Origin of the sequence: Mesorhizobium comanense, assembly GCF_005503535.1 — a bacterium.
Taxonomy (GTDB): Bacteria; Pseudomonadota; Alphaproteobacteria; order Rhizobiales; family Rhizobiaceae; genus Mesorhizobium; species Mesorhizobium comanense.
The window spans coordinates 53,677-109,821 of the sequence record NZ_SCNN01000018.1; the positions used below are offsets into that span (position 1 = coordinate 53,677).

The window sequence follows — 56,145 nt, forward strand, 5'->3', positions numbered from 1 at the left end:
ATCCTTGATCTTGCGCTGCCGCGGATGAGCGGGCTGGAGGTGCTGCGTTGGCTCAGGGCACGCGGCAACGCGGTGCCGGTGATCGTGCTGACCGCCAACGCCAGCCTGGATGGCCGGGTCAAGGGTCTCAACGAAGGCGCGGACGACTATCTCGCCAAACCGTTCCAGGTCGAGGAACTCGAAGCGCGTATCCGCGTACAACTGCGCCGCGCGAACGACCGCACAGCACCGGTGATCACCTGCGGCGATCTCGTTTTCGACACCAATACAAGGCTGTTCTCGCTCTCCGGCCAGACGCTTGCGCTGACGCCGCGCGAACATGCCGTGCTCGAGCAACTGGTGGTCAAGGCCGGACGCACGGTGAGCAAGGCGGCGCTGTCGGCGGCGATCTACGATTTCGAGACCGATGCCGATCCCAGTGCCATCGAGATTTATGTCCATCGCGTGCGCAAGAAACTGGAAGGGTCACGCGTCCAGATCGCCACCTTGCGCGGCCTCGGCTATTTGCTGCGTTTTGACGACCTGGCGCCATGAGGATCAATAGTCTTCGCCTGCAGCTCCTGGCCTGGGTCGTGCTGCCGCTGGCCGGGCTGGCGACCATCAATCTGTGGACCAGCCAGCGCAACGCGCTCGCGACCGCCGACCTGGTGACGGACAGGATGTTGGTCGGCTCGGCGCGCGCCATCGCCGAACGGGTCGCCATGGCCGACGGCGCGCTCGACGCCACGATCCCGCCGGCGGCGATCGAGATGTTCGACACCGGCGACCGCGACAGCGTCTACTACCGCGTCGAAACCGCTGGCGGGCGGCTGTTGACCGGCTATCCCGACCTGCCCAAGGCGCCGCAGCATGAAAACATCGGGGCGAGTTATCGCGGCCATCCGTTGCGGCTACTCACCCTTGGCCATCCGGTAATCGGTGCCGGGGAGGATTCACCGATCAGCGTCACCGTAGGCGTGACCTTGGCGGGCCATGATGCGATGGTGAAGCGATTGTGGCTCAGCGCCTTTGCCCAGCAGCTGGCGCTGGTGGCGATCGCCGGCGTGTTCGTGCTGCTTGGGCTTCACCGCGGCCTGGCGCCCTTGATCCGGTTGCGTGATGCAGTGCGTTCGGCGGACCGAAACGAACTCGGCGCCATCGAGGTTTCCGGCGCCCAGAGCGAAATCCGTCCACTGATCGATGCGCTGAACGCCTACAGGGAGCGCGTGCGGGCACAGATGGCGGCACAGCGGCGTTTCATCGCCAATGCGGCGCACCAATTGCGCACGCCTCTCGCATTGCTGTCGACCCAGGCAAGCTATGCACTTCGGGAGAATGCCGCCGACCAGCGCAGGGAAGCACTTGTGGCCTTGCAGGCCAGTTCCGGGCGGCTGGCACGGCTGGCCGAACAGCTTCTGACCCTGTCCCGGGCGGAGCCAGGCAGCCGGCGGCCGCGCGCCGACCGCATCGACCTGACGGAAGCCGCCCTTCACGTCCTCGAAACGCAGATGCCGGCGGCGATCAACCGCAAGATCGATCTCGGCCTCGACGAGGACGGTCCGGTGCCAGTGATCGGCGACGGCACGATGCTGCGAGAGATGATCGTCAACCTTGTCGACAATGCGGTGCGGTACTCAAGGGCTGGCGGCAGCGTCACGGTCACGCTGTCGGCCATTGATGGAGAAGCGATCCTGACCGTCATCGATGACGGGCCCGGCATCCCCTCAGACGAGCGCGAGCATGTGCTGGAGCGGTTCTACCGGATCGCCGGTTCCGCCGAGGAGGGCTCCGGGCTCGGGCTCGCCATCGTGCGCGAAGTGGCCGAAACCGCCGGCGGCCGCGTCACGCTGGGCGATGGCGCGGCCGGTGGCCTGGCGGTCGAGGTGCGGTTGCCTTTGGCGCTGCCTTAGGTCAGGTGCCCTGCTCGCTGAACGGTGCGGGGCGCCATTTCACCACATAGTTCTCGAAGCGGGTGATGATGAACTCCACCACCAGCGCCATGACCGCGAGAATGATCATGGCGGCGAACACGCCGTTGGCGTTGAAGGCGCCCTGCGCGGTGGAGATCAACAGCCCCATGCCTTGCTTGGCGCCAAGGAATTCGCCGACCACGGCACCCACCAGCGCGAAGCCAAAACTGACATGCAGGCTGGCCAGAATCCAGCTCATCGCCGAGGGGATGATGACCGTGGTGGTGATCTGCCACGGCGAAGCGCCAAGAATCTGGGCGTTGGCGATCATCGCCCTGTCGGCCTCGCGCACGCCCTGGAAGGCATTGGCGAAGACGACGAAGAACACCATCACCACGGCGAGCGCCACTTTTGAAGCCATGCCGAGGCCAAGGGCGATGATGAAGACGGAGCCCAGCACGACGCGCGGGACCGAATTGGCGATCTTGATGTAGATCGAGAAGACATCGGCCAAGAGCCGGTTGCGGCCGAGGATGATGCCGGCGGCAATGCCGCCGAGCGCGCCGATGACGAAGCCGAGGAAAGTCTCTTCCAGCGTCACGTAGATCTGCAACCAGAGCGGCCCCTGCGAGGTTCCCTCGGTGACCCACGACCATATCTGCTCCCATATTCCCGAGGGGCTGGAGAAGAAGAACGGATCGATAAAATTGTAATCCGCGCCAAGCTCCCACAAGGCCAGGAAGACGACGAGGATGGCGAGCCGCAGGCCGATCACCAAGGCATAGCGCCGCCGCAGGCGAGCCCTCGCCCGGGCCTCGGCGACAGCGATCGAGGTTTCGCGCTGGGCGCCCTTGTCGGCCGCCGGAGAAATGGCTGTCATGTCGATTCTCCTCTCAATGGCCGGTCTGCATGGCGCGGCTCTGGCCGAGCTGCACCTCTTCGCGCAAATCGTTCCAGATGACCTTGGCGATCTCGATGAAGTTCGGATCGTATCGTATGTCCGCCATCACGCGCGGGCGCGGCAGGTCGATGCGGTAGACGCTCTTGACCGTCCCAGGGCCTGCGGTCAGCACATAGACCTTGTCGGCCAGCGCCACCGCTTCTTCCAGGTCATGCGTGACGAAGACGACGGAGGATTTCTGCTCCGACCACAGCTCAAGCAGTTCGTCCTGCATGGCGGTGCGGGTCTGCATGTCCAGCGCGCTGAACGGCTCGTCCATCAGCAGGATCTTGGGTTGGTTGATGAAGGTCTGGGCGAGCGCCACGCGCTTGCGCATGCCGCCCGAAAGCTGGTGGGGATAGTGCTTCTCGAAACGGGCAAGGCCGACGCGGGCGATCCAGTCGCGTGCCCGATCGAGAGCTTCGGCCCTCGGCGTACCGCGATAGAGCGGCCCGGCGGCGACATTGTCGATGACGCTGCGCCAGGGAAAGAGTGCATCCGCCTGGAAGACGAAGCCGATGTCCCGGCTGATCCCGGTCACCGGATTGCCCATGACGCGCACATTGCCTGTCGTCGGCCGCAGCAGCCCGGTGGCCAGGTTGAGCGTCGTCGACTTGCCGCAGCCGGTCGGCCCGACGACGCAAGCAAACTCGCCGCGCGCCACCGACATGGTGAAATCGCGGATCGCCGTCATCATGTGGCCGTCCGGCGTGACGAAGCGCAGAGTGACGTCGTCTATGGCGATGGCAGCATCGGTCGGCGGCGCGGCCGGAGACAGCTTCTGCGCCGCCATGGTTTGCAGTTGCATGGCACACTCCTGTAGCGATGATGCGGAATGCCCGCGGGCTGAGCTCATGGGCTCGCCGCGCATCGGCGTCCGCGAAGGCGCCGCTGCCGAATTGATTCAGACAGCCGACGCAAGTCGTTGAATTTAAAAGGCGGACCGGACAGCCCGCCCTCATCTCTCGACGCCTATTTGGCGGCGTCGACGAATTCCGTCGTGAAAGTCTTCGACAGGTCGATCTGCTTTCCCTGCAGGCTCTTGGAGAAGGTCGAGAGAACCTTGAGCACCGTCTCAGGACCATCGGCCGGCATGCGGCCGTCAGGGGTGAACTGCGCCTTGCCGCCGGCGAGACCCTGGATGTAGAGGTCCTTGTTGCCGGCGTAATAGTCCTTCGGCATCTTGTCGGCGATCTCCTCGGCCGAATGGCTGGCGATGAACTTCATCGTCTTGACGAAGGCATTGGCAAGCTTCTGCGCGTCTTCCTTATGGCCTTCGAGCCAGGACGACTGGACATAGAAGGAGGCCGCCGGGTAGTCGCCGCCCAGCGCTTCCTTGGTCTTCTCGGGCGTGCGCATGTCGACGAGGATGCTGGCTTCGCCGGTCTTGAGCAATTGTGCGATGGTCGGCTCGGTGGTCATACCGGCCTGGATCTGGTCCTGCTTGACGGCGGCGATGAAGGTGTTGCCGGCGCCGACCGGCAGCAGCGTGTAGTCGCCCGGCTTCAGGCCGTTGCGCACAGCAAGATACTGGGTGAGGAAGTCGGTCGATGAGCCGAGCCCGGTGACGCCGAGCGTCGCGCCCTTGAAGTCGGCCGGCGACTTGATCTCCGGGTGTTTGGCCGAAACCAGTTCGACCTCGCCCGGGGCCTGGCTGAACTGGACGATCGACTGGATGTATTTGCCTTTCGACTGCAGGTCGACGGTGTGGTCGTAGAAGCCGACGACGCCCTGCACCGCGCCCGCCAGCAGCTCATTCTCCGCCTCGACACCGGCGCGCGAATTGACCAGTTCGACATCGAGCCCTTCATCCTTGAAGTAGCCGAGCTGCTGGGTGAGTACGGCCGGCAGGTAGATCTGCTTTTCCATGCCACCGACGATGATGGTGATCTTCTCCGCAGCGGACGCCGCGGTTGCACCTGTCGCGGCAATGGCAAGCGTCAGCGCTGCTGAACGCAAAATGGATTTCGAGATGAAACCGGTCACTTGATATCCTCCACCTGGGCGGCGCGCCATCCCGGCTGCACCGCATTCCTCCTTGCCGGCCGCTCCCGAACCGGTCACGCGGCGAACGCCGCGCAGCCGTCATGACATGGCGAAGCTTTCAGCTGGCTTTCAGCCGTTCTGGCGGCTGTTGAAAATGAAAACGTTGTGACCTTCCGCTCAGGAGGCGGCAAACCCGAGCACGTCACGCATATCGTATTCGCCTGGGGACCTTCCGGCGACCCACAGCGCCGCGGCGATGGCGCCGCGCGCGAACATGATGCGGTCGCCAGCCGAATGCGACAGGGTAACAACTTCCCCTTCAGCACAGAAGCTGACGCTGTGTTCGCCGATGATGCTGCCGCCGCGCGTCACGGCAAAACCGATCTCGCCGGCCGGCCGCGATCCCGTGACGCCTTCGCGGACACGCCTTGCGACCATGTCCAATTCGACGCCGCGTCCGCTGGCAACGGCCTTGCCCAGCATCAGCGCGGTACCGGACGGCGCATCGACCTTGTGCCGGTGATGCGCCTCGAAAATCTCGGCGTCCCAATCTTCGGCATCGAGTGCCCTCGCCGCCTGCGCGACCAACCCGACCAGCATGTTGAGCCCAAGCGAAAAACTGCCGGAGCGGACAATGGCGATGTATTTCGCGGCATCCGCTATGCCAGCCAGTTCGGCATCATCGAAACCTGTCGAACCGATGACCAAAGCGGGGCCGCCCCGGTTTGCACAAAACCTGGCCAGGTCGGCCGATGCGGCAGGCGTGGTGAAATCGATCACGACATCGGCCGTGGCAAGCGCCTCGTCGCGGCTCACCAGCCCTTCGCCGACACTGCCGGGGCGATGAAAGCGGGAGACGAGCGCCAAGCGCGGATCGACCTCGACGGCCTCGACCATCTGGCGGCCCATGCGGCCCAGCGCGCCGGCGATGGCGATCCTGATCGGCGATTGCGCCATGGCGTCAGCTATTTCCACATGCCGCGCATGCGCGCGCCAATGTCGACGCGTACCTCCGGCCGTGGCGCCCTGCCCTGCGCCGCTTGCGCGCCTGGCCATGAAACCTGCTGGAACGCGGCGAGGATCGAGGCCGGGATGAAGCGGGTGCGCGAGGCATAGAGATGGCGGTCGCCGCGCGCAGCCTGCCCATGCGGGAAGAAGCGCTGCGGCATGACGAGGTTGAGGCTGTCCTTGGCTCGCGTCATCGCCACATAGAGCAGCCGGCGCTCCTCCTCGATATCCTCCTTGGTGCCGACGCCGAGATCGGCCGGGATGCAGCCATCGACCGTGTTGAGCACGAAGACGTTCTTCCATTCCTGACCCTTGGCGGAATGGATGGTCGACAGGATCAGATAGTCCTCATCGCGGTGCGGCGGTCCGGCCTGGTCGCTGGTGGCATCAGGCGGGTCGAGCGTCAGCTCGGTCAGGAATCGTTCGCGCGAGGCGTAACCAGACGCGATCTGCTCGAGTTGCAACAGGTCGGCCCGGCGCGTCGTCGCGTCCTCGTGGATGCGTTCCAGGTGCGGCTCGTACCACAACCTGATCTGTTCGAGATCGGCCGGCCATTTGGCGCCGGCACGCAGACCGGAATAAAGCGAGACGAAAGCCGGCCAGTCATCCGCCGCGCGTTGCGGCGGTCGCCAGCCGGCCAGTCCCATGGCCTCGTCGAGAGCGGAGGTCATGGTTTCGACAATCTGCGCGGCAGCGGAAGGGCCGATGCCCGGCATCAGTTGTAAAACGCGAAAGCCGGCGACGCGGTCACGCGGATTCTCGGCAAAGCGCAGCACCGCCAGCACGTCCTTGACATGCGCGGCATCGAGGAATTTCAGACCGCCGAACTTGACGAAGGGGATGTTGCGCCGCGTCAGCTCGATCTCCAGCGGCCCGCTGTGATGAGACGTGCGAAACAGCACCGCTTGCGACTTCAGCGCCGTGCCCACCTCACGTTCCGCCAGAATGGTGTCGCAGACGAAATTGGCCTGCTCGACTTCGTCCCGCACGCTCACCAGTCTCGGTTTGTCGGTCGATTTTCGCTCCGACCAGAGGTTCTTGGTGAAACGCTCCGAAGCCTCGCCGATCACCGCATTGGCGGCGGCGAGAATGGTTTCGGTGGAACGGTAATTGCGTTCGAGCATGACCACATCGGCGGTTCGTGCGAACTGATTTGGGAAGTCGAGGATGTTGCGCACCTCGGCGGCGCGGAACGAGTAGATCGACTGGGCGTCGTCACCCACCACAGTCAGCCCGGCGCCATCAGGCTTCAAAGCCGTCAGGATCGAGGCCTGCAGGCGGTTGGTGTCCTGATATTCATCCACCAGCACATGGTCGAAGCGCTCACCCAGATGGGCGGCTATTTCGGGCTCGGCCGCCATCTGCGCCCAGTAGAGCAGCAGGTCGTCGTAATCGAGCACATTCTGAGCCTGCTTGGCTTCGACATACCCAGCAAAAAGCTGCTTCAGCTGCTCGGCCCAGCCGGCGCACCAGGGAAAAGCGGATCCCAGCACTTCGCCAAGCGGTGCTTGCGCATTGACGGCCCGCGAATAGATGGCAAGGCAGGTGCCCTTGGTTGGAAAGCGCGCTTCCGTCCTGGAGAAGCCGAGTTCGTGGCGCACGAGATTCATCAGGTCGGCGGAATCTTCGCGATCATGAATGGTGAAGGCCGGGTCGAGGCCTATCTCCAGCGCATAGTCACGCAACAGCCGCGCACCGATGCCATGGAAGGTGCCGGCCCAGGTCAGCGCATCCGCGACCACGGTCGCGTCGCGGCCGAGCACTTCGCCGGCGATGCGCTCGACGCGCTTGGCCATTTCGGACGCGGCGCGACGTGAAAAGGTCATCAGCAGGATACGGCGCGGATCAGCCCCCTTGACGACAATATGGGCGACGCGATGCGCCAGCGTGTTGGTCTTGCCCGATCCGGCACCGGCGATGATCAGCAGCGGTCCCGCGACCCCGCCATCGCCATGCTCTACCGCCTGACGCTGGGCATCGTTCAGCCGGGCGAGATAGGCAGGCTGGACGGCCTCCTCCAGAAAGGTCGAATCATGGGCGACGAGGTTCATCGCCCATCAAGCATCGTTTCCGCTTTGTTCGCAACTGGGAAGCGGGCGCGGCAACGATCGCCCGGCGGCGTGATTGTCGGCAGTACGGGAAAGTGGTTTGCGCGCCACATGGAAGGATTGCATGTGAGATATTCAGGGCATCGCGGCGATGCACTCCTCGAGCCGCTCCAGGCGGAATTTCGCGTTGCGCAATTCGTGACCTGCTTCGTGCCGATGCTGGCGGCCACCAGCGGATGTGCCGGTCGTCAGTCGTTTTTCGAGCTCGGCGATGCGCGCCCGCACCTGCCTCGCCTCATCCTGGCGCAATGCCTTTATCCAGTTCCGCCCGCGCATCTGCCTTCACCCCCGAAGGCCTGCAGCATAGCCGTAAAGGCACTAACTTCCGGCAAGTGCGACCATTCTAAATTTAACGAACGCTAATTTAGCGTAATTTTCAGAGGAAGGAGGCCGGCGCCGCTTGGGAGGTAATCTGATAGCGCCGGCCAGGCGGATATCAGGTCCGCCGCGGTACAGAGGCTAGCTGAGTCTTGCCTCAGCGTCATGCCGGATCAGGGATTCCGGCCGGATGAGCGAGATTTCCCCTGCAAAAGCGCGCAGAACGTATTGATGGGGGCCTCAAACCCCAAGCCTTTGCCTGGTGATGGCGACATGGAAATCAGCACCGAATAAAAGTCCCTCATCATTGAAGTCATAGGTCGGGTTGTGCAGCGGGGCGGAGCCCTCGCCATTGCCCAAGAAGACGAAACAGCCCGGTACATGGTCGAGAAAGCGGGCGAAATCCTCCGACGCCGTCATCGGTTCACCGGCGATCGCGATATTGCCGGGTTCGAAGACATGGCTCGCGGCAGCGAAGGCCGCCTCCACCAGTTCGTCATCGTTGCGCAACGGCACGAATTCCCTGGTGTAGCTGACCTCGGCGGCAACGTTGTAAGCGGCGGCTGTGCCTTCGGCGATGAGGCGCATCTGGCGCTCGATCTCGGCACTGACCTCGGGGCGGAAACTGCGCGCATCGCCAAGAATGCGGGCCAGGCCGGGCAGCGCGTTGCGGGTACCGTCGGTGATCAGTTCGGTCACCGAAACCACCGATATGTCCGCCGGGCTCAACCGGCGCGAGACGATGGTCTGCAAGTTGACGACCAGCGCGCAGGCAGCGACCAGCGTTTCCTGCCCGCAATGCGGGCGCGCCGCGTGGCCGCCCTTACCCCGGAGCACGATCTCGAAATTGTCCTCGGCCGACATGACCGGGCCGGCTCGGGTCTCGAACTGCCCGACGGCCAGGCCTGGCATATTGTGCAGACCGAATATCTCGTCGAAAGGAAAGCGCTGCATCAGGCCATCATCGAGCATGGCGAGCGCGCCTCTTCCCCACTCCTCGGCCGGCTGAAAGATGAAACGGACGGTTCCGTCGAAACCATCCTCGGCGGCCAGACGCTTTGCCGCGCCGAGCAGCATGGCGGTATGGCCGTCATGACCGCAGGCATGCATGACGGCCAGATCGCCGGAGCGGTACGGCAGGGCCGACTGTTCCTGTATGCGCAGCGCGTCCATGTCGGCCCGCAACGCGATCGCGCGATTGCCGTTGCCGCGCTTCAGCGTGCCGACGACGCCGGTGCCGCCGATCCCCTCGGCGACGTCGTCCAGGCCGAATTCGCGCAGCTTGGCCGCGACGAAGGCGGCGGTGCGTTTCTCCTCGAAGCCGAATTCGGGATGCGCATGCAGGTCGCGCCGCCAGGCGGTCATTTCCTGCTTCAGTGTCTGGCGATCGAGTTCAGTCATTCCCGCGCGCCTCCATTCCGGCAAGTTCAACGATCACATCAAGCAGGATGTTGGCGCCGGCGACAAGTTCGGCGTCCTCGGTGTGTTCGCGCGGATTGTGGCTGATGCCTCCGGCGCTCGGCACGAAGATCATCGCTGCCGGCGTGATGCGCGCCATCATCTGCGCGTCATGACCGGCGCCCGACGTCATGCGCCTAGAAGCGAGCCCGCGTTTCCTCGCCGCCGTCTCGATCAATTCGACGACTTGCCCGTCGAAGATGACGGGCTCGAAACGGGCCAGCCGTTCCACGGTCACCGCGATACCCTCGGCGGCCAGCTCGTCCAGGAAAGCCGACAGCGCCGCCTCCTGCGCCCGCAGGCGCTGCTCGTTGGGATCGCGCAGGTCGACGGTGAAGATGGCGCGCGATGGAATGACGTTGATGGCGTTCGGCTCGAGGCGCAACGTGCCGACAGTGGCCACCGTTGGCGAATTGGAGGCCGCCGCCTGGTCATGCAGGGAAGTGACGACGCGTGCCGCGGCATATCCGGCGTCGCTACGCATCGACATCGGCGTCGTGCCGGCGTGGTTGGCGACGCCATCGAGGGTGATGCGTTGCCAGGAGATGCCCTGCAGGTTTTCCACCGCGCCGATCGGGACGCCTTCGCGCTCCAGGACCGGTCCCTGTTCGATATGCAGTTCGACATAGATATGCGGCTTGAGGAAACCGGGTTCGCGCTCGCCCGCATAGCCGATGCGGGCAAGCTCCGCGCCGAGCGTGCTGCCATCGGTTCCGACGGCGGCGAGCGCCGTCTCCAGATTCAGGCCGCGGGCATGCACCAGCGAGCCCATCATGTCCGGTGAAAAGCGCACGCCTTCCTCGTTGGTGAAGGCCGCGACAGCGAGCGGGCGCGACGGCGAAAGGCCCGACGCCTTAAGCGTCTCAATCACTTCCAGCCCGGCAAGCACGCCGTAGCAACCATCATAGATGCCGGCGTCGATAACCGTGTCGATGTGCGAGCCGATGAGAACGGGGGAATTGTCCGCATTGTCGGCGCTTTGCCAGATGCCGAAGATATTGCCGATGCTGTCGATGGCAACATCGAGGCCGGCCTGGCGCAGCCAGCCGACGAGAAGGTCACGGCCCTGCTTGTCGGCATCGGAGCCGGCGAGCCGGGTCAGCCTGCCTTCGCCATCGCGGCCGACAGCCCCGAGTTCGCGGATGCGACCAAGCAGGCGCTGTGCGTCAACGGCAATCAAAGCATCGCCTCGGCGATCGGCTTTCCGGCCACCACGTCGGCCGGCTCCATGCCGACCAGTTCGGCATAGCGACGCGGATCGGTGGCGCCCTCGGTGTTGATCACCAGCACGCGGGAACTGGCGTCGAGGCCCAGATCGGCCTTGTTTCCGGCAACCGCCCGGATCAATCCCGCGAGGCCAACGCCACCGCTTTCGCCGGCGACTATCGCCGGATCGCCGCTGGCCGGCCGCGCCAGCCGACGCATCACCGCGATTGCATCCTCCTCGTCCACGGTCATGAAGGCGTCGGCCGCACGGGCCAGCACGCGCCAGGCCACCAGCGAGGCTTCATAGCATTCGAGCATGGCCATCACCGTCGGCCGGTCGTGGGCCACCTTGACGACATGGCCGGCCCGGGCAGCCGCGACGACGCAGGCGGCGCGAGCCGGCTCGACCACGGTGAAGACCGGCCTTGTGTCGCCGAGCACGATGGCGAGATGGCCGGCCAGGGCTGCGGCAATACCGCCGACGCCAGCCTGGACAAAGACGTGGGTGGGCGGCTCGCGCAGTTGGCGCAACGCTTCGCGCGCAATCGCCGTATAGCCTTGCATGACCAGGCCCGGGACGCGTTCGTAACCGGGCCACGACGTGTCCGAAACCACGGTCCAGCCTTTCTCCGCCGCGACCTTGGCGGCTTGCCGGACGGAGTCGTCGTAATTGCCGTCGACACGAACCATCCTTGCGCCGAGGCGGGCTATTGCCGCGACCCGCTCATCGCTGACGCCGGCATGGACAAAGATCACGGCCCTGGCGCCGGCGAGCTCAGCACCTTGCGCGACGGAGCGGCCGTGATTGCCGTCGGTGGCGCAGGCGACCGTCATTGTCGCGGCCACGGCACGCACCTCGGGGCGATCGAGATCACCGGCATCGACAGCGCGGCCAAGCCGCTTGGCAGCTTCCTCCAGCACCAGCCGGAACACGGCATAGGCGCCACCCAATGCCTTGAAACTGCCGAGCCCGAGACGAAAGCCCTCATCCTTGACATGCAGCGCGGCAAGGCCAAGTTCGCGCGCCAGCGCAGGCAGCGCGTGCAACGGGGTCATCTCGTGATCGTCGCGACGAGCGAGGAAACGCTCGACCGTGTCGGCCCCGGCAACACCCAGGGTTTCGGCGTCGGTCACGGCAAGCGGCTGGCGGTGCAGGTCATTGCGATTGAGCAGGAACACTGACTGTCTCCTTGTGTTGCTTGCGAGAACATATTGCATGGCAGGCGCAAAGAGCGCTGTATTTGCCGCTTCCAAATGCAAGTTTGTTTCGCCGGAGATCGCGATTGCCACCCTCACCGCCCGCTATCGACAGTTTCGATCTCGCCATCCTTGCCATGCTGCAACGGGACAACACGACGCCGCAGCGGCTGATCGGCGAAGCGGTGAACCTCTCGGCGCCGGCGGTGCAACGGCGCATCAAGCGCATGGAACAGTCCGGTGTCATCGCGGGCAATGTCGCGGTGGTCGAACCGGCGGCCGTCGGCCAGCCGATCACGATCTTCGTCGAGGTGGAATTGGAGAGCGAGCGCACGGAACTGATCGACGCGGCCAAGCGGCAATTCTCGGCCACATCCGAAGTCCAGCAATGCTATTACGTTACCGGCGAGGCCGACTTCATTCTCGTCGTCACCGTAGCCGACATGGCCGCCTACGAGGCGCTGACGCGAAAACTGTTCTTCGGCAACAACAATGTGCGGAAGTTCCGCACCTTCGTCGCCATGGATCGCGTTAAGGTCGGACTGACTGTGCCGTTGCCTGGATGACTGATAGCTTCCCGGCAGGGTTTCTGACATTGTGCGCCGGCGAAGGACGTCGGAGGCGCGCGTGCAGGACAGCACCCCGGTTGCGATCATCGGCGCCGGGCCGGCGGGCCTGGCGGTTGCCGCCTGCCTTCGGCAAGCCGGGCTGGATTTCGTCATTCTCGAAAAAGAGCATCAGGTCGCGCCAGCCTGGCGGCGCCACTATGAGCGCGTGCATCTGCACACGACCAAGCGCTATTCCTCGCTGCCCTTCGTGCCTTTCCCGAAGCACTATCCGCGTTATGTGCCGCGCAATCTCTTCATCGACTATCTCGACGACTACGCGCACCGCTTCGACCTCAGGCCCCGCTTCGGAGAAACAATCAGCGCGATCACCCGGGACGGGCGCGGCTGGCGCGTGGAAGCGACGTCCGGCCCCTTGAGCGCCTGGCATGTGGTGATCGCGTCCGGCTACAATTCCGAGCCGCTGCGGCCCGAATTTGCCGGCATCGAGAACTTCAAGGGTAAAACGCTGCACAGCGCCGACTACAGCAACGCCACACCTTTTGCCGGCCAGTCGGTGCTGGTCATCGGCATGGGCAACACCGGCGCGGAAATCGCGCTCGATCTGGCGGAAGGCGGAGCACGACCGACGATCTCCGTGCGCGGCGGTGTTCACATCGTGCCGCGCGAACTGTTCGGCGTGCCGATCCAGATGGTCGGCATGGCGACGCGGTTTGGGCCGCAACGTGTCAATGATGCTCTGTTCCCGGTTATCCTCGACCTCGTGCTGGGGCGGCTGGACAAGTATGGGCTGACGCGGCCGAAGCAAGGGCTGCTGCAGCAGATCGCTCTTGCTTCGCGCATCCCGGTCATCGACGTCGGCACCCTCGGCAAGATCCGCGAGGGGACGATCAAGGTCGCGCCTGATATCGCCGAAATATCCGAACGCGGCGCCCGCTTCGTCGACGGCAGGCAGGGCGAGTTCGATGCGATCCTCTTCGCCACCGGCTATCGCCCGGCCTATGCCCGCTTTCTCGAACCCGGCATCGAGCCCGGCCCCAGCGGCGTCAATGCGCGTGCCTCGGATCTCGGCCTCTACCTCGTGGGCTTTCACAACGCGGTCACCGGCTTGCTGCGCGAAATCGGGATCGAAGCCCAGGCGATCGCCGACGATATCCGGCACAGGCGGAACCGGAAAAAGGCTGCGGAAGCCCTGCCGGTTTAGGCATCCCGCCCGCCTTGCTTCTTCAATTCACTTGGCAATGCGGTTGGCCCCCGTCGCTACGCCGCCAACTCCGCCCTGCGCAGCCAGACCTTGTTGTCGTGGAATGCGGCGCCGCCATAGGGCGCCGGTGCATCGGCGCCGGTCAGCACATTGATGCCCTCGCCACGCTCATGCGCGCTGTTCGGCCAGATGCCCTCTGCAATCACCACGCCGCGTTTCATGCCATCGAACAGCTTCGCGTGCAGAACCACCTCTCCACGCGGGTTGCCGACCTCGACCAAGTCGCCGTCCGCCACCCCATGCGCGGCGGCGTCGTCGGGATGAAGAAGCAGTTCCGGACGACCTTCCTTGGCCTTCGACACCGGCGTCTCGGCAAAAGTCGAGTTGAGGAAATTGCGCGCCGGCGAAGTCGTCAGCCGGAACGGATGCGCCTCGTCGGCGACTTCGATCAGGTCGACATGGTCCGGAAATTCAGGCAGGCGCTCCACCGGACCGAACAGGCCCATGCTTTTCGGCGGACGGTTGGGGGCGGCCTGCCCGGTCCAATCCGCGCGGAAGCGGAATTTGCCGTCGGGATGACCGAACCCCCTGATGTAGTGGGCGGTCTCGAAATCCGGTTGCAGGTCGATCCACTTTTCTTCCTTCAGGCTGTCGAAGGTGCCCAGTCCGCGCTTGCCCAGAATGATGTCGATATGCTGCTGTTCTGTAAGACCGAAGCCGGGACGATCCGCGACCCCGAGGCGCTGCGCCAACTGCTCGATGACGAAATGATTGGTACGGGGTCCTTCCGGCGGCTCGATCAGCTTCGGCCCCAGCGTGATGTGCTGATTGCCGCCGCCCTTGTAAAGATCGTCATGCTCCAGGAACATCGTCGCCGGCAGTACGACATCGGCCAGTTTTGCCGTATCGGTCATGAACTGCTCGTGCACGCAGGTGAACAGGTCGCCGCGCAGGAATCCCTGCCTGACCAGCCGCTGTTCGGGCGCGACGTTCACCGGATTGGTGTTCTGGATCAGCATCGCCGTTACCGGCGGCCCGCCATAGAGCGCATCGCTGGCACCGGTCAGCACAGGGCCGATGCGCGAATGGTCGAGATAGCGGATCGAGGGATCGCGCATTCGCGAGCCTTCCAGCACATCCTGGTTGAGCTTGAAGATGCCCGAATTGGAGTGGAAAGCGCCACCGCCCTCGTATTGCCAGGCGCCGGTCACGGCGGCGATGCAGGAGGCCGCATGCATGTTGACGGCGCCGTTGCGCTGGCGAGCAAAACCGTAGCCGAGGCGGAAATATGTTTTCCTGGTCGTGCCGACCAACCGGGCGAAGGCCTCGATCTCGGCGACCGTCAAACCGGTAATACCGGCCGCCCACTCAGGCGTGCGCGTGAGCAGATGCTCTTCCAGGCCCTTCGGATCGTCGGTGTATTTTTCGAGATAAGCGCGGTCGGCCAAGCCTTCCCTGAACAGCACGTGCATGACCGCGCAGGCCAGCGCGCCATCCGTGCCGGGCTTCAGGACAAGGCCCATATCGGCCTGTTTCATCGTCGCGTTCTCATAGACGTCGATGACGACGATCCGGGCGCCACGCTCCTTGCGCGCCTTGATGGCGTGGGTCATGACATTGACCTGCGTGACCACGGCATTCGTGCCCCAGATCACCACGCAGTCGGATTTGCCCATCTCGCGCGGATCGGGACCGCGCAGCGCGCCCGCCCCCATCATCCAGCCGGTCCAGGCAAGGTTGGTGCAGATCGACCCGAAGAAGCCCGAATATTTCTTGGCATGCCGCAGCCGCTCGATGCCGTCACGCTGCACCAGCCCCATCGTGCCGGCGTAGAAATACGGCCAGACCGTCTCCGAGCCGTATTTTTCCTCGGCGGCGATGAATTTCTCGGCGACGAGGTCGAGTGCGGCTTCCCAGCTGGATTCCTTCCAGACGCCCTCGCCCTTGCCGCCGGCGCGGATAAGCGGCTTCATAAGCCGATCGGGATGGTGGACGCGGTCGGCATAGCGGGCGACCTTGGCGCAAACGACGCCCGACGTGTAGGTGTTCGCCTTGGCGCCGTGGACGCGCCCGATGCGGTTGCCGTCGAGCAGTTCCACGTCGAGCGCGCAGGTGGACGGGCAATCATGCGGACAGGCGGAGTGGCCTATGCGAAGCTTGGCATGCTGGTTCATGGGGTGAGGTTAGCGGTTTCCGCAGAAGTCGTGTAGGGCCAGCTTTGCTTGATATGCTGCTTTTGGGATGCGGTTTCTGTCCCATCGCAGTCACTTTGACGATACAGAATGGACATCGGGTGCTGGCGCTGCGGGCTAGTCGAAGCTTATGTTCTCGTAGAGCGCGTTGTATGCGCCGCATTTTGGGCAGCGCATATGCCGCTCAACGTGGTCTTTACCCGCTCTGGTGTCGAACACCGCCAGATCGGCTTCGCCGCACTCAGGACATTTGACACTTGCCTTAGGGTCGACGGCCAGAACGCTGCCTGCCTTGATCCACAACTCCCTGGACATCTATGCCCCTTCCCTCACGCTATTTCTGGCGCATCGCCTCGCCCAATCTGCCAATCGCGTTGAACCGTTCAGCAATCTCGAAGAAGAGCGAGTTGAAGTGGCGATCGAACAGTTCATTGTCACGGTTGTAGTAACCGTATGTGGTCAATTCAACATCGCGTGGAACAAGTTGTCCGCCAGCCGGTAGTTGGCGCCGTGATCAGTGCCTATCTCGGTACGTTTTAGAGCTTGCAGCGCACGTTCAGCCGCGACAGGGTCCAATTGCCGGTGGTGAAGGCCAAAGAAGAAGCCATCTTCACGCACAAATTCATTCACAAGATCGTCTATGGCTGTCATGGCGCGCCCCGGACTTGTCCGAATATGAGATTAGCTCGAGGTCGAGACGGCGTGTAGGCTAGATTTGCGCACAAGCTACTCTTGGAAGATGTCTTTTCCATCTAATATGGCGCGGCGGCGGCTCACCCTCCCCTTGATGGGGAGGGTCGGCGCGCAGCGCCGGGGTGGGGTGGCCCTGGCGCTGCCCCCCACCCCGCTCCGCTTCGCGGATCGACCCTCCCCACGAGGGGGAGGGTAAATCATTCCGCCGTGCCTTCCTCGTACTCGGCCGACATGGTCAGCCATTTTTCCTCGTGGCCCGAAAGCGTCTGGGCAAGCTGCGAGCGTTCCTTGGCGAGGCGGGTGGCGGTCGAGGGGTCCTTCTCGTAGATCGCCGGGTTGGCAAGCTCATCCTCGATGCCGTCGATGCGCTTGCGGATGCGGTCCATCAGCGCCTCGGTGGCGCGGATCTCCTTGGCCAGCGGCTCAAAAGCGGCTCGGCGCTGTGCCGCCTCTCGGCGGCGGTCGGCCTTGGAGGCCTTGTCCGCCTCCTTCTGCTCGCGCCGGCTCGAAGACACGCCGGTGACCAGTGTCTTGTAATCCTCCAGGTCGCCATCATAAGGATTGACCGCGCCGTCCTTGACCAGCCAGAGCCGATCGGCTGTCGCCTCCAGCAGATGCCGGTCGTGCGAGATCAGGATTACCGCGCCCGGAAAGTCGTTCAGCGCATGGATCAGCGATTCGCGGCTGTCGATGTCCAGATGGTTGGTCGGTTCGTCGAGGATGAAAAGGTTCGGGCCATCGAAGGCCGACAGGCCCATCAACAGGCGCGCCTTCTCGCCACCCGACAGATCCTTGGCCGGCGTATTCATCTTCTCGGTCGAGAGGCCGAACTGGGCGACGCGACCGCGCACCTTGGATTCCGGCGCCTCCGGCATCAGCCGGCGGACGTGCTCATAGGCGTTCTCCTCGGGGCGCAGATCGTCGAGCTGGTGCTGCGCGAAAATCGCCACTTTGAGGCCGGGCGCCACCGTCATGGTGCCGGTCTCCTGCTTCAGGCGTCCCGACAGCAGCTTGGCGAAGGTGGATTTGCCGTTGCCATTGGCGCCGAGCAGAGCGATGCGGTCGTCGGCGTCGATGCGCAGCGTCATCTTCTTCAGGATCGGCTGCCCCTCGGTGTAGCCGACATTGACATTGTTCAGCGCCACGATCGGGGACGCCACGGTCTTCACCGGTTCGGGGAAGGAAAACGGTCGCACCGAATCGTTCACGATGGCCGCGATCGGCTTCATCTTCTCCAGCGCTTTGATGCGCGATTGCGCCTGCCTCGCCTTAGAGGCCTTGGCTCGGAAACGCTCGACGAAGGATTCCATATGCTTGCGTGCGGCTTCCTGCTTGACGCGGCCCTTTTCCTGCAACTCCTTCTGCTCGGTATACTGGCGCTCGAACTGGTCATAGCCGCCGCGCCAGAAGGTCAGCTTCTTCTGGTCGAGATGAACGATCGAATTGACGGCACGGTTGAGCAGGTCGCGATCGTGCGAAATCAGAAGCACTGTATGCGGATACTTGGAAACATAGTTTTCCAGCCACAACGTGCCTTCGAGATCGAGATAATTGGTCGGCTCGTCGAGCAGCAGCAGGTCGGGTTCGGAAAACAGCACTGCGGCAAGCGCCACGCGCATGCGCCAGCCACCGGAGAAGGACGAGGCCGGACGCCGCTGTGCGGCGTCATCGAAGCCAAGCCCGGCCAGGATGGTGGCGGCGCGGGATTCAGCCGAATGCGCATCGATGTCGGCCAGCCGCATGTGGATGTCAGCGATGCGGTGCGGATCGGTCGCGGTCTTTTCCTCCTCGAGCAGCGCGGAGCGCTCAAGGTCGGCCTTGAGCACGATCTCGATCAGCGGCTCCTCGGTACCGGGCGCTTCCTGCGCCACTTGGCCGATGCGCGTGCTCCTGGGCAGGCTGATCGAGCCTGTTTCGGAGGGGAAATCGCCCGTTATGGCCTTGAACAGCGTCGTCTTGCCCGTGCCGTTGCGGCCGACAAGGCCCGCCTTGGTGCCGGCCGGCAAGGTGAGCGAAGCATGGTCGAGGAGGAGGCGCCCCGCCATGCGCAGCGAGAGATCGTTGATAATAAGCATGGCCGCGCTTTTGCACGGGAGGCGCGGGCTTCGCAAGACCTTGCGGACCAGTCGGCCCAGCAAGGTCTGAAAACCACGCGCGAAGAGACGCCGCCAAAGCGGCCGCTCATGGCTCGCCCGAAGGCAAGCCCCGTGGTCAGGCCACGGCCTTGCCGCGCTTTGTCGGCTTGGCCACCGCCGCCGGCGCTGCCGCCGGCTTGCGGCCAAGTCCCGTCGACTTCGCCAGCGCCGAGCGTGTCGCGGAGTAATTTGGCGCAACCATCGGATAATCCGGCGGCAGCCCCCATTTGGCGCGATAGTCGTCCGGGCTCAGGCCGTAGTCGGTACGGAGGTGGCGCTTCAGCGACTTGAACTTCTTTCCGTCTTCCAGGCAGATGATGTAGTCGGGGAACACCGACTTCTTTGGATTCACCGCCGGAACCAGGCTTGGGCTTTCCACGACAGCCGCACCGGCCAGCTTCCGGACCGACGCGCTGACGCTGGCAATCAGATCGGGCAGGCCGGAGGCCGGGAGCGGATTGTTGCCGACATAGGCCGAGACAATATCTGCCGTCAGCTCGATAACGGTCTTATCATCGATATTTGACAATTCTATCACCCTATTTGCGACAAAGTCATCCACCCCAAGGAAGACTTCGATCGATGTATCTCTTCAGCCGCGTCCCCCAACGGACAGCCAAGTCTGAACAAGGAATCAAGACTCGGCGAAAATAGCTTTCATGGGAAATCGAGCCCGTGCAAATTAGAAAATCTAATACTTGGGAATGGCAGACTTCGCGGCGTGGCCGTCGGCCAATATCTCCAGAATACGCTTCCAGCGGGCGCAACGCCCGAAGTCCTTCTGTTCGATTGCCTTTTCAGCCTTCATCGCGGCGTAGAGCGATGCATCCTCGCCGAATTTCCTGATCAGCCAGTGAGCTTCCTGCCTGGCGAGACGCTCATCGTCGTCAAACATGGCTATCCGCCTCCGAACGTTCCAGGCCAACCGCCACGCAACTGCCAACGACCAGCACGGCTCCGGCGATGGCCGTCATCGTCAGCCGCTCGCCGGAGAGCGTCAGCAGCAGCGTCGATGCGATCGGCGTGAGATAGGCGACAACGGCGACCCTGCCGCCACCTTCGAGCCTCAGGGCGCGAGACCAGAGATAATAGCCCAGGCCCATCGGGCCGGCGCCGAGATAGAGTCCAAGCGCGAGGTAACTGCCGGCAGGCCAGGCGACGCCGTCGCGCACGCACCATGCAAGCGCCAGGGCCAAGCCGATCAACGATGACGGCAACAACAGACGATCCGGCGAGACGGCGAGCCGTCCCACAACCACCGAATAGAACGCCATGCAGAGCGCGGATCCGAATGCCGCGATATAACCGGCAAGATCGCCCTGGAACCAGGTGCGATCGCGCCCTCCCGCAATCACCAGCGCAACGCCGACAAATCCTATGGCGGTGGCAAGGCCGAGGAGGACGGGCCGCCGCGGATTGTCGAAGACGATCACGGCCGCGGCGACCATCACCGGCCATGTATAGGCCACGAGATTGCCTTCGATCACCGGCATGGAAGCGAAGGCAACATATTGCAGCACCATGGTGCCGACCAAACCGACAAAGCCCACGGCCAGCGGGAAGAGCGTGAGCCTATCCGCGCCCTGGGAGCTTCCAGGCCGGCCCGTGAGCCTGATCAGGGCGAACACCAGGGCAGCTCCAGCGAATTGCAGAAGCTGCACCTGTGACACCGGATGGTTCGCCAGCAGGGCTTTGCCAACCAGGGCATTGGTCGACCACAAGGCCACCGCGCTGCCGGCAAGGGCCAGCGCGGCCATCGGGCGCGCCCCACGCCGGAACGACCGGCGTGGGGGCCTATCCGATGGCCTGACCATGATCCTGCCCGCAAGCCGGTGACCGCCGTTCAGGGTCATGGGCCGCTACCATGATTCCCTGACGCCGCCGGGAACGGTCGCCTCGGCGGGCGCCGGTGTGGGGTGTTCGGCCTCGAAGCGGCGATAGGCGGGCAACTGGTTGGTCCAGACGTCCTCGGCCAGTTCGTTGACCCAGGCGCGATCGTGGTCGTTATCGGCAGCGAGATAGAACATCCTGTTGTCGTCGACATAGGGCTTGGCCACCGAGCGCTGATTGAGCACAAGTGTTACGCGTTCGCCGAACTGGATCGGCGCTGTACGATGCAGAACCCCAAGGAACTGTCCGAGCGTGGCGTAATTCATCTTGTGATCGATACGCATGATACGGTTGCGCGGAATTTCGCGGCCGGATTCGAGGATGGCGCGGCCGGTTTCGGAATCGTCGCAGTAGATTTCGAGATGGCCGCCGACCAGTGGATTGCTGATCGACAGCGGAATGAGTTCGGTGACCGGAACCCCATCGCAGTGCCATTCGACGGCTCCGTCCCGAGGGTTCATGAAGGTGACGGTCGAGCCGACGATCGACAGCGGATAGGGCTCAAGCTTGGTGCCCATCATGTCGGACAGTCGCTCCAGGCGCAGCTTGTCATGCAAAAGCTCCCTGATTTCAGGAATATAGCGGTCGGCACCGGTGATGAAGGTGAGATCGAGGTGCTTGTGCACTGCATGGCTGGCCTTGAGCTTCAAAGCGGCCTCCTCGATGGCGGCGAGAAGCGCGGGGTCGTAGCCGTGCAGATATTGCGCGACGCCGAAGCTCGACACTTTCCAGGCGGTTTCATGGCCGATGATGGCCTCACGACTCATCGCGTAGCGCAGTTCGGGAATGGTATGGGCATTCATTCTACTTCTCCAAGATGGGGGCAACACTTGGTAAACAGTCGATTAAATTGGTCCCCCCTGTAAATTTAGGAATGCTGGTGCTAGCGTAAGCGCAGCTTAAGGTCGAAACCGTGCGTCTGCTCAGTCAGGTCAACCTCAATTCGCTGAAAATCGTGGAGAGTGCTGCGAGGCACGGGAATTTCACGCGCGCCGGCGAAGAACAGTTCATCACCGCTTCCGCGGTCAGCCAGCGCGTCAAAAGCCTGGAGGACCAGCTGCGCTTCAAGATCTTTCAGCGCGGCGGCAATGCGGTGTCACTGACGCCGGAGGGCGAAGCCTATGTCTCGCGTGTCCGCGAGGCGCTGGAGCGCATCGTCGCCGCCAGCATGGAGGCGACCGGGCAATCGCAGGAGCATGTGCTGAAAATATCGGTGCTGCCAACCTTTGCGGCGCGCTGGCTGTTTCCGCGCCTGCCCCATTTCCAGCGGCAATATCCCGATATCGTGATGAGGGTTTCGACATCTTACGCGACACATGAGTTCACGACGTCCGATTTCGATCTCGAAATCCGCTACGGCGATGGCCATTTTCAAGGACTGCCGTCCGATCTACTGTTTCGGGAGGACCTGACACCGGTATGCAGCCGCAAGCTCTTCCATGATGTTCTCGGCGACAAGCCGCTGTCGAAGGTGACGCCCGACGACCTGAAGAACTTCACCCTTCTGCATTCCGACACCTGTACGCAGAATTGGCAATCCTGGCTTGGTTTCGCCGGCGCCAGCTTCGTGCTCAGCGAGACCAAAAGCATCTATTTCGATTCCTGCATGATGTCTTACGAGGCGGCCAATGCCGGAATGGGTTTTGCCGTCGCCAACCGCGCCTATATGGCCAGCGACATCCGCGCCGAAAGGCTGGTGGCCCCCTTTGCCGTCCACCACCCGAACACGGCCGGCTGGTATTTTGTCTCCCCCCACAAGAGCCTTGCCGCGCGCAAGGTGCTGTTGTTCAAGCAATGGGTGATGGCCGAGGCCGCCTTGACGCAGCGCCAGTTGGACAGCGAGATCACCAGCATGGCTGCGGCGAGCTAACCGGGATCCATCCCCTTCCCAATCGGTGGCCTCCTGCCGGAAGATTGAGGGCCAGAGATCAATGGACGTGCAATCCAGGCAGCCGCCGCTGGTCGGCGCACTCGTCGAGCTTGAGCCCCTTCAGCCAGAGCACTCGCAAGGGCTTCTGGGCGCGGCCGCGGACGGCGAGCTGTGGACCCTGAAGGCCACGGTGGTTCCCGGGCCGTCTACGATCGATGGCTATATTGCCAGCGCCCTGGCCGGACGGCAGGCCGGGACTGTCATGCCCTATGCGATTATCCTGCGCAGCACTGGACGGATCTGCGGCAGCACGCGGTTCTGGAAAATCGATCGCACGAACAGAAAGCTGGAGATCGGGCATACATGGCTCGCCAGTTCGGTCCAGCGATCAGGGGTCAACACCGAGGCGAAGTACCTCCTTCTGGCCCATGCGTTCGAGGTCATGCAGTGTGTGCGGGTGCAATTCACCACCGACGAACTGAATGCGGCTTCGAGAGCCGCCATTCTTCGGATAGGCGCCAAGCAGGAAGGGATCGTTCGCAACGAGCGGATCATGCCGGACGGACGCAAGCGTAACTCCGTCCGCTTCAGCATCATCGATTCCGAATGGCCTGATGTTAAGGTCATGCTGAAGCAGAAAATGCAGCGATAGCCGGCGTGGCCCGCCCGTGATGTCTTATGAAGCGATCAATGCGTCAAATCAGGATGCGGCCCGCAGCTGCGAACCGCATCCTTCATTGTCGATTTGCACCCAAACGTTGATCAGCGGCGGGCAATGAGCAGGCACAACTGGCGCAGATCGCGGTCATAGGTGCCCTCACTGTTGAGCACATCGACACAGCGTTTCTTCATACGCGCCACCTGGCTCCCGGACATCTGAGCCACGACACCCGGCAGGCCGGGATGGCTGGGATTGGACGGATTGCTCGGATTGGACGGATTTGACGGATTGCTGGGATTGGTTCCGCCGCCGACGCCCACCCCGACACCCACGCCAATGCCGCCTGTTCCGCCGACATTGGCGCCAAGCCCGGCGGTGACACCGCCCGCCCCACCGACATTGGCACCGGCGCCGGCATTGATGCCGTTGCTGCCGCCGACGGAAGCGCCGAGCCCGGCGCTGACGCCGCCTGAGCCGCCGACATTGGCGCCTGCTCCCGCGTTGACGCCGCCGCTGCCACCCACCGAGGCCCCGGCGCCGGCGCTGACACCACCGCTGCCTCCGATGGAGGCGCCGACGCCGGCATTAACGCCGCCGCTGCCGCCCACCGAGGCGCCGACACCAACGCCAATCCCGCCAGCCGCATATCCCGGCAGGGAAAGAATGACGACAATCGCACCACTCGCCAGCGCACTGGCGATACCCTTGCAGATTCCAGCCATGACACTCTCCATGTGGTCACTTTACTTCTGCACTGCAGCAAAAAATCCGACATACGGAAAATACTCTGCATGCAGATACATGAACGTTGATGGATGTGTTTTAGTTTCTTTATTTTTTATCTTGGCTATTGCTGAAATTTATACTTTTTGCTTCCAGCAAAAAAATTTGTCTAATTTTTCTGGAAGTAACTAACTTTATGAAATCCGCGGTAGCCCCAAACGGCGAGATCAGGCAAAGGCGCGCCCTTCCTCGGTGCGCTGGAAATGCGCCAGATCGAGCTGTACCGACGGGCGGCCGAGAACTGTCAGGATCGTATGAGCCTGACCGCGGTGATGCGTCTGATGATTGAAGACATGAGCCAGCGCCGGCGCCAGCCGCTGCGAGACGGTGCGCATGTCCGATACGGTCATATAGGTGAAGCGACCCGTCAGCATCTTGTCGCTGAGGCTGCCAAGCCACTCGATGATCCGCCGGTCCTCCGCCTCGCGCGCCGCGCGCAGGCCTGGCAGGGCGCGGTGCAGGATGGCATCCAGTGTCGTCGGCGCGTCGCCCTCGCCGGTAAAGCGCTTCATCCAGATGCGATCGGTCGCCAGCAGGTGATTGAGCGTGCCCATCATCGAGCCGAAGAAGGCGCCGACGTCGCGGTTGAACGCCTCCTCGTCGAGTTCGCCGGCGGCATCGTAGATGCGACTGTTGGCCCATTGATTATAGGCCGCAAACATCATGAAATGCTGTCTCATGGCTTCCCCTCGGCTTGCATCGACATCGGCCTACCTAACGCGCAGGAATGCAGACGCCAATGACCATTCTGCTCTATGATCTCGTCGGACAAGACGCCGCGCGGCCGTTCAGCCCGCATTGCTGGAAAGGAAAGATGGCGCTCGCCCACAAGGGGCTCGACATCTCGACCGTGCCGACACGCTTCCTCGAAGTGCCTTCCGTCGAAGGCGGCATTTCCCAAACAGTTCCAGTGATCCGTGACGGCGACAAGGTGGTCGTCGATTCCTTCGCTATCGCCCTCTATCTCGATGAGACCTATCCGGACCGACCGACGCTTTTCGGCGGCGAAGGCGGTAAGGCAATGGCGCGCTTCATCGAACGCTGGTCGCAACTGACCATCCACCCTTATGTCACCACGGCCGCGCTCGTCGACCTTCATGCCATGCAGGACGAGGAGAATGCCGCCTATTTCCGGCAGAGCCGGGAAAAACGCCTCGGCAAGACGCTGGAAGGCGTGGTGGCGACGCGCGACGCCGGGCTAACAGCGTTCCGCACCGCGCTGGAGCCTCTGCGCTCGACCTTGAGCTACCAGCCCTTCATCGGCGGCGCGGCGCCGCTGTTTTGCGACTATATCGTGTTCGGCGCGCTGCAATGGGCACGCGTGGCCTCGCCCTATCCGCTTCTCGAAGACAGCGACGCGGTGGCGCAATGGTTCGCCCGCTGTCTCGATCTGCACGGCGGGCTCGGACGACAGGTTGCGGCGGCGTGAGGCCCGCGCCCGGCCCTGTCGCAGGCCCCGCGCCCTGAACCCAATTTCTGAAAAAACGGCGGCCTGGTGAATGGATCTATTTGGCCGCCGCTTTCTTCGGCTTGGCGGTTTTCTTGGCCGCCTTGGCTTCCTTGGGCTCGGCTTTTGCCTTGCCTGTGGCGGTTGCCTTCTTGGCCGACTTCTTGGCCGACGACTTGCCCGCGCCGTCCTCCCGGTCGATGTCGGCCGCCGCCTGATGCCAATGGCGCTCGTGCTGGCCCGCCGGTTGTCCTTCTTCCTGCCAGATCTGATGTGCGCGGTTGCGAATGCGCTCCTGGCGATCGTCTGTCATGGTCGTTTTGTCTCCATTCGGGCCGACTTCAGCGCGGCCCCGACTTGGCGACTATAGCAAGCAAACCGTTGCTTTACAGCCGTCCCGATGCAGCCATCGGGCCTGCCGGCCTCACACATAAACGTGCATCGCACAGGCCTTTCGCCACTGCTCCGGATGCTCCTCACGCGGAAAGCCGGGCAATTGGCTTTCCGCCAGGTTCGCGGACCGTCCCTCACCCCTTGGCAATGAGCCGGGCGGCTTGTATAGAGCCCGCCACTCTCAATTCCATTCTCAGACAAGGACGACCCATGGCGCTCGAACGCACCTTCTCCATGATCAAGCCGGACGCGACGCGGCGCAACCTCACCGGAGCCATCACCAAGATGCTCGAAGACGCCGGCCTGCGCGTCGTCGCATCGCGCCGCGTATGGATGAGCCGCCGCGAGGCGGAAGGCTTCTATGCCGTCCACAAGGACCGCCCGTTCTTCGGTGAGCTGGTCGAGTTCATGTCTTCGGCGCCGACCATCGTCCAGGTGCTGGAAGGCGAGAACGCCATTGCCAAGAACCGCGAAGTGATGGGCGCCACCAACCCGGCCAACGCGGCAGAAGGCACCATCCGCAAGGTGCATGCACTGTCAATCGGCGAGAATTCGGTGCACGGCTCCGATGCGCCCGAAACCGCCGCGCAGGAGATCAAGTACTGGTTCTCCGACACCGAGATCGTCGGCTGAACCCGCATCCACCGTTCTGATCTGGAAAAGGCCGGCTTCTCGCCGGTCTTTTTCATGCCGGTTGCCAACCGCTGGATCTCCAGGCGGCACATATCAGATACTGTGTAGACATAGCTGCACGTAAGGCTTGCCTGACAAGGCGGCCTGGTCACGCAACGCGCATAGTGAACCGATCAGCTCGCGGCGCTGAAACGCAGAATTTCGCGACCGTCCTTGTCCGAAATGGTGAGCCTGCCGGCATCGATCTTGTATGACGCCGCCCTGGCCAGCGCATCGAACAAGGCCTTTTCCTCGGCCATCACCTGCGGCGCACAGGCCTTGTAGGTAGAGCCGATCCCGCTGATGGAAATAGACCCGCCATCGACCCTGGCGGTGGCGAAATAGACATTGCAGGGGCCGTTGCCGCCGGCCTTGCCCGTCTTGCCGATCCTGAAGGTGGCTTGCGGCTCGCGTATCTCGCCAATGCCATCGATATATTCGACAAGCCAACTCTGGCCAAGCATTGAAGCCGCTTCGGCAGCATCGTTGGGCGCGACCATCTTCAGCACGACCGTCTGCGGCGCATCGCTCAGCGGATCGAGCTGATGACGCACATCGGAGATGAACATCAGCCTGTCGTCGACAGTGATGCGGGCCTGTAGCGCGTAGGTCATCCGCGACCGGATCACGGAGGGGTCGAACTTGATCTCGAAGCTGATCGGCACCTGGCCCGCCGGCTTGATCTTCTGTTCGCCGATGATCGTGGCCGGCGCGTCGGCCAGGGAGACGTCGGCAAGCTGGATGGAGAGCACGGCGCTGGGCGGCAGGGCGATGCGTTCGCGGTAGACCACCTCGCCCTTCACCGTCTTCTCGGCGGCCACGGACTGTTCCGGCACCGCCAGAATGCCGACGACCAGCGGCACGAAACCGAAAACGAAGAACTCCGCGATCCTGTCCAGCATGACCACCTCCCTTGCGCCGGGCTGCCAACGCCCGGGCTGATCAGCTCAGGCAATTGGCCAAAGGATTGCGGTCAATGCATGGCTGCGACGGGAATTTATTCGGGCCCTTTCGACTTCCACCGCCGAGCCGCCAGCGCATCGGCCTCTCTCGCCTCGACCCAGCCGCCCTCGGCGCCGTCGACACGATGTTCCTTCTTCCAGAAGGGAGCGCGCGATTTCAGATAATCCATGAGGAAATTCGCCGCCTCGAACGCGGCCTGGCGATGTGCCGAGGCAGCCACGACCAGCACGATGTTCTCTCCCGGCGCGATCTTGCCATGGCGATGGATGACGGCAAGGCCCTGCAGGGACCAGCGCTCCAGCGCTTGCGCCGCGATACGGCCGATTTCGGCCTCCGCCATGGCCGGATAGTGCTCCAACTCGAGCGCCGAAAGCGCCCCCTGTTCGTCGCGGCAAAGACCGGAAAAGGTGACCACCGCTCCGATATCGGTGCGGCCTCGCGTCAGCTCGGCGATCTCCGCGGCGACGTCGAAATCCTGTCGCTGGACGCGCACTGTCGGTACCAGGCCGGCCGACACGGATCAGCCCCCGGTCATAGGCGGGAACAGCGCGATTTCGCGTGCGCCCGCTATCTTCTCGCGGTGGTCGACATGTTCCTGGTTGATGGCAACGCGGATCACGTCTGGGTATTGCAGGGCGTGCTCATAGCCTTCGCCGCGCGATTGCAGCCAGCGCAAGAGGTCGGCGACAGTCTCGATGCCATCGGGCAATTCGACCTCTTCCTCCGATGTGCCGATCCGTTCGCGCACCCAGGCGAAATAGATGAGACGGGTGGTCATCTCACTCGTCCATGATGTGCTTGAGGCCGGCGCGGAAATAGTCGTAGCCGGTGTAGAGCGTGACGAGTGCGGCGATCCACAGCAGCACCAGGCCGGTCTGCGTGGTCAGCGGGAAGACCTTGTCGCCGGCCGGGCCCGCCAGCAGGAAGGCGATGGCGACCATCTGGATGGCGGTCTTCCATTTGGCCAGCTGCGTGACCGGCACCGAAACCTTCAGCGCCGCAAGATATTCGCGCAGGCCGGAAACCAGAATCTCGCGGCACAGGATGATGATCGCCGCCCAAAGCGACCAGCCGGCGATGCCGGCATGTCGGTCGGTGTCGGCCGCAAGCAGCAAAAGACAGGTGGCGACCAGCAGCTTGTCGGCGATCGGATCGAGCATCTTGCCGATGTTGGAGGTCTGCTGCCAGGCCCGCGCCAGATAGCCGTCGAGGTAATCGGTGATCGAAGCGAGCAGGAAGATGACCAGCGCCGACCAGCGGGCAAAATCGCTCGACTTCAGATGGCCCTCGAGGAAAAAGCACAGCACCACCAGCGGCACCGCGATGATGCGGGCGTAGGTCAGTATGTTGGGCAGGTTGAACGCGCGCTGGGCCATGTCTTCAAGGACTCTCTCTGCCTGCGTACTCAAATCAGAAGCGAATGTGGGGGGTCAACAGGCCAAAATCGATTGGCCAGCCGAAAATACCCTAATGCGTGTGAAAGCGTGATGCATCAACTCTCGTGGAAATGATTGTAGACCAGCTTGGCGACCTGCTCGGAAATGCCGTCGACCTTCCTCAGATCCTCGATGGCCGCGCGGCTGACCGCCTTGGCGGTGCCGAAATGCAGCAGCAAGGCGCGCTTGCGGCCAGGGCCGATGCCGGCGATCTCGTCGAGCGGGCTCTTGACCATTTCCTTCTTGCGGCGGGCCCGGTGCGAGCCGATGGCGAAGCGGTGGACCTCGTCGCGCAGCCGCTGGACGAAGTAGAGCACGGGGTCGCGCACGGGCAGCGAAAACGAATCCCTGCCCTTCACGAAGAATCGCTCGCGGCCGGCATCGCGGTCCTGCCCCTTGGCGATGCCGATCGCCACGACGCGGTCCTCGATGCCAAGATCCGACAGGATCTTGCGCACAGCCGTCATCTGGCCCTGGCCGCCGTCGATCAGGATGACGTCGGGCCAGGCCGGGAAGCCGCCGGAAATGTCGTCTTCGATATCATCCGCCGCTTCCTGCGAAGCATCGTCGGGCACCACATAGCCATGTTCCTTGAGCAATCGCGAAAAGCGTCGCTCCATGACCTCGCGCATCATGCCGAAATCGTCGCCAGGCGTGATCTCGGTCGAGCGGATGTTGAACTTCCTGTACTGGTTCTTCACAAAACCTTCCGGCCCCGCGACCACCATGGCGCCGACGGCGTTGGTGCCCATGATGTGCGAGTTGTCGTAGACCTCGATGCGCACGGGCGGTTTCGCCAAGCCGAAGGTCTCGGCGAAACCGGCGAGCAATCGCGCTTGCGTGGACGTCTCCGCCAGCCTGCGGCCTAGCGCCTCACGCGCGTTCTGCAGGGCGTTGTCGGTCAGGTCCTTCTTCTCGCCGCGCTGCGGCACCGAGATCGCCACCTTGCGTCCGGCGCGGGTGGAGAGCGCTTCCGCCAGCAGTTCCTGATCCTCGACGGCGTGCGACAGGAGAATGGCGCGGGGCGTGGGCTTGTCGTCATAGAATTGCGCCAGGAACGAGCCCAGCACTTCGGACCCCTCGAGCGCCGGATCGGCCTTCGGGAAATAGGCGCGGTTGCCCCAGTTCTGGCCAGTGCGGAAGAAGAAGACCTGGATGCAGACCTGGCCGCCCTCCTGATGGATGGCGAAGACATCGGCCTCGTCGACGGTCGCCGGGTTGATGCCCTGATGGCTTTGGACGTGCGACAGGGCCGCCAGCCGGTCGCGGTAGATCGCGGCGCGTTCGAAATCGAGGTCCTGCGATGCCTCCTGCATGGCGGCCGAAATCTCGGTCTTCACCTTCTGGCTACGGCCGGAGAGAAAGTCCTTCGCCTCGGCGACCAGCTCGGCATAGCCCTCATGCGATATCTCGCCGGTACAGGGACCGGCACAGCGCTTGATCTGGTACAGCAGGCATGGCCGCGTTCGGTTTTCGTAGAACGAGTTGGTGCAGCTTCTGAGCAGGAAGGCGCGCTGCAGCGAATTGATGGTGCGGCCGACGGCGCCGGCCGAGGCGAACGGGCCGAAATAGTCGCCTTTGCGCGACCGCGCGCCGCGATGCTTGTAGATGCCGGGCGAGACATGGTCGCCGGTCAGAAGGATGTATGGAAACGACTTGTCGTCGCGCATCAGCACGTTGAATCGCGGCCGCAAGCGCTTGATAAGATTGGCTTCGAGCAGCAGCGCCTCGATCTCGGTGCGGGTAACGACGAACTCCATCGTCGACGTCTCGCGCACCATGCGGCCGATACGGTTGGTGTGGAACCTGCCTTGCGCGTAGTTGGTGACGCGCTTCTTCAGGCTGCGTGCCTTGCCGACATAGAGCACGTCGCCCGCGGCGTTCATCATGCGGTAGACGCCAGGCGCGTTGGGCAGCCGCTTGACCAGCGTCTGGATCACCTCGGCGCCGACCATGCCTTCGGCGTCGCCGGCATGCGGCGTCCAGTCGATGGCCGTGAAGGCGATATCGGGGCCGGCAGGTTCGATGATCTCCTCGAGCGCCTCATCCTCGAGGTCGATTTCGGGAGGAAGATCATCGGCGCCGCCGCGCGCCTTGTTTTTGTGTTCCAGAGGACTCATTCCGCCATGCCTGTCACATCGGGCGTCTGCCACGCAAGATGCTGGCCGCCGTCGAGCGCGATCATCTGGCCGGTGACCGAGCGCGTATCCCAGAGATAGCGGATGGTGGCGCCGAATTCCGGCAATTCCGGGCCGCGCTTGAGGATCAGGCCGGCCACCTGTGCGTCGAAATCGGAATCATCCTGGCGCATATTCTTCAGCGTCGGGCCCGGGCCGATCGCGTTGACGCGAATGCGCGGGCCGAGCGCCTGCGCCAGCATCTGCGTCTGCGTCCACAAGGCCGACTTCGACAGCGCATAGGAAAGATAGCGCGGCGTCGGCCGCCAGACGCGCTGGTCGATGATGTTGACGATCAGCCCGTCTTGCCCCTCCGGCAAGGAGCGGGCGAAATTCTGCGCCAGAAGTGCTGGAGTTTTCACGTGAATGGCAAAGTGCCTGTCCCAGGCCTCCCAATCGAAACCTTCAATGGAATCATCGACGAAGAGCGAAGCGTTGTTGACCAGCAGCGAGATCGGTCCCAGCGCGGCTTCCGCCTGGCCGACAAGATCGCTGACGGCATCCACGTCGGTCAGGTCGGCGCTTACCACGGCTGCGCGGCCGCCGGAGCGGTTGATCGCTGCAGCCAGGGCATCCGCCTCGCTGTGCGAGCGGTTGGCGTGAATGGCAACCGCGAAACCATGACCGGCTAGGTCCTCGACGATCGCCTTGCCGATCCTTTTCGCCCCGCCCGTCACCAGCGCCGTGGCAGTGGCTTTGCTCATCTGCTGTCAATCCTCAATTTCGGCCCCAAAACACGACGCCGACGAAATATGGCCCTGCATGCGTTAAACGGCGTTCGCACCTGGGGCAGCATTGTGGCGAACTGCCCGGTTCGGCATGCCGACTCTTCTTGGACTCGGAACCGCTGGGCCGCAATATAGGGCGCTGGACTCCTTGCACCAAGCGGTGTGCAGCGCAACATGGAACGGCTGCTGACATTTCGCTGTTGCGAAGATGCAACGTCAAGGTTCTGCCTCATTCGCGCCGGGGAATGACCCAAGTTCAGGTTCGCTTCAGCCGCATTTTGACACGACATTTGGAACCGACGAACGCCAGATCCGTTTCACCCCCCGGACGGGTTGATGGCGATCGTAAGAAACAAGCCTGTGTCCTGTGGCTTAAGGAGTAAAGAACAATGCAAGCCAATCTCAAATTCGCACGGCCGCTGGCTGTCGCGCTCGGGCTCTTCGCCCTCGGCGGTACCGCTTATGCTGCGGACGTTGTCCAGGAAGAGCCGCCGGCGCCCGCTCCGGTTGCCGAACTGCCTGTCGCGTCCTGGGCCGGCCCCTATGCCGGTCTGAACGTCGGCTACGGCTTCAGCGGCAAGACCAAGGAAAGGGACTTCGGCGATTCGACCAAGACCAGCGGTTTCGTCGGCAGCGTCTTCGGCGGCTATCAGTGGCAGCAGGAGAACTTCGTGTACGGCGGTGAAGCCGAACTCGGCTACAACGGCGTCAAGGGTGACGACAACGGCATCAACTCGAAGGGCGGCTTCGAAGGCTCGCTGCGTGCCCGTCTCGGCTACGCCGTGACCCCGGAAATCCTGCTCTACGGCACCGGCGGTCTCGCCGGCAGAAGCCTGAAGGTCGAGGATTCGGTCATTCCTGGCAGCGACTCCGCTACCATGATCGGCTGGACGGCCGGCGTCGGCACCGACATCAAGCTGACCGACAACGTGTTCGGCCGTGTCGAGTATCGCTATACCGACTTCGGCTCGAAGGACTTCGGCGGCGGCATCGGCAGCGTCAAGAACACCGACAACCGCGTCACCTTCGGCGTCGGTATGAAGTTCTAAGTCGTTCAAGCCACGACACGAAAAAGCCGGGCCTCGCGCCCGGCTTTTTTTGTTTCCGATCGGCCAATGATCGGACTTCAGGCCGGAATGCTTCCCTTCAGCTCAGGGAATTTCTCGTCGAAGCGCGCCGCCCAGCGCACGAGCCGGCTACGGCCTTTCTCCCACTGACCGCCAAAACGCAGTGAGAGGTAGCCGAGACAGGCGCGCAAGGCCATCTGGCCGACGGTAATCTTCTTCGGCAGCTTCGGCGGATTGGCGTTGAGCAGATCGAGCGCGGCGGTGATCTTCGCCCACTGACGATCGAGCCAGGGCTGATAGACCATTTCCTCGGGCCGGGTGCGACGCTCGTAGACCATCGACAGCGCGCAATCGCAGATGCCGTCGGCCAGCGCCTCGAGCCCCTCCGCCTCGAGCCGCTTGTCGGGATTGCGCGGAAATAGCGCGTTCTTCGAAAGCCGGTTGAGATGCTGTGTGATGGCCCTGCTGTCATGAACCGAGCGGCCGTCTTCCAGCACCAGAACCGGGATCTTGCCGAGCGGGTTCGCACCGATCAATTCAGCCGGCCTGTCCTCGGTCTTGACCGGCACCAGCTCGATCGCGATCCCGGCATAGGTCGCCGCCATCCTCACTTTGGAGCTATAGGGAGACGTGGATGCATAGAGCAGCTTAGGCATGATCGGTTTCCTGTTTTGCGAAAGCCCAGTGTTGACCGGACGCCGTGTCGCGATCAACCGCCAGAACACAAAAAGGTAACTGCCAGAAGCCGGTCGCGGCTTCAGCACCAGACGCCAGGACAGGCTTACGGATTTGGACGCTGGAAAACACAGGCAATCGGCAGGCTGACGCGATATGAATCGCGAAGCCTCACGGGGCCAGGCGTTGCGCCGGCACCGTCGCCAATCATAGCGAAGAAAACGCACAAGGGAGCGAGGCAGCCAGTCGGCGCCTCGCTTGCTTACCCTCGATCCCTTCCCCGACGTTCAGCGCCGGGACCCAATCCCGTCGCCGAAGACGTTCAATCCAGAGCGTCAGAGCGTCCTTGCCGAGTCCCACGGGACCACGTGACGCCCCAACGGCCCGGTCTACTTCTTGGCCGGAGCCTTCGCGGGCGCGGCCTTCGCCTTCGGCGCTGCGGCCTTCTTCACGGCAGGCTTCGTCGCGGCGGCTGCAGCCTTGGCCGCCGGCTTTGCTGCCGGCTTTGCCGCTGCCTTTGCGGCGGGCTTCGCCGCGGCCTTCGCGGGCGCAGCCTTCTTGGCCGCGGGCTTCGCTGCAGCCTTGGCCGCCGGCTTGGCTGCCGGCTTTGCCGCTGCCTTTGCGGCGGGCTTCGCCGCGGCCTTCGCGGGTGCAGCCTTCTTGGCCGCGGGCTTCGCAACAGCCTTGGCCGCTGCCGGCTTCTTGGCCGGTGCAGCCTTGGCCGCTGGTTTCGCCGCCGCCTTGGCGGGCGCTGCTTTCTTCACTGCCGTCGCGGCCTTGGCCGCCACTGCTTTTGCGGGTGCTTTCTTTGCCGGTGTCTTGGCTGCCGGCGCTTTAGATGACTGCTTAGCCATGTCATGCCCCTTCACGTTATGCCGATGGCCGTGAATGACCCCGGCGCGCAATGCATATCTGACTCGCGGCTCGCTAGCCAGCGAAGCAATGGTATGATTTCGTCAGCTTAAATTTTGGTTGCGATCGGCACGCGATCGCACTCATCAACGCATAAAACCGCTTTGATCTTCTGAGCTTCGCAGCAATCCGGCGTCGGCATTCTCGGCGCGTATGATCCGCGAGCCTGCGAAGACTAGCCGCTTATGATGATCGGCGACCAATATCACGACGGCTCGCCTCATCGAGGCAGTCATCTTGCGCGAACCAGCAGGCACGTCCAGATCATCGATGTGATGCGGCAAGCGATCCGAGATTACCTTGTCAAGCACACACCATCACCTCATCGTCAATTGACAGATAACTCTGTATTGCAGAGTATTCCGTGACAGACGCCCATGGTGACAGCCAGAAGGCTTTGCGGCATTGGAGCCCGTTGATGAGCGCCGACGACATCATCCACCAAGGCACGCGGCTGAGAATCATGGCCATCCTCAACACACTGGAAAGGCGCGAGGCTCTCGAGTTCACCCAACTGAAGGCCATGCTGCAGGCCACCGACGGAAATCTCGGGGCGCACATCGATACGCTGGCTCGGGCCGGCTATGTCGATGTCGAAAAGCTCTTCGTCGACCGGCGGCCGCGAACCCGGGTGAAGGCAACGACAACAGGGCGACGGGCCTTTCGCGGCCATATCGCCTTTCTTCGCAAGATCGTCGATCAGGCCGAAGCAACCCGACGCGGGAGATAGCGATGCCCTGGGCATGATGCCGAAAAGCGCGAGGCGGCGCTCGACAGCATCAGAGCGGCCCCCAGGTCGTCACGACCTGAGATCGTCAAGCTCTATCGTGTGATGGCCACGACAACGCCGGCATGCGAGGGACCGCACCTCTGTCAAGACATCGCGGCTCAGGCCGCGGGCGCCAGAAGAACGGAAACCAGACCGGGTTTAGCGCAGCACGCGGCAACGGCCGTTGTAGACCATCCAGCGATCGAAGCCCGACACGCAGAACTCGACGTTGTCGCCGATCGACGCGAAGCCCTGACCTTCCTCGATCAGGTACCAGATGGTGCGGTCGCGGCCGTCGGAGAGGCTGACGGTGGCGCCGCAATAGCGGCGGCCGATCGGCCAAGTGTCATTGGCAGGCAGATAGCGATGCTGATGGATGCGCCGGAAGTCGGTGATCTGCACATCCGGCAGATGCGGGACGTGATGCACCTGATAGGAGAAGCGGTGGGTGATCTTGCTCAGCACCCAGGGCTGGCCGCAGACGCCGCCATCGTCGTCGGAATAAACGCCGAGGTCGGCCGCCTGGGTTGCCTGGATGGCACCGAGAGGCGCGGCAAGCGGTGTGCAGAGCGAAATCAGGGCAGCAAGTGCGGATTTGGCGAAGCGAGTCATGGCAGCCTCTCAAAGGTCGATTGCGCGCACTCTGCGGATTCGCTGACGTGCGGTCAAGCGGCAGCCCGAACAATGGTTTCCGGAAAGGACGTGCAAGGCGCGCCCCTAGAAAATCGCCCGCAGGCGAACTGGCGCCCGTTGACGTGCCGCGACATGCGGGGTGCGTGTCGTCGTGGCATGCCTCCACCAGGCGGGCAGCGCCTGAGAATCAGAGCGCGGCGGCATCGCCCGCGATGAGAATTGCCTTGGATGCCGTCCTCAAGCCTGCTCGCCGGCCAGCCACTCCAGCGACCAGTCCGCCGGCTGTTGCACGGCGAGCACCTTGTGCAGCGCCGGCAGGATGGTTCTCAATTCGCCTTCCAGCGTGAAGGGAGGGTTGACCACCACCATGCCGGTGCCGTCGAGGCTAGGCTCCGAAGAGGCCGGCCTGATCTCGAATTCTATGTCGAGGAGTTTCGGGATGCCGGACTGCTTCAGCGCCTTCCTGAAGGCGATCACCGCCTTGCGGTCCTTGATCGGATACCAAAGGGCGTAGATGCCGCCGGGCCAGCGCTTGTGCGCCTTCACCAGCCCATCGACGAGGCGGCCAAACTCGCCTTCCTCCTCGAATGGCGGATCGATGAGTACCAGGCCGCGCTTTTCCTTCGGCGGCAGATGCGCACCCAGCGCCAGCCAGCCGTCCAGCTCCATTACCCTGGTCTGGAAATCTGCGGCGAACTCCGCCTTCAGCTTCGCGGCGTCCTTCGGATGCAGCTCTATGGCCGAAAGCCTGTCCTGCTTGCGCAGAAGGTTGCGGATAAGCAGCGGGGAGCCCGGATACTTCCTCATGCCCCCCTCTCGATTGAGCGAACCTACCGTCTCCAGATACGGCGCCAGCAAAGCCGCCACCCCGGCATCCAACGAAGCGCCAACCAGCCTGCCGATGCCACCTTGCCACTCGCCCGTCTTCTGCGCCTCGACCGACGAGAAGTCGTAGCGGCCTGTACCGGCATGGGTGTCGACGACGCGAAACGCCTTGTCCTTCTGCTTCAGATATTCGAGCAGGCGCGTCAGCACGACGTGCTTGACGACGTCGGCGAAGTTGCCGGCATGATAGGCGTGACGGTAGTTCACTTGGCTCCCCTTCCCCAGCGCGGCGGAGGCGGCTGCGAGTTGGGATTTTCGGGACGACCTCCCCCGGAACGCCGAGACAACAGAAAACCGATCAAGCCGACCGCCATCAGCGAGAGACCTATCGGCCGCGCCCGCCGATCGGTTTCACCGACCCCGGAACGCAGCACGAGATCGACCGCACGCATCGGGATGTCCTCGGCGTCGCCAGGACCGGCGGTGAAGACATAGGAACCGGAATTGACCGTCGCGATCACGCCCGCATCGTCGCGAAAGATCTTGTCGGGCAGTTGCGGAGAGGCCTGGCGAGGATTGTCGACGTGGTTGAACTGCAGCGTCGAGGCAAGCACGGTTCGGCCGTTGGTGGCGGCGGTCAGCGTCAAGACGGTGCGCTGCTGTGAAACGATGCGTTCCGCCCTCGCGGTGAGATCGACCAGGACCCGCACCGGCGCGTCGCTGCTGCTCAGCGACACGGTCAGCGGCCTGAAACGACCCTGCTCGTAGACTCGCCAGGTGCCGATCTCGCGGCCGGAAAAATTGGTCATCGCCCAGGGGTAGATCAGGCCAATGCCAGCGCCGGCCAGCAGGATCAACACAAACAGAGAGCGCATTCAGTCGGTCACCTTATGATCAAACCTGGTAAGAGGGGCGCAATGCGTTGGCAGCGTCGCGCAAACGCTCCACCCGATCAAGGAGGCGGCAGCGCACCCGGATGTCTTGTCGAATTCGGCGCCAAGATACAACCATCAAGGACATCAGCCGGAGCAGCCTGCCCGGAGTTTGACGCCGATTCATTCTACCCAGGCGATCAGTAGCTATCGCTAAATTAACGACTGACAGCATAATGGAGGGTAGATGGCCTCATGGCAGCGATTCGGGCTTTTGGGGCGACATTTCCGAATTCGGAGAAGCTTGATGCGCGAATATTACCAGAGTAAAGGCGAACCCCACACCTCTTGCAGCTCATCCAGCATGAGTATCGCAAGAAATTTTTTTATAGCCATGATCACAATTCTTTCCATCTCCGGCTGCCAAACTTCCGAAACCGGCGATCACGCCTCTTCTACCTCGAAATTCGCCTCCAGAGAGAAGACAAATATCGCATATAATTTTGACGCATCGGCGAATTGGAACCCTTATATCGGTAATTCATCTCACATTTGCAGCCCAAGTGGATTTGGCCGCCAATCACATTGTTTTCTTAGGATATAATGATAAAGCATATTTATTGCTCCAGTAATTTTGGCCTATACCCTTGGGAATGAAGGGCGGATTTCCACTATTATCGACTTTATAATTTTGTCTATATTTAATTTACACTGCTTCGCACGATCAAGATCCCCTGTTTCGCGCGGCGTCAACCGCCGAATGGCTTAGCGCCTCGAAAGCAGACGACGACATCATGATTAACCAATCACGAATGATTTTAGTTAAGCGATTGCTAATTTAGTTGACTACGATGTCCACAGGTATATTTTTGGGTCGTTGGGATGTGCAATTTACGCGGGTAGCGGGCGATGATGGCACCAATCCGGTAGTCGTGAATTCGGGGCATCTGGACTGCTGAGCGGCCACGACGGGCCGCGCAGCACCGGTTCTGCGAACTCTAAGAACAGCTAGCGCACATCAGAGATGGCGTGTCCGCGCGAGCGGAGGGTTTTGTCGCGTCCGCAGGGACGTGGCCGGGCAGCGCTTTGTCCTGCCCGGGCGATGGTGTGCGCAGTGCGTAAGGGGAAGACCATGAGTAGGGTTGTCAAGGTTCTGAAACTGCGGGACGAGGCAAACAACAGGCAGGCTCGCGGACGCCGCGCACTGGTTGCCGGAGGCGCGGGATTTCTGGGTTCGCATCTATGCGAGCGACTGCTGGCCGACGGATACGACGTCGTCGCGATCGACAATTTCCATACCGGCAAAAGATACAATCTGCAGGCCATGCTGGGCGGTCCGGCATTCAGGTGCATCGAGCACGACATCGTGGATGCGCTGCCGGAAGACATTCCGGTCGATGAAATCTACAACCTCGCCTGCCCCGCCTCACCACCGCACTATCAGGCCGATCCGATCCACACGTTCAAGACCAGCGTCCATGGTTCGCTGAACCTTCTGGAACTCGCGCGGCGCCACAATGCCAGGATCTTCCAGGCCTCCACTTCGGAAATCTATGGCGACCCGCTGGTGCATCCGCAGCCGGAAAGCTATCTCGGCAACGTCAACACGCACGGCCCGCGATCCTGTTACGACGAGGGCAAGCGCTCGGCCGAGACGTTGTTCTTCGATTACTCAAGGACGTTCGGCCTCGACGTCCGCGTCGCGCGGATATTCAACACCTATGGCCGCCGCATGCAGCCCGACGACGGACGCGTGGTGTCGAACTTCATCGTCCAGGCGCTGCGTGGCGAGGACCTGACCGTCTACGGCAGCGGCATGCAGACACGGTCGTTCTGCTACGTGGACGATCTGATCGAAGGCTTTATCCGCCTCATGAGAGCGCCGACGCCGCCGGCGCATCCGGTCAATCTCGGCAACCCTGCCGAATTTACGGTCATGGATCTGGCAAGGCAGGTCGTCGAGTACACGAATTCGCGATCGCGGATCGTGCACCGGCCTCTGCCCATCGACGATCCCAGGCAACGCAGGCCGGACATCTCATTCGCCAGACAATATCTCGGCTGGGAGCCGACGATCAGCCTGAGCCATGGCCTCGCCCGCACGGTGGCGTATTTCGATGCCCTGCTCTACGGCACGCGGGCCATCAAAGAGGCCGCCGTGTCATGACCCGCCCCGCGGTACTCGTGACAGGCGGTGCGGGCTTCATCGGCAGCCACACCTGCAAGCTGCTGTCGGCTTCCGGCTATCTTCCGGTGGCCTACGACAATCTGAGCCGCGGTAACGAAAGATCGGTTGCATGGGGGCCGCTCGTCGTCGGCGACATCCGGGACAGGAGCATGCTGGAAGAGGCCATCGGCAAGTATCAGCCGAGCGCGGTCATCCATTTCGCGGCGCTGGCCTATGTCGGGGAGTCTGTCCACCAGCCGGCCGAATACTATTCGACCAATGTGGCGGGGACCATCGCGGTGCTTGACGCGGCCCGCGCAAACGCGATCGGGAACATCATCTTCTCCAGCAGTTGCGCGACCTATGGTGTACCGGAGGCACTACCGGTGCGCGAGAACTCGTCCCAGAATCCGATCAGCCCCTATGGGCGCAGCAAGCTGATGGGAGAGCAGATCATCGGCGACTACGCGGCCGCCTATGGCATGAAATACGCCATACTGCGCTATTTCAACGCCTGCGGCGCCGACCCCGATGGCGAGCTCGGGGAATGGCATTCACCCGAGACGCACCTGGTGCCCAGAGTGCTGATGGCCGCCTCGGGGCTGATCGACGAGATCGAGGTGTTCGGTACCGATTACGATACTTCGGATGGCACCTGCGTGCGCGACTACATCCATGTCAGCGATCTCGCCCGGGCGCATCTGAAGGCGCTCCTCCACCTCGAGGCCGGCGGCGAGAGCCTGTCGGTCAATCTGGGCACCGGGCGAGGCATCTCGATCAGGGAAATCCTCCAGGCGGTAAGCCGCATGACCGCGCGACCGGTCCCGGCGGTCTACAGGACCCGGCGTCCAGGAGATCCGGCCGAGCTCTATGCCGATCCGCTCAATGCGCGCGAGCACCTCGGCTTCGTGCCGGAGCTTTCCGACATCGATACGATCGTTAGGACGGCCGCTCCCTTCTTCGGCCTCGAGGCGACGCGATGAGAGCCGCTCTCGCGCCATCGCACCGGACCTCCGGTACGACAGCCAACAAGGTGGCTTCCCGCGGCCGCGAGCGCAATTCGTTTCTGGTATCCTTGATGACCAGGCCGCAGAAGGCCGCCTATGTTTCGGCCTACCTGCTCTGGCTGGCGTCACTGGTCTATTTCTGGTCATGGTGGCTTGACCCGGCTCACAATGTCGGAACCGTGCGGTTCCTGACCGTCTCGGCGCTGGTAGCGCTGACAATGGCCATGCCGCTCTACACCTTGACGATATTCCTGCGATCGAGAGTTCCGGCGCCCGGCATAAGCCTGTCCGCGACCCGCCGCGTCGCCATGGTCGTGACCAAGGCGCCCTCGGAGCCATTCTCCATCATCGCCGAAACCCTCACCGCGATGTGCGCACAGGACCTCCGGCACGACACATGGCTGGCGGATGAGGATCCCTCCGAAGAGACGCTGGCCTGGTGCCGGGCGCATTCCGTTTTTGTCTCCACGCGAAAGGGACGCGACGATTATCACAGGCCGCAATGGCCGCGCAGAACCAGGTGCAAGGAGGGAAACCTTGCCTTCTTCTACGACAATTACGGCTATGACCGGTACGATTTCGTTGCCCAGCTGGATGCCGATCACGTCCCCTCGCCCTCCTATCTCCGGCACATGCTGGCGCCCTTCTGCGATCCTCGGGTGGGCTATGTCTCGGCGCCAAGCATCTGCGACAGGAACGCGGGCAACAGCTGGTCTGCCAGAAGCCGGCTCTACGCCGAAGGCATTCTCCACGGCGCGCTGCAGGCCGGCTATAATGGCGGTTGGGCCCCAATCTGTTTCGGCTCGCACTACGCCGTTCGGACGGCCGCGCTGAAGGATATTGGCGGTCTGGGGCCGGAGCTCGCCGAGGATCACTCCACGACCCTGATGATGAATGCGAGGGGTTGGCGGGGAGCCCACGCCATCGATGCGATCGCCAATGGCGACGGGCCTCAGACCTTCGCCGATCTCGCGACGCAGGAATTCCAGTGGTCACGCAGCATCATGACGCTGCTCATCAAATACACCCCCGACTATATCGGGAAACTGCCTTTGAAGCTGCGGTTTCAATTTCTCTTCTGCCAGCTTTGGTACGGGCTGTTCTGCACCACGATGGCGCTCTCGTTTTCCATTCCGATCGTGGCGCTTCTGTTCGACATGAATTTCGTCGGAACGGATTTTCCGCAATTCTTCAAGCACCTGTTGCCTTCGACGATCATTCTCACATCGATAAACACCCTGTTTCGTGCCAATGGCTGGTGGCGCCCAACCTATGCCAAGGTCTTCAGCTGGGAAGGCGTCCTCTTCCCGTTCGCCAGATGGCCGTGGGCGCTGGCCGGAATACTGGCGGCCTTTCGCGACTGGGCTACCGGAACATTCGTCGATTTTCGCGTGACACCGAAAGGTGCCGCGCCTACGGACGTCCTGCCCTTCCGGATCATCGTTCCGTACGCGGCGCTGTCGATCGCCTCGGCGCTGCCGGCGATCCTCGTCGACAATGTGACGGCCGGGCGCGGCTTCTACTTCTTCGCCATATTCAACGCCATCGTCTACGCGCTGATCCTGGTCGTGATCATCCTGAGGCACGCCTACGAGAATTCGCTGAGCCCGAATGTCGGCCTCATCAGACAGAGCGCGTTCGCCGCCGTGGTCTCGACGATCTCCGTGGTTTCGCTGTCGGCTCACGGCCTCGAGGGCTTGGACACGATGGCGGCCGGCGCCGAACCTCTCAAACTCACGCGTCTCACCTACGGCCCATCCGGAGCCGGGCAGACGGCGGTCAAGGCCGGGAAGCTGCGTTTCGAAATCTGGTGGGACAGCCAGGCCGAGACCCTCGGGAACAAAGGAAACCTGCCATGAGGATAACCATCGTCGGTTCAGGATATGTGGGCCTCGTCTCGGGAGCCTGTTTTGCGGCCTGGGGCCATCAGGTCATCTGTGTCGACAATGATGCGCGCAAGATCGCCGATCTGCGCCAGGGCATCATTCCGATCTACGAGCCGGGGCTGGAAAGCCTGGTCAGGCAGGGCATCAAGGCGGCCACACTTTCCTTCACCACCGATTGCGCCGCGGCCGTCGATGGATCAAGCGTGGTGATGATCGCCGTCGGCACGCCGCCCCGGCCAAGGGATGGCAACGCCGACCTGTCGTTCCTGTATGGCGCGGTCAAGGAGGTCGCGACCGCGCTGACCGGCTATGCGGTGATCGTGACAAAATCCACCGTGCCCGTGGGCACTGGCGACGAGATCGCCCGGATCGTTTCAAGGACGCGCCCCGACGCCGAATTCTCTGTCGCCTCCAACCCCGAGTTCCTGCGCGAAGGATCCGCCGTCGGCGATTTCCTGCAGCCGGACCGGATCGTCGTCGGCGCCATGGACGCGCCGGCTTTCGCCATGCTGGACCGCCTCTATGCCCCTCTCATCGGAGCCGGCATTGCCGTCGTCAAGACCGAGCGCAGAACGGCCGAACTGATCAAATACGCGGCCAACGCCTTCCTGGCCGTCAAGATATCCTTCATCAACGAGGTCGCCGACCTCTGCGAACGCGTCGACGCCGATATCGAGAAAGTCTCCCTCGGGATCGGTCTCGATCGCAGGATTGGCGCCAGCTTCCTGAAAGCCGGGCCTGGTTTTGGCGGCTCGTGCTTTCCCAAGGACACGCTGGCCCTTTTGAGGACGTCGCAGGACTATGGCGTTCCCCTGAGGCTCGTCGAGGAGACCGTCGCGGTCAACGACGCGCGCAAGCGGCGCATGGCATTGAAGGTCATCGATGCGCTCGGTGGTTCGGTGGACGGCGAAGTCATCGCCATCCTCGGTCTCGCATTCAAGGCCGACACCGACGATGTTCGCGAGACCCCGGCCTTCCCGCTGATCGAGGCTCTTCAGCGTGCCGGCGCCAGAATAAGGGCCTTCGACCCGCAGGCAATGGAACGGTCGCGCGCCATACTGGACGAGGTGACCTTCTGCACCGATCCCTACCAATGCGCCGACGGCGCCTCGGCGATCGTCCTGGTCACCGACTGGCCGGAGTTCAGGGATCTCGAATTCCCGCGGCTGGCGAAGATCATGAGGCGCAGAACGCTCATCGACCTGCGCAATGCCGTCGATGCGGACGCAGCCGGTGTGAGCGGCTTCACCGTAACCTCGATCGGCCGGCCGACAGCGGCACAGCCGCATGGGCGGAAGGCAAATCAAACCCAGGAGGAAGGCAGCGATATCGGGGCGATCTACGCAAAGCCCGAGAATCCTCAACACAGACATGGAGTGATGTGATGAAACGGACGATGAAATCTTATCCGAGGAGCCTGGCGCTTCTCGTCGCAATGGGATTGGCGGCCGGCGTGACCATGTCGGCCAACCTGTCGCTCGGCGCGTCGACCGACCCGTTACAAGCGGCGACGCCACAGGGCACGGCCCCCGACTTTGGCGCTTACGATCCTTATGGCGCCTTCAGCAGCGACAAGACGGTCAAGATCGAGCATCTGTTCCTGCCGTGGGAAGATGTCGATCTCGCGAGCCTGCCCGCGGCCGATACTTATGCGGCCGCAAGAGCGAGAACCATCCTGATCACGATCGAGCCATGGACGTGGTCGCAGCAATGGCGCGTCACGCCGACCGAGCTCAGGGACGGCATCCTGTCGGGCAAGTACGATCCCAACCTCGACGCCATTTGCAGGATCGCCGGCGGCATGAAAACCGCCGTCACCATACGCTTCGCGCACGAAATGGAAGACAAGAGGGGCCGCTTCTCCTGGGCGAACTGGAACCCGGCGGACTATATCGCGGCCTATAAACATGTCGTCGATCGCTGCAAGACGCTGGCTCCCCACGCCGCGTTCATGTGGTCGCCGAAAGGCGATGACGGACTGGCCGCCTACTATCCCGGCGACAACTATGTCGACGTGATCGGCTTGTCGGTCTTCGGCCTGCAGAAATTCGACCGGGACAAGTATGGCCGGGACCGGACCTTCTCCGAGTTGCTGAAGCCGGGATACGACCGGGTCGTCCAGTTCAACAAGCCGATTGTCGTCGCCGAACTCGGCTATTCCGGCAGCAAGGACTATGTCGCGGCATGGGACGCCGAAGTGCGCCAGCCCCTGCCCGCGTTCCCCAAACTCACGGCGGTCGTCTATTTCAACGACAAGGAGGTCTACCCTTGGCCTGAGCACTACGGCCTGCCCGACTGGCGCATACGGCAGAACATCATCAACTGATCGCCTGGAAGGCAAAACAGAAAGGGAGTTGGCTATGCGTGCATTCAAACTGGTTGCTGGCGCCGTCGGGATCGCCTGTCTCCTGGCGGGAACGGCGTCGGCGCAGACGGTAAGTTCGATCGGCAAGCGGGCCGAACAGGGCAAACCCCTGACAGCAGGTGACGTGCTGGCGATCTACAACAACATGACCTGGATGTGGAAGGATGGCGCCGGCTACTTCCAGCAGGAGAAACGGCAGTTCGCCGGCTGGAGCGGCACAGGTCCGGCCGCCGCCTACGGCGAAGGTGTGTGGTTCCTCAAGGACGACGGCACCTTCTGCTTCCGCGCAAAATGGACCAGCGCGAAGAAATCCAGCACGGACTATTCGTGCTTCGCCCATCGAAGGGTCGGCGGCACGATCTATGCGAAGAACACGGCGAAGGGAGACTGGTACGTGCTGACCGGCGACACCAAGGGCTATCAGGAAATCAAGATGCTGAAGCCGGGTGACCGGGTCAGCAAGCGGGTCCAGGAAATCAAGGATTCGCTGAACCGGCAGGCAAACGCGGGCTGAGCCGGCGATAGCCAACCCAAGGTTCGATGCCGGGCTATCGGGGTCACCGGAGGCGGGTTCCGCTTCCGGGCCTCAAGGGAGCGCTGCGAGCTTGGCCGGATCAACCCGCCAGTCCGGAGAACCGAAACCTTTCGGCCAGTAATGCGGCTCCTTGTCATTGAAATAGACGATGGTCCTCAGCAATGGAAACTTCGCCGCATTTGTTTCGCGGTCCATGACTTCAGCCAGCCAGCGATCGACATAGGTCTCGTCGCCCGAAATGCCGAGTTCGGAGATGATCACCGGCTTGGCATAGGCGACAACGTTTCGATAGGTTTCCCAGAAAACCTCACGAAAGGCGCGGTCGCGTCCGCCATGCTTGTGGTCCCATTTCTGCAGACCCCAGAGGGACACGCCGACATAATCGACATAGTCGGAACCGGGATAATACTTCCTCAGTTCGCCGTCGCCGCGCGGCGACCAGACGATCAGCGTGGAAGGAGACAGTTCACGGCAGCGCTTAACCACATGCCGGAACGCTGCGATGAAGTTGGCGGGGTCTTTATGAGCCCAGGGGTAGCGGTCCGAAGCCGCCTCCATTTCATGCCCCCAGCGCAGCAACGTTCGGCCAGATGACCTGCCCAGTTCGGTGCAGACACGGTCGATCTGGCTATCGTATCCCGACTGGGCAATTTCGCGCAGCATGGCATCCCCGCCGCGGCGCATCTTGGAAGCCTTGGGCCAAGGCTCGACCGTCACCATCAAGTCGCGTCCGCGCGAGGCCGCCTCATTCGCCTTCTGCCTCAATTTGCCGGCGTCGAACGGCTCCCAGGCGACGAAAACGTGCTCGATACGGAAATCGGACGCCGACTTGAAGACGTCAGCGGGATCGTAGACGCCGAATTCGATCGGCGCGGGCTGCGAGCCGGCCGGATCCTTGTTCTCCGGCAAGGCCGTGGTCTCCATACGGTCGATGTTGGCATGATCGGCGCCTGTTGTGAAAGCCACAGGGGCGAGAGCGGCGTTTCCCGGAAGGATCATGCCAAATGCAACGCAGAGCTGGACGATGAGAGAGCCAAACAGCATCGATGTATCCCCGATTTGCCGGGATACTGCGCCACGCTCGTTGATTAGAGATAAATAATATAGCAATTTCAATTAGTTAGTTAACTTGCTCTTGTTCAAAACGCTAAGATTTTATTCGATTTTGAAACGCTTGGCCGGTCTTGCCACCATCTCGCCATTTGCCCGAGGTCGCGCCTCGTCGACGAGACAAGGTCGCGGGGTTCTAAGCCTTTCGTTCCCAGCGGCGGTCGGCGGTCTGCTGCCAGTAGGTCACGGCGTGGCCGGCGTCCTTCATCGTTTTCCAGTGTGCCCGCGCCGCGTCGACCTGGGTCGCGTCATGGCCGTCGAACAGGAAGACGGCACGCTCGTAGCCGCTGAGTTCGGGCGGCGCCGCGCCGTCGACCAGGAACCTTATCCTGGCCTCGTTGGGATTGGCGTCGCCGGTGGTCAGCAGGATCGGCTGGTCTGTGGGATAAGGCTCGCGATCGGTGGCATGCGCCAGGAAGGAATCGTCGCGAAATGTCCACAGATGCTGGTCGAGCGCGTCGCGCCGTTCCTCGGTGCCGGTCTGGACCACGACGCGCCAGCCACGGTCGACGCTGCGCTCGAGCAGGCCGGGCAAGGCATCCTCCAGCGTCGATTCGGTCAGATGATAGAACAGCACGTCGGCCATGGGTCGGGATCAGCCTTCGTAGTGATCGCGCACCAGCCGGTCGAGCAGCCGCACGCCAAAACCCGAGCCCCACGACTGGTTGATCTCGCTCGACGGCGCGCCCATCGCCGTGCCGGCGATGTCGAGATGCGCCCAGGGCGTGTCCTTGACGAAGCGCTGCAGGAACTGCGCGGCAATGATGGCGCCGCCATAGCGGCCGCCGATGTTCTTCATGTCGGCGTTCTTGGAATCGATCAGCTTGTCGTATTCGGCGCCGAGCGGCATGCGCCAGAGCCGTTCCTGCGTCGACAGCCCCGCTTCTGCCAACCTTTGCGCCAATTCGTCATTGTTGGAGAACAGGCCGGCATAGTGCAGCCCCAGAGCGACCATGATGGCGCCGGTCAGCGTCGCCAGATTGACCATGAACTTCGGCTGGAAGCGGTCGTTGCAATACCAAAGCGCATCCGCCAGCACGAGGCGGCCCTCGGCGTCAGTGTTGAGCACCTCGATGGTCTGCCCCGACATGGAGGTGACGATGTCGCCGGGGCGCTGGGCATGGCCGTCGACCGCGTTTTCGACAAGGCCGATGATGCCGACGACATTGGCCTTGGCCTTGCGCGCCGCCAAGGTGTGCATGAGGCCGGTCACGGCGGCGGCGCCGCCCATGTCGCCCTTCATGTCCTCCATGCCCGACGCCGGCTTCATCGAATTGCCGCCGGTATCGAATGTAACGCCCTTGCCGACGAAGGCGACGGGGGCGTCCTTTGGCTTGCCGCCGTTCCACTGCATGACGGCCATCCGGGCGCCGCGAGGCGAACCCTGGGCGACGCCGAGCAGCGAGCCCATGCCGAGCTTCTTCATCTCCTTCTCGGTCAGGATCTCGACCTTGACGCCAAGAGTCTCCAGTTCCTTGGCGCGGGCAGCGAACTCGACAGGTCCCAATATGTTGGCGGGCTCGTTGACGAGATCACGCGCCAGAATCACGCCGTCGACCACCGCCTCGTTGTCGGCGAAGGCCTTCCTGGCCCCGACCGGGTCGGCGGTGTGGATGGTTATCTTGACCGGCTTCTTCGTGTCGGCCTTCGCGTCATCCCTGTCCTTCCTGGTCTTGTATTTGTCGAAGGAATAGCCGCGCAGGAGAATACCGGCCGCAAGGCTGGCGGCGGCCTTGCCGTCAACCGTGGCTCCGGCCAGGTCGAGTTCCACGGCCACTTCGGTTGCCTTGCGCAGCGATGCCGCGATGGTGCCGCCAAGCTTCAGCCATGCGTATTCATCGAGCCCCGACGCCTTGCCGGCGCCAATCGCGACCAGCCTGTCCAGCGAGGTCCCTTCGGGCGCCAGCACCTCGACGACCCCGGCGAACTTGCCCGTGAATTCGGCCACCGGGAAAGCCCGGTCCAGGCTTTTGCCGGGATCATAGGCCCGGGCATTTTCGCTGAGGCCACCGTCTTCGGACGACAGCACGAACACCGTGCCCTTCCTGTTCGCCGCCGTCTGAGGCGCGGCGAATTTTGCAAAGGCGATCGATGGTCTCGGGTTCATCATGTCCTGCTTTCGGGGATTGCGCGATTTGCGCGAAGCGGTTTGAAGCGATCCGCGACATTTGGTCGTTTTCCGGGATTTGGCAAGACTTTGCCAAAATGACTACCCATATGAAATCTGGAATCGATGGCGATTCGTCGCGGCACGGCACGCTTCATGCCGCAACCTGTTGTTAACCATCGATGTTCGCCCTTTCTTATCCCTTCCCGCCGACACTTCGCTCCACTTCGGCGCGCGATGTGGGACGGGAACCGGATCGCCTGCGTGACGAAGACAACCGGAGCCAGTTGTGCGGGCGTCGCCGGACAGCTACCCTAAGTGCGGTGGCATGATGCCGTTCGAGAAAATCGAGTAAGCCCTTCATGAAGGTCGTTGAACGCTACATCATGCGCCGCGCCTTCGTGGTCTTCCTGGCGGCGCTGGTCTGGACACTGGCGATCGTCTGGACAACGCAGGTTCTGGCCAAAATCGATCTGGTCACCGACAGCGGGCAGTCGTCGCTGACGTTCTTCGAGGTGGCGGCGCTCATCCTGCCGTCGATCATCCCGATCGTGGTGCCTTTCGCGCTGGTGGTGGCGGTCGCCCAGACACTCAGCGTCATGAACTCGGATTCCGAACTCGCCGTCGTCAACGCCTCCGGCGCCTCACGATGGACCATCGTGCGGCCGATCATGCTCCTGGCGCTTGCGGCGAGCGTCTTTTCCTTCGCCGTGGACAATGGCATCGATCCCTATGCGCGCCAGAAGAACCGCGCTCTGGTGGCGGAATCGCGCGCCGACCTGCTGTCGCTGATCATCCAGGAAGGCACCTTCCGCAAGATCGAGGACGGACTGTTCCTGCAGATCGGCGAGCGGCTTCCCGACAACCGGCTGGGCGGTATCTTCGTCGCCGATTCGCGCGAGGAAGGCGTCAACCTCGTCTACTATGCCAAGACCGGCAGCATCGTCGAACGCGACGGCGAAAAGGTGCTGATGATGAATGACGGGGTCATTCATCGCAAAACAGTGAGCGGCGACCTCAGCGTCATCCGGTTCACCTCCTATGCCTTCGACATGTCCGCCTTCATGTCGGCGGCCAATCAGGTCACCCTGCTGCCGAAGGACCAGACAACCCAGTACCTGCTCAATCCGAGCCCGAACGACAAGAACTACCAGCAGAATCCCCAGGAATACCGGGCCGAGGTCGACCAGCGGTTCTCGGAGTGGACGTATTCGATGGTCTTCGCCTTGATCGCGCTGGCGGTCGCCGGCGACGCGCGTTCGCACCGCGAGGCGCGTGTCAATCCGTTGATCACGGCCATCGGCATATCGCTGTTCGTGCGCTGGCTGGGATTCTTTGCCGCCAGCAAGGCCGACGAGGTCCCGCAATACGCCTATATGGTCTATGGCGTCCCCATCGTGGCTTCCGCCGTGGCGATCTGGTTCATCGTTTCGAACCGGACCATGGAGCTGCCGGTGGCCTGGGCGGACTGGATGACGAACCTCGCCAGTCGCATCGGCGACGGCTGGAACGCGCTCAAGCAGCGTTGGTCCAGGCGCGGCACATCAGGTCAAGAGGTCGGCTGATGGGCTGGACGCTGGGCCGTTACTTCTTCTTCCGTTACGTGACGATCACGATCTGGTTCTTCCTTGGCCTCTTGGCGCTGGTGTTCCTGATCGACTTCACCGAACTATCGGGACGCACCACCGGCCTGCCGGGCTTCACCTACGGCACGGCAATGGCCATTTCGGGCCTGCGCATGCCGATGATCATGCTGCAGACGGTGCCATTTGTCGGCCTGTTCTCGGCGATGGCGACGCTGGTTTCGCTCAACCGCCGCTACGAACTGGTCATCGCGCGGTCGGCCGGCGTTTCGGCCTGGCAATTCCTGTTGCCCTGCTGCATTGGCGCATTGCTGTTCGGTATCGTGTCGGTCGGGGTCATCAATCCCCTGGCCGCGCATGCCTTTTCCTGGTCCGAGCAGATCGAGACCCAGTTGCGCTCCGGCAAATCGAACACGGTTTCGGCCGAAGCCGCCCCCTGGATTCGCCAGAAGACCGGTTCAGGCGACACCATCATCGGCGCGCGGGCGATCCTCAACCAGGGCCTGGAGATGGCCGACGCCGTCTTTTTCGTCCTCGACTCACAAGGCAATATCGTCGAGCGCAAGGACGCGGCGCGTGCTTACCTGCGCGATGGCTATTGGGAATTACAGGACGTCAAGACCTTCAGGAACGGCACCATCCAGCCCGCCGAAAGCGATCGCGTGCCGACCAATCTGAAGCCGGAATTCGTACAGGAGCGGCTGGCACGCCCGGAAACGATTCCTTTCTACGACCTGCCGGCAAAAATCGAGGTTGCCCGTTCGTTCGGGCTCAAGGCAAATGCCTTTGCCATGCAGTTTGATTCGCTGGTGGCGTTGCCGTTCCTCCTCGTCGCCATGACGCTGATTGCGGCAACAGTTTCAATGCGATTTGCGAGGATGGGACAATCGGCAACGATGATTCTGGGTGGCGTCGTTGCCGGGTTTCTGCTTTATGTCGTTTCGGTGCTGGTAAAGGCATTCGGCGTGGCGGGGTTTGTGCCGACTGCTATAGCCGCTTGGGTGCCGGTCGTGGTAGCTATGTTCTTCGGGGTGACTTTCCTGCTATACAAGGAAGACGGCTAGTGAGGGAGGCGGTTTTGCCAAGCAGCAGGCAGGCCAATTTGGCGCGCCTTTATGCGGCGAGCGCCTTGGCGTGTCTGCTTGCATACGCCGTTCCGTTGCCGGCATTCGCGCAGGATGTCGCCGGCATGACGACCAAGGTTCCGTCCAACTCGCAAATGCTGTTGGCGGCCGACACGCTTGAATACAACAACGACAACCAGACCGTGACAGCCGTCGGCGGCGTGCAGATCGACTATGGCGGCAACCGCCTCGTTGCCCAGAAGGTCGTGTACGACCGCAAGACCAAGCGGATGGTTGCGAGCGGCAATGTCGAGATCGTCAACAGCGACGGCACCAAGATCAATTCCGATCATATCGACATCACCGACGATTTCGCCGACGGTTTCGTCAACGCGCTGCGCGTCGAGACCATCGACAAGGCCTATTTCGCGGCCGAAAGCGCCGAACGCATGGGCGGGGTGCTGACCACCTTCCACAATGGCGTCTACACCGCCTGCGAGCCCTGCGAGGACAAGCCCAACAAGGCGCCGACGTGGCGCGTCAAGGCACGCAAGATCATCTGGAACGGCGAGAAGAAGACGGTCCGCTTCGAGAATGCGAATTTCGAATTCTTCGGCTTCCCTCTCGCCTACCTGCCGGCGTTCGAGATCGCCGACCCGACCGTGAAGCGCAAGAGCGGCTTCCTGATCCCGAGCATCAACTACAACAGCCACTTGGGATACAGCGTCAAGGTTCCCTACTATTTCGCTCTTTCGCCGACATATGACCTGACGGTGACGGGAAGCGGCTACACCAAACAGGGCTTCCTTGGAGAAGCCGAGTGGCGCCAGCGCTTCAACAATGGCGAATACACTTTGAAGATCGCCGGCATCCAGCAGAAGGATCCCGACGCCTTCATCGATAGCGCCGGCCGCAATGTCGATTCGGGTACGGCGGGGGATCCGAACAAGTTCCGCGGCATGATGGGCACGCAGGGGCAGTTCGCGATCAACGAGCGCTGGAATTTCGGCTGGGACGTGCTGCTGCAGACCGACAAGAACTTCTCGGCCACCTATAACATCCCCGAATACAATGCCGCCGTCCACCAGTCGTCGATCTACCTGACAGGCCTCAACGACCGGAACTATTTCGACGTGCGCGCCATGCATTTCGAGGTTCAGGAAGACGCCCTCAACGGCAATCCCGCCGCCCGCAGCGGCCAGCAGCCCTGGGTGCTGCCGTCGCTCGATTATGCGTACATACCCGATGTTCCGGTCGCCGGCGGCCAGCTCTCGTTCAACGTCAACGCGCGCGTCATCCGCCGTGACAATCTCGATGAGGCGTTCGATACGGCATACGATCCTACCACGCCGGTGCAACGCGTGCGCGGCCTGGCGGGTGAATCCAGCCGCCTGACCGCCGAGGCAGAGTGGAAACGGACGTTCGTCACCGATGACGGGTTGGTGCTGACGCCGTTGCTGGCGCTGCAGGGCGACACCGACTATGTCAATGTCTCGTCGGGTTCGCTGGCCGCCGTCAATCAGATGGCGACGAATCTGGGGCAGCAGGACGACATGCGCTCCTCGTTTGCCCGCTATATGGCAACGGCGGGCCTCGAAATGCGCTGGCCGCTGCTGTTCTCGCTGGCCAGCGGGTCGAGCCATGTCATCGAGCCGATGGCACAGGTGTTCCTGCGTCCGAACGAACAATATGTCGGCGGCCTCTCGATTCCGAACGAAGACGCGCAGAGCATGGTTTTCGACGCAACCACGCTGTTCGAACGCGACAAGTTCTCCGGCTATGACCGCATCGAGGGCGGCTCGCGCGCCAATGTCGGGCTGCGCTATTCCGGCTCCTACATCAATGGCTGGGGCACCAACGCGATCTTCGGCCAGTCCTACCAGATTGGCGGCGAAAACTCCTTCGCCGCGCCGGACCTGGTCAATGTCGGTGCCTATTCGGGCCTTCAGACCACCAAGTCCGACTATGTCGGCCTGTTTGGCATCAACAGCCCGAACGGGTTCGCGGCCTCAGTCAGCGGCCGGTTCGACGAACAGACCTTCGATATCCGTCGTGCCGAGTTCAAGGCCGCCTATTCCGGCCTGCCGGTGTCGGTGAGCGCCAAGTACGCCTTCATCCAGGCACAGCCGCTCTACGGTTTCACGACCGACCGTCACGAGGTCACGCTCGGCGCTTCGACGCACCTTGCCGAGAGCTGGCGCGTGTTCGGGACCGGAACCTATGACCTGCAGGAAGGCCTGCTGGTCAAGGACGGGGTGGGTTTCGCCTACAATGATTCCTGCTTCACCTATCTGATGACCTACTCCCAGTCGCGTGACCTGAACACCAGGGAAGTGACCCAGAGCATCGGCTTCAACCTGTCGTTCCGCACCCTCGGCGACTTCGGCTCGTCGACCAACTCGGTCGATACCATCCAATAGTGCATGGCGCTCAAAAGTGGTCACGGCTTCGAGACAACGCCATGCGTGAAAACAAGAATCTGGAGCGCGTCGCGTAAATCCGTTCGGACGGGGCGCGCTGTGTGGCGACATCGTTTCGCCGCATAGGGCTGGCACGGATTCGCGCATCCGGAGGGACGGAATGGTGGGGCCGGGATAGAATTGGGATGCCAAGGATGAGGAAATACCTCTTTTCAGCAGGGTTCGCGCTGCTTGTGGCGGCAACATCGGTGTCGATGGGTGTCATGACGCCGCCAGCCTTCGCCAGCGAGATCAAATATGTCGTCAACGACATACCGATCACCAGTGGCGATATCGCCCATCGCGCGGCTTTTCTGAAGCTGCAGCGCAAGAAGGGTGACGCGGCCCAGGAAATGATCGACCAGACGCTGCGGCTGGCCGAAGCCAAGAGGCTCGGTATCCGCATCAGCGACGCGCAGGTCGAAGCCGCCTATCAGCGGTTTGCCGCAGGCAACAAGATGCAGCTCAGCCAGCTCGACGGCGTCATGGAGAAATCCGGCGTCGGCAAGGATCACTTCAAGGAGTTCATCCGCGCCCAGATGGCATGGAACCAGGCTTTGAGCGCGCGCTACCGTTCCGGCGAAGGCGGCAGCGTGACCGAGCAGGATGCCGTCAGGCGCATGCTCGACAAAGGGGGAGCCAAGCCAAGCGCCACCGAGTACATGCTGCAGCAGGTCATTTTCGTCGTGCCGGCCGCCGAGCGTAGTGCGACGCTGGCCAAGCGAAAGCGCGAGGCCGACGCCATGCGGGCCCGTTTCAATGGCTGCGCCACGACACGCGAGTTCGCCAAGGGCCTGATCGACGTCACCGTGCGGGATCTCGGTCGGGTGCTGGCGCCGCAGCTGCCGCCGGACTGGGCCGAACAAATCAAGGCAACGAAGGTCGGCGGCGCCACCGCCACGCGCGAGACCGAACGCGGCGTCGAGTTCATCGGCATCTGCTCGTCGCGCGAAGTGTCGGACGACAAGGCCGCCCAGATGGTGTTCCAGAGCGAAGGCTCGAATGACAAGGCCGCCGACGACCTCAGCAAGAAGTATGTCGACGAGCTGAAGGCAAAAGCCCGCATCGTCAAGCGCTGAGGTGAGCAGCGTGGCGACCGCGCTGGCGCTGAGCGTCGGTGATCCGTCCGGCATTGGGCCGGAGATCGCGATTGCCGCTTTTCTGGCGCGGACAGCGGCCGCCATACCTGCCTTTTACCTTCTGGCCGACCCGGCGCTGATTGCTTCGCGCGCGCGTCATCTCGGCGTCTCGCCGCCCATCGAGGAGGTGACACCGGAACAAGCGATGGCGGTCTTTGGCCGCGCCTTGCCGATCGTTCCTCTTGATGCCCGATTCATCGACAGCCCGGGCCGGCCGGATTCGGCCAATGCAGCCGGCACGATCGAGGCGATCGACCGTGCCGTGGCCGCATGCCTTGCCGGCGACGCCGCCGCCGTGGTGACCTGCCCGATCGCCAAGAAGCCGCTCTACGATGCCGGATTCCGCTTTCCCGGCCATACCGAATATCTGGCGCATCTGTCGGCCCGGCACAGCGGGATCGACACGATGCCGGTCATGATGCTGGCAGGTCCCGACCTGCGCACGGTTCCCGTCACCATCCACATCGCGCTTGCGGAAGTGCCGAAGGTCCTGACCACCGAACTGATCGTGACGACCGCGCGCATCACCGCTGCCGATCTCGCCAGCCGCTTCGGCATCGCAAGGCCCAGGCTTGCCATTGCAGGCCTCAATCCGCATGCCGGCGAAGGCGGCTCCATGGGATTGGAGGACGAGCAAATCGTGCGCCCGGCAATCGCAATCCTGCGCGCCGAAGGCATCGACGCCTCCGGCCCCCTGCCCGCCGACACGCTGTTCCATGCCAGGGCGCGTGCCGGCTATGACGCGGCATTGTGCATGTATCACGACCAGGCCCTGATTCCGGCGAAGGCACTGGCTTTCGACGAGGCGGTCAATGTCACGCTTGGCCTGCCCTTCATCCGCACTTCGCCGGATCACGGCACCGCCTTCGACATCGCCGGCAAGGGTGTCGCGCGGCCCGACAGCCTGATCGCGGCGTTGAAGCTTGCCAGGAAGCTCGCCGACACCGATGCAAAGGCGATTGCCGCATGAGCCTCGATGGATTGCCGCCTCTGCGCGACGTCATCGAGCGCCACGGGCTGCAGGCAAAGAGGGCGCTCGGTCAGAATTTT

General features: G+C 62.8%; 57 protein-coding genes (2 of these 57 cut by a window edge). 22 read left to right on the plus strand and 35 right to left on the minus strand.

Features of this window, described 5'->3' with window-relative positions:
* Positions 1–534, plus strand: partial view of a response regulator gene (locus tag FFS37_RS25650; RefSeq protein ID WP_137933762.1) — the 3' portion only. It extends 144 nt beyond the left edge of the window; only the last 534 of its 678 coding nucleotides appear in the window; its start codon lies beyond the left edge, outside the window; its stop codon occupies positions 532–534.
* Positions 531–1,889: a sensor histidine kinase gene (locus FFS37_RS25655; protein ID WP_137933763.1), complete on the plus strand. Its 1,359-nt coding sequence runs from the start codon at positions 531–533 to the stop codon at positions 1,887–1,889. The genes FFS37_RS25650 and FFS37_RS25655 overlap by 4 nt, the downstream gene beginning before the upstream one ends.
* 1 nt (position 1,890) lies before the next feature.
* Here the strand turns inward: FFS37_RS25655 and FFS37_RS25660 are convergent, their stop codons facing one another.
* From FFS37_RS25660 to FFS37_RS25700, 9 genes are all read right to left on the minus strand, one after another.
* Positions 1,891–2,769, minus strand: a complete 879-nt coding sequence (locus FFS37_RS25660; RefSeq protein WP_137933764.1) for an ABC transporter permease — start codon at positions 2,767–2,769, stop codon at positions 1,891–1,893.
* A gap of 13 nt (positions 2,770–2,782) precedes the next feature.
* Positions 2,783–3,637 (minus strand): ABC transporter ATP-binding protein, encoded by an 855-nt coding sequence (locus FFS37_RS25665; protein ID WP_137933765.1) that lies wholly within the window; start codon positions 3,635–3,637, stop codon positions 2,783–2,785.
* A 164-nt stretch (positions 3,638–3,801) separates the two neighbouring features.
* Positions 3,802–4,803, minus strand: coding sequence for an ABC transporter substrate-binding protein (locus FFS37_RS25670; protein WP_408631451.1), 1,002 nt, complete (start codon positions 4,801–4,803; stop codon positions 3,802–3,804).
* Between the two features lie 189 nt (positions 4,804–4,992).
* The gene (dapB, locus tag FFS37_RS25675; protein WP_137933767.1) at positions 4,993–5,772 is read right to left on the minus strand and encodes a 4-hydroxy-tetrahydrodipicolinate reductase; all 780 of its coding nucleotides are present in this window, start codon (positions 5,770–5,772) and stop codon (positions 4,993–4,995) included.
* Positions 5,773–5,780: 8 nt separating this feature from the next.
* Positions 5,781–7,874 carry an ATP-dependent helicase gene (locus FFS37_RS25680; protein ID WP_137933768.1) on the minus strand — a complete coding sequence of 698 codons (2,094 nt, stop codon included), beginning with the start codon at positions 7,872–7,874 and terminating at the stop codon, positions 5,781–5,783.
* Between the two features lie 132 nt (positions 7,875–8,006).
* Complete coding sequence (locus FFS37_RS25685; protein WP_137933769.1) at positions 8,007–8,207, minus strand: hypothetical protein; 201 nt, start codon at positions 8,205–8,207, stop codon at positions 8,007–8,009.
* A 282-nt stretch (positions 8,208–8,489) separates the two neighbouring features.
* On the minus strand, positions 8,490–9,650 hold the full coding sequence (locus tag FFS37_RS25690; protein ID WP_137933770.1) for a M20 aminoacylase family protein: 1,161 nt from the start codon (positions 9,648–9,650) through the stop codon (positions 8,490–8,492).
* Complete coding sequence (locus FFS37_RS25695) at positions 9,643–10,887, minus strand: Zn-dependent hydrolase (protein WP_137933771.1); 1,245 nt, start codon at positions 10,885–10,887, stop codon at positions 9,643–9,645. The genes FFS37_RS25690 and FFS37_RS25695 overlap by 8 nt, the downstream gene beginning before the upstream one ends.
* Positions 10,884–12,092 carry a diaminopropionate ammonia-lyase gene (locus FFS37_RS25700; protein ID WP_137933772.1) on the minus strand — a complete coding sequence of 403 codons (1,209 nt, stop codon included), beginning with the start codon at positions 12,090–12,092 and terminating at the stop codon, positions 10,884–10,886. Before FFS37_RS25700 ends, FFS37_RS25695 begins: the two co-directional genes overlap by 4 nt.
* A 104-nt stretch (positions 12,093–12,196) precedes the next feature.
* Here FFS37_RS25700 and FFS37_RS25705 point away from each other — a divergent pair, with 104 nt between their 5' ends.
* A complete protein-coding gene (locus FFS37_RS25705; RefSeq protein ID WP_137933773.1) occupies positions 12,197–12,676 on the plus strand; it encodes an Lrp/AsnC family transcriptional regulator in 480 nt (159 codons plus the stop codon).
* A 61-nt stretch (positions 12,677–12,737) separates the two neighbouring features.
* Positions 12,738–13,880: a flavin-containing monooxygenase gene (locus FFS37_RS25710; RefSeq protein ID WP_137933774.1), complete on the plus strand. Its 1,143-nt coding sequence runs from the start codon at positions 12,738–12,740 to the stop codon at positions 13,878–13,880.
* Between the two features lie 56 nt (positions 13,881–13,936).
* On the opposite strand, the gene FFS37_RS25715 is transcribed toward FFS37_RS25710, so the two are convergent.
* The 9 genes from FFS37_RS25715 to FFS37_RS35850 form a co-directional block, all read right to left on the minus strand.
* Positions 13,937–16,054: a molybdopterin oxidoreductase family protein gene (locus FFS37_RS25715; protein ID WP_137933775.1), complete on the minus strand. Its 2,118-nt coding sequence runs from the start codon at positions 16,052–16,054 to the stop codon at positions 13,937–13,939.
* A gap of 135 nt (positions 16,055–16,189) precedes the next feature.
* Entirely contained in the window at positions 16,190–16,387 is a 198-nt protein-coding gene (locus FFS37_RS25720; RefSeq protein ID WP_137933776.1) for an NrdR family transcriptional regulator, read from the minus strand.
* A 19-nt stretch (positions 16,388–16,406) separates the two neighbouring features.
* The gene (locus tag FFS37_RS36495) at positions 16,407–16,535 is read right to left on the minus strand and encodes a hypothetical protein (RefSeq protein ID WP_269750919.1); all 129 of its coding nucleotides are present in this window, start codon (positions 16,533–16,535) and stop codon (positions 16,407–16,409) included.
* The gene (locus tag FFS37_RS25725) at positions 16,532–16,723 is read right to left on the minus strand and encodes a hypothetical protein (protein WP_137933777.1); all 192 of its coding nucleotides are present in this window, start codon (positions 16,721–16,723) and stop codon (positions 16,532–16,534) included. Before FFS37_RS25725 ends, FFS37_RS36495 begins: the two co-directional genes overlap by 4 nt.
* Before the next feature lie 239 nt (positions 16,724–16,962).
* Positions 16,963–18,840 carry an ABC-F family ATP-binding cassette domain-containing protein gene (locus FFS37_RS25730; RefSeq protein WP_137933778.1) on the minus strand — a complete coding sequence of 626 codons (1,878 nt, stop codon included), beginning with the start codon at positions 18,838–18,840 and terminating at the stop codon, positions 16,963–16,965.
* Between the two features lie 136 nt (positions 18,841–18,976).
* Complete coding sequence (locus FFS37_RS25735; RefSeq protein ID WP_137933779.1) at positions 18,977–19,429, minus strand: MucR family transcriptional regulator; 453 nt, start codon at positions 19,427–19,429, stop codon at positions 18,977–18,979.
* A gap of 162 nt (positions 19,430–19,591) precedes the next feature.
* The gene (locus tag FFS37_RS25740) at positions 19,592–19,795 is read right to left on the minus strand and encodes a hypothetical protein (RefSeq protein ID WP_137933780.1); all 204 of its coding nucleotides are present in this window, start codon (positions 19,793–19,795) and stop codon (positions 19,592–19,594) included.
* Positions 19,788–20,657, minus strand: a complete 870-nt coding sequence (locus FFS37_RS25745; RefSeq protein ID WP_232375769.1) for a DMT family transporter — start codon at positions 20,655–20,657, stop codon at positions 19,788–19,790. Before FFS37_RS25745 ends, FFS37_RS25740 begins: the two co-directional genes overlap by 8 nt.
* A 102-nt stretch (positions 20,658–20,759) precedes the next feature.
* Entirely contained in the window at positions 20,760–21,593 is an 834-nt protein-coding gene (locus tag FFS37_RS35850) for a hypothetical protein (protein WP_171026417.1), read from the minus strand.
* 110 nt (positions 21,594–21,703) lie between these two features.
* Here FFS37_RS35850 and FFS37_RS25760 point away from each other — a divergent pair, with 110 nt between their 5' ends.
* The gene (locus tag FFS37_RS25760; protein ID WP_137933781.1) at positions 21,704–22,660 is read left to right on the plus strand and encodes a LysR substrate-binding domain-containing protein; all 957 of its coding nucleotides are present in this window, start codon (positions 21,704–21,706) and stop codon (positions 22,658–22,660) included.
* Between the two features lie 61 nt (positions 22,661–22,721).
* Positions 22,722–23,312, plus strand: coding sequence for a GNAT family N-acetyltransferase (locus FFS37_RS25765; RefSeq protein ID WP_137933782.1), 591 nt, complete (start codon positions 22,722–22,724; stop codon positions 23,310–23,312).
* A 110-nt stretch (positions 23,313–23,422) separates the two neighbouring features.
* Here FFS37_RS25765 and FFS37_RS25770 read toward each other — a convergent pair whose 3' ends face one another.
* Both FFS37_RS25770 and FFS37_RS25775 read right to left on the minus strand, forming a co-directional pair.
* Entirely contained in the window at positions 23,423–24,043 is a 621-nt protein-coding gene (locus FFS37_RS25770) for a DUF5641 domain-containing protein (protein ID WP_137933783.1), read from the minus strand.
* A 228-nt stretch (positions 24,044–24,271) separates the two neighbouring features.
* Positions 24,272–24,784, minus strand: coding sequence for a DinB family protein (locus tag FFS37_RS25775; protein WP_137933784.1), 513 nt, complete (start codon positions 24,782–24,784; stop codon positions 24,272–24,274).
* 59 nt (positions 24,785–24,843) lie between these two features.
* Between FFS37_RS25775 and FFS37_RS25780 the strand changes: the two genes are divergently transcribed.
* A complete protein-coding gene (locus tag FFS37_RS25780) occupies positions 24,844–25,533 on the plus strand; it encodes a glutathione S-transferase family protein (RefSeq protein ID WP_137933785.1) in 690 nt (229 codons plus the stop codon).
* 76 nt (positions 25,534–25,609) lie between these two features.
* On the opposite strand, the gene FFS37_RS25785 is transcribed toward FFS37_RS25780, so the two are convergent.
* Positions 25,610–25,864, minus strand: a complete 255-nt coding sequence (locus FFS37_RS25785; RefSeq protein ID WP_137933786.1) for a DUF2934 domain-containing protein — start codon at positions 25,862–25,864, stop codon at positions 25,610–25,612.
* 290 nt (positions 25,865–26,154) lie between these two features.
* Here FFS37_RS25785 and ndk point away from each other — a divergent pair, with 290 nt between their 5' ends.
* A complete protein-coding gene (gene ndk, locus FFS37_RS25790; RefSeq protein WP_137933787.1) occupies positions 26,155–26,577 on the plus strand; it encodes a nucleoside-diphosphate kinase in 423 nt (140 codons plus the stop codon).
* Positions 26,578–26,750: 173 nt separating this feature from the next.
* Here the strand turns inward: ndk and FFS37_RS25795 are convergent, their stop codons facing one another.
* From FFS37_RS25795 to FFS37_RS25820, 6 genes are all read right to left on the minus strand, one after another.
* Positions 26,751–27,518: a YbaY family lipoprotein gene (locus tag FFS37_RS25795; RefSeq protein ID WP_137933788.1), complete on the minus strand. Its 768-nt coding sequence runs from the start codon at positions 27,516–27,518 to the stop codon at positions 26,751–26,753.
* 95 nt (positions 27,519–27,613) lie between these two features.
* Positions 27,614–28,096: a molybdenum cofactor biosynthesis protein MoaE gene (locus FFS37_RS25800; RefSeq protein WP_137933789.1), complete on the minus strand. Its 483-nt coding sequence runs from the start codon at positions 28,094–28,096 to the stop codon at positions 27,614–27,616.
* Positions 28,097–28,099: 3 nt separating this feature from the next.
* Positions 28,100–28,357 (minus strand): molybdopterin converting factor subunit 1, encoded by a 258-nt coding sequence (gene moaD / locus FFS37_RS25805; RefSeq protein ID WP_137933790.1) that lies wholly within the window; start codon positions 28,355–28,357, stop codon positions 28,100–28,102.
* A 1-nt stretch (position 28,358) separates the two neighbouring features.
* Complete coding sequence (gene pgsA, locus FFS37_RS25810) at positions 28,359–28,955, minus strand: CDP-diacylglycerol--glycerol-3-phosphate 3-phosphatidyltransferase (RefSeq protein WP_137933791.1); 597 nt, start codon at positions 28,953–28,955, stop codon at positions 28,359–28,361.
* A gap of 116 nt (positions 28,956–29,071) precedes the next feature.
* On the minus strand, positions 29,072–31,135 hold the full coding sequence (gene uvrC / locus FFS37_RS25815) for an excinuclease ABC subunit UvrC (RefSeq protein ID WP_137933792.1): 2,064 nt from the start codon (positions 31,133–31,135) through the stop codon (positions 29,072–29,074).
* Positions 31,132–31,896, minus strand: a complete 765-nt coding sequence (locus FFS37_RS25820) for an SDR family oxidoreductase (protein WP_137933793.1) — start codon at positions 31,894–31,896, stop codon at positions 31,132–31,134. The genes uvrC and FFS37_RS25820 overlap by 4 nt, the downstream gene beginning before the upstream one ends.
* 413 nt (positions 31,897–32,309) lie before the next feature.
* On the opposite strand from FFS37_RS25820, the gene FFS37_RS25825 reads away from it, so the two are divergent.
* Positions 32,310–32,969, plus strand: coding sequence for an outer membrane protein (locus FFS37_RS25825; RefSeq protein ID WP_137933794.1), 660 nt, complete (start codon positions 32,310–32,312; stop codon positions 32,967–32,969).
* 77 nt (positions 32,970–33,046) lie between these two features.
* On the opposite strand, the gene FFS37_RS25830 is transcribed toward FFS37_RS25825, so the two are convergent.
* Both FFS37_RS25830 and FFS37_RS25835 read right to left on the minus strand, forming a co-directional pair.
* Positions 33,047–33,643, minus strand: coding sequence for a glutathione S-transferase (locus FFS37_RS25830; RefSeq protein ID WP_137933795.1), 597 nt, complete (start codon positions 33,641–33,643; stop codon positions 33,047–33,049).
* Between the two features lie 408 nt (positions 33,644–34,051).
* Entirely contained in the window at positions 34,052–34,516 is a 465-nt protein-coding gene (locus FFS37_RS25835) for a histone (RefSeq protein WP_137933796.1), read from the minus strand.
* Positions 34,517–34,992: 476 nt separating this feature from the next.
* Here FFS37_RS25835 and FFS37_RS25840 point away from each other — a divergent pair, with 476 nt between their 5' ends.
* Positions 34,993–35,304 (plus strand): transcriptional regulator, encoded by a 312-nt coding sequence (locus FFS37_RS25840; RefSeq protein ID WP_137933797.1) that lies wholly within the window; start codon positions 34,993–34,995, stop codon positions 35,302–35,304.
* Between the two features lie 198 nt (positions 35,305–35,502).
* On the opposite strand, the gene FFS37_RS25845 is transcribed toward FFS37_RS25840, so the two are convergent.
* The 3 genes from FFS37_RS25845 to FFS37_RS25855 form a co-directional block, all read right to left on the minus strand.
* Entirely contained in the window at positions 35,503–35,955 is a 453-nt protein-coding gene (locus tag FFS37_RS25845; protein WP_137933798.1) for a hypothetical protein, read from the minus strand.
* A 258-nt stretch (positions 35,956–36,213) separates the two neighbouring features.
* Positions 36,214–37,068, minus strand: coding sequence for a 23S rRNA (adenine(2030)-N(6))-methyltransferase RlmJ (locus FFS37_RS25850; protein WP_137933799.1), 855 nt, complete (start codon positions 37,066–37,068; stop codon positions 36,214–36,216).
* Positions 37,065–37,676, minus strand: a complete 612-nt coding sequence (locus FFS37_RS25855; RefSeq protein WP_137933800.1) for a hypothetical protein — start codon at positions 37,674–37,676, stop codon at positions 37,065–37,067. The genes FFS37_RS25850 and FFS37_RS25855 overlap by 4 nt, the downstream gene beginning before the upstream one ends.
* A gap of 1,129 nt (positions 37,677–38,805) precedes the next feature.
* Between FFS37_RS25855 and FFS37_RS25860 the strand changes: the two genes are divergently transcribed.
* The 6 genes from FFS37_RS25860 to FFS37_RS25885 are packed head-to-tail and all read left to right on the plus strand — an operon-like array spanning position 38,806 to position 45,612.
* Positions 38,806–39,840, plus strand: coding sequence for a UDP-glucuronic acid decarboxylase family protein (locus FFS37_RS25860; RefSeq protein ID WP_137933801.1), 1,035 nt, complete (start codon positions 38,806–38,808; stop codon positions 39,838–39,840).
* Positions 39,837–40,823 (plus strand): UDP-glucose 4-epimerase GalE, encoded by a 987-nt coding sequence (gene galE, locus FFS37_RS25865; RefSeq protein WP_137933802.1) that lies wholly within the window; start codon positions 39,837–39,839, stop codon positions 40,821–40,823. The genes FFS37_RS25860 and galE overlap by 4 nt, the downstream gene beginning before the upstream one ends.
* Entirely contained in the window at positions 40,820–42,706 is a 1,887-nt protein-coding gene (locus FFS37_RS25870) for a glycosyltransferase family 2 protein (RefSeq protein ID WP_171026418.1), read from the plus strand. Before galE ends, FFS37_RS25870 begins: the two co-directional genes overlap by 4 nt.
* Positions 42,703–44,118 (plus strand): UDP-glucose dehydrogenase family protein, encoded by a 1,416-nt coding sequence (locus FFS37_RS25875; RefSeq protein ID WP_137933804.1) that lies wholly within the window; start codon positions 42,703–42,705, stop codon positions 44,116–44,118. The genes FFS37_RS25870 and FFS37_RS25875 overlap by 4 nt, the downstream gene beginning before the upstream one ends.
* The gene (locus tag FFS37_RS25880) at positions 44,118–45,059 is read left to right on the plus strand and encodes a glycoside hydrolase family 26 protein (RefSeq protein ID WP_408631450.1); all 942 of its coding nucleotides are present in this window, start codon (positions 44,118–44,120) and stop codon (positions 45,057–45,059) included. The genes FFS37_RS25875 and FFS37_RS25880 overlap by 1 nt, the downstream gene beginning before the upstream one ends.
* A 34-nt stretch (positions 45,060–45,093) precedes the next feature.
* Positions 45,094–45,612, plus strand: coding sequence for a DUF995 domain-containing protein (locus FFS37_RS25885; RefSeq protein WP_137933806.1), 519 nt, complete (start codon positions 45,094–45,096; stop codon positions 45,610–45,612).
* A gap of 72 nt (positions 45,613–45,684) precedes the next feature.
* Here the strand turns inward: FFS37_RS25885 and FFS37_RS25890 are convergent, their stop codons facing one another.
* The 3 genes from FFS37_RS25890 to FFS37_RS25900 all read right to left on the minus strand — a co-directional run bounded on the left by FFS37_RS25890 (position 45,685) and on the right by FFS37_RS25900 (position 48,850).
* Entirely contained in the window at positions 45,685–46,677 is a 993-nt protein-coding gene (locus FFS37_RS25890; protein ID WP_137933807.1) for a glycoside hydrolase family 26 protein, read from the minus strand.
* A gap of 202 nt (positions 46,678–46,879) precedes the next feature.
* Positions 46,880–47,329 carry a DNA polymerase III subunit chi gene (locus tag FFS37_RS25895; protein ID WP_137933808.1) on the minus strand — a complete coding sequence of 150 codons (450 nt, stop codon included), beginning with the start codon at positions 47,327–47,329 and terminating at the stop codon, positions 46,880–46,882.
* A gap of 9 nt (positions 47,330–47,338) precedes the next feature.
* Positions 47,339–48,850 (minus strand): leucyl aminopeptidase, encoded by a 1,512-nt coding sequence (locus FFS37_RS25900; protein WP_137933809.1) that lies wholly within the window; start codon positions 48,848–48,850, stop codon positions 47,339–47,341.
* A gap of 362 nt (positions 48,851–49,212) precedes the next feature.
* Here FFS37_RS25900 and lptF point away from each other — a divergent pair, with 362 nt between their 5' ends.
* The 6 genes from lptF to rsmA form a co-directional block, all read left to right on the plus strand.
* On the plus strand, positions 49,213–50,415 hold the full coding sequence (gene lptF, locus FFS37_RS25905; RefSeq protein ID WP_137933810.1) for an LPS export ABC transporter permease LptF: 1,203 nt from the start codon (positions 49,213–49,215) through the stop codon (positions 50,413–50,415).
* The gene (gene lptG / locus FFS37_RS25910) at positions 50,412–51,497 is read left to right on the plus strand and encodes an LPS export ABC transporter permease LptG (protein WP_171026425.1); all 1,086 of its coding nucleotides are present in this window, start codon (positions 50,412–50,414) and stop codon (positions 51,495–51,497) included. Before lptF ends, lptG begins: the two co-directional genes overlap by 4 nt.
* Positions 51,497–53,917 (plus strand): LPS-assembly protein LptD, encoded by a 2,421-nt coding sequence (locus tag FFS37_RS25915; RefSeq protein WP_171026419.1) that lies wholly within the window; start codon positions 51,497–51,499, stop codon positions 53,915–53,917. Before lptG ends, FFS37_RS25915 begins: the two co-directional genes overlap by 1 nt.
* Positions 53,918–54,102: 185 nt before the next feature.
* The gene (locus tag FFS37_RS25920) at positions 54,103–55,035 is read left to right on the plus strand and encodes a peptidylprolyl isomerase (protein ID WP_171026420.1); all 933 of its coding nucleotides are present in this window, start codon (positions 54,103–54,105) and stop codon (positions 55,033–55,035) included.
* A gap of 1 nt (position 55,036) precedes the next feature.
* Complete coding sequence (gene pdxA, locus FFS37_RS25925; RefSeq protein WP_137933814.1) at positions 55,037–56,065, plus strand: 4-hydroxythreonine-4-phosphate dehydrogenase PdxA; 1,029 nt, start codon at positions 55,037–55,039, stop codon at positions 56,063–56,065.
* Positions 56,062–56,145 carry the 5' end (the start) of a 16S rRNA (adenine(1518)-N(6)/adenine(1519)-N(6))-dimethyltransferase RsmA gene (gene rsmA / locus FFS37_RS25930; RefSeq protein WP_137933815.1) on the plus strand. 753 nt of this gene lie beyond the right edge of the window, so the window shows 84 of its 837 coding nt (coding positions 1–84); the start codon lies at positions 56,062–56,064; its stop codon lies beyond the right edge, outside the window. Before pdxA ends, rsmA begins: the two co-directional genes overlap by 4 nt.

Excerpts from the sequence above, each read along its gene's own strand:
- FFS37_RS25875 (WP_137933804.1), top strand. The coding sequence starts at position 42,703 with ATGAGGATAACCATCGTCGGTTCAGGATATGTGGGCCTCGTCTCGGGA.
- FFS37_RS25920 (WP_171026420.1), top strand. The coding sequence starts at position 54,103 with ATGCCAAGGATGAGGAAATACCTCTTTTCAGCAGGGTTCGCGCTGCTT.
- FFS37_RS25855 (WP_137933800.1), bottom strand. The coding sequence starts at position 37,676 with ATGCGCTCTCTGTTTGTGTTGATCCTGCTGGCCGGCGCTGGCATTGGC.
- FFS37_RS25665 (WP_137933765.1), bottom strand. The coding sequence starts at position 3,637 with ATGCAACTGCAAACCATGGCGGCGCAGAAGCTGTCTCCGGCCGCGCCG.
- FFS37_RS25655 (WP_137933763.1), top strand. The coding sequence starts at position 531 with ATGAGGATCAATAGTCTTCGCCTGCAGCTCCTGGCCTGGGTCGTGCTG.
- FFS37_RS25885 (WP_137933806.1), top strand. The coding sequence starts at position 45,094 with ATGCGTGCATTCAAACTGGTTGCTGGCGCCGTCGGGATCGCCTGTCTC.
- FFS37_RS25745 (WP_232375769.1), bottom strand. The coding sequence starts at position 20,657 with ATGGCCGCGCTGGCCCTTGCCGGCAGCGCGGTGGCCTTGTGGTCGACC.
- FFS37_RS25820 (WP_137933793.1), bottom strand. The coding sequence starts at position 31,896 with ATGAGCAAAGCCACTGCCACGGCGCTGGTGACGGGCGGGGCGAAAAGG.
- FFS37_RS25870 (WP_171026418.1), top strand. The coding sequence starts at position 40,820 with ATGAGAGCCGCTCTCGCGCCATCGCACCGGACCTCCGGTACGACAGCC.
- FFS37_RS35850 (WP_171026417.1), bottom strand. The coding sequence starts at position 21,593 with ATGAATGCCCATACCATTCCCGAACTGCGCTACGCGATGAGTCGTGAG.
- FFS37_RS25795 (WP_137933788.1), bottom strand. The coding sequence starts at position 27,518 with ATGCTGGACAGGATCGCGGAGTTCTTCGTTTTCGGTTTCGTGCCGCTG.
- FFS37_RS25780 (WP_137933785.1), top strand. The coding sequence starts at position 24,844 with ATGACCATTCTGCTCTATGATCTCGTCGGACAAGACGCCGCGCGGCCG.
- FFS37_RS25770 (WP_137933783.1), bottom strand. The coding sequence starts at position 24,043 with ATGGCTGGAATCTGCAAGGGTATCGCCAGTGCGCTGGCGAGTGGTGCG.
- FFS37_RS25895 (WP_137933808.1), bottom strand. The coding sequence starts at position 47,329 with ATGGCCGACGTGCTGTTCTATCATCTGACCGAATCGACGCTGGAGGAT.
- FFS37_RS25900 (WP_137933809.1), bottom strand. The coding sequence starts at position 48,850 with ATGAACCCGAGACCATCGATCGCCTTTGCAAAATTCGCCGCGCCTCAG.
- moaD (WP_137933790.1), bottom strand. The coding sequence starts at position 28,357 with ATGACCACCCGTCTCATCTATTTCGCCTGGGTGCGCGAACGGATCGGC.
- FFS37_RS25715 (WP_137933775.1), bottom strand. The coding sequence starts at position 16,054 with ATGAACCAGCATGCCAAGCTTCGCATAGGCCACTCCGCCTGTCCGCAT.
- FFS37_RS25860 (WP_137933801.1), top strand. The coding sequence starts at position 38,806 with ATGAGTAGGGTTGTCAAGGTTCTGAAACTGCGGGACGAGGCAAACAAC.
- FFS37_RS25765 (WP_137933782.1), top strand. The coding sequence starts at position 22,722 with ATGGACGTGCAATCCAGGCAGCCGCCGCTGGTCGGCGCACTCGTCGAG.
- galE (WP_137933802.1), top strand. The coding sequence starts at position 39,837 with ATGACCCGCCCCGCGGTACTCGTGACAGGCGGTGCGGGCTTCATCGGC.
- pgsA (WP_137933791.1), bottom strand. The coding sequence starts at position 28,955 with ATGGCCCAGCGCGCGTTCAACCTGCCCAACATACTGACCTACGCCCGC.
- FFS37_RS25685 (WP_137933769.1), bottom strand. The coding sequence starts at position 8,207 with ATGCGCGGGCGGAACTGGATAAAGGCATTGCGCCAGGATGAGGCGAGG.
- FFS37_RS25730 (WP_137933778.1), bottom strand. The coding sequence starts at position 18,840 with ATGCTTATTATCAACGATCTCTCGCTGCGCATGGCGGGGCGCCTCCTC.
- FFS37_RS25845 (WP_137933798.1), bottom strand. The coding sequence starts at position 35,955 with ATGACTCGCTTCGCCAAATCCGCACTTGCTGCCCTGATTTCGCTCTGC.
- uvrC (WP_137933792.1), bottom strand. The coding sequence starts at position 31,135 with ATGAGTCCTCTGGAACACAAAAACAAGGCGCGCGGCGGCGCCGATGAT.
- FFS37_RS25840 (WP_137933797.1), top strand. The coding sequence starts at position 34,993 with ATGAGCGCCGACGACATCATCCACCAAGGCACGCGGCTGAGAATCATG.
- FFS37_RS25690 (WP_137933770.1), bottom strand. The coding sequence starts at position 9,650 with ATGACTGAACTCGATCGCCAGACACTGAAGCAGGAAATGACCGCCTGG.
- FFS37_RS25725 (WP_137933777.1), bottom strand. The coding sequence starts at position 16,723 with ATGACAGCCATAGACGATCTTGTGAATGAATTTGTGCGTGAAGATGGC.
- FFS37_RS25830 (WP_137933795.1), bottom strand. The coding sequence starts at position 33,643 with ATGCCTAAGCTGCTCTATGCATCCACGTCTCCCTATAGCTCCAAAGTG.
- FFS37_RS25660 (WP_137933764.1), bottom strand. The coding sequence starts at position 2,769 with ATGACAGCCATTTCTCCGGCGGCCGACAAGGGCGCCCAGCGCGAAACC.
- FFS37_RS25720 (WP_137933776.1), bottom strand. The coding sequence starts at position 16,387 with ATGTCCAGGGAGTTGTGGATCAAGGCAGGCAGCGTTCTGGCCGTCGAC.
- FFS37_RS25785 (WP_137933786.1), bottom strand. The coding sequence starts at position 25,864 with ATGACAGACGATCGCCAGGAGCGCATTCGCAACCGCGCACATCAGATC.
- dapB (WP_137933767.1), bottom strand. The coding sequence starts at position 5,772 with ATGGCGCAATCGCCGATCAGGATCGCCATCGCCGGCGCGCTGGGCCGC.
- FFS37_RS25775 (WP_137933784.1), bottom strand. The coding sequence starts at position 24,784 with ATGAGACAGCATTTCATGATGTTTGCGGCCTATAATCAATGGGCCAAC.
- FFS37_RS25890 (WP_137933807.1), bottom strand. The coding sequence starts at position 46,677 with ATGCTGTTTGGCTCTCTCATCGTCCAGCTCTGCGTTGCATTTGGCATG.
- FFS37_RS25835 (WP_137933796.1), bottom strand. The coding sequence starts at position 34,516 with ATGGCTAAGCAGTCATCTAAAGCGCCGGCAGCCAAGACACCGGCAAAG.
- FFS37_RS25680 (WP_137933768.1), bottom strand. The coding sequence starts at position 7,874 with ATGAACCTCGTCGCCCATGATTCGACCTTTCTGGAGGAGGCCGTCCAG.
- lptF (WP_137933810.1), top strand. The coding sequence starts at position 49,213 with ATGAAGGTCGTTGAACGCTACATCATGCGCCGCGCCTTCGTGGTCTTC.
- FFS37_RS25740 (WP_137933780.1), bottom strand. The coding sequence starts at position 19,795 with ATGTTTGACGACGATGAGCGTCTCGCCAGGCAGGAAGCTCACTGGCTG.
- ndk (WP_137933787.1), top strand. The coding sequence starts at position 26,155 with ATGGCGCTCGAACGCACCTTCTCCATGATCAAGCCGGACGCGACGCGG.
- FFS37_RS25825 (WP_137933794.1), top strand. The coding sequence starts at position 32,310 with ATGCAAGCCAATCTCAAATTCGCACGGCCGCTGGCTGTCGCGCTCGGG.
- FFS37_RS25880 (WP_408631450.1), top strand. The coding sequence starts at position 44,118 with ATGAAACGGACGATGAAATCTTATCCGAGGAGCCTGGCGCTTCTCGTC.